Below are 57,671 nucleotides of genomic sequence, written 5' to 3'. Positions count from 1 at the left end.
TTGAAGGCGGCGATCTCGCGCTTGCGGTCGGCGACGCCGCCGTTGTCCAGGGTCTTGTGCCAGACCGCGGAGATCCGTTCGTGCTGGAGGACCTGCTGCCCGTACGGCGTCGACTGCCCCTCCTGGTAGAAGTTGCGCTCCCGCAGCTCCATCGGGTCCAGGCCGAGCAGCGGCGCACACCGGCCCATGATGTCCTCGATCACCAGCATGCCCTGCGGTCCGCCGAAGCCGCGGAAGGCGGTGTTGGAGACCTTGTTGGTCCGGGCGATGCGGCCCGCGATACGGGCGTTGGGGATCCAGTACGTGTTGTCGATGTGGCACAGCGCGCGGGCCACCACCGGCTCGGAGAGGTCCAGGCTCCAGCCGCCGTCCGCGGTCAGAGTGGCGTCCAGGGCCCGGATGCGGCCGTCGGCGTCGAAGCCGATCTTCCAGGTGGCGTTGAAGCCGTGCCGCTTGCCCGACATGGTCAGGTCCTGCGTCCGGTTGAGCCGCAGCCGGACCGGCCTGCCGGTCAGCTTGGCGCCGAGCGCGGCGACCGCCGCGAACCCGTGCGGCTGCATCTCCTTGCCGCCGAAGCCGCCGCCCATCCGCAGACACTGCACGGTCACCTCGTGGCTGTGCAGCCCGAGGACGTGCGCGACGATCTCCTGGGTCTCCGAAGGGTGCTGGGTGCTGCTCTGGACGAACACCTGCTCGCCCTCGTCGATGTGGGCCAGCGCCGCGTGCGTCTCCAGGTAGAAGTGCTCCTGGTCGGAGAACTGGAACTCGCCGGTGAACACGTGCGCCGCGTCGGCGAAGCCCGCCTCGACGTCGCCCGTCAGCATCACGGGCCGGGCGCCGTGGAAGCTGTCGGCCTCGATGGCGTCCTGCAGCGTGACCACGGAGGGCAGTTCGTCGAGCTCCACCTCGACGGCCGCCGCGCCCAGCCTGGCGGCCTCCAGGCTCTCGCCGAGCACCCAGGCGACCGCGTGGCCGTAGAACATGACCTCGTCGGGGAACAGCGGTTCGTCGTGCTTCATCCCCGCGTCGTTGACGCCCGGCACATCGGCACCGGTGAGCACGCGGACCACGCCGGGGACGGCGAGCGCCGCCTCGGTGCGCAGCCCGGTGATCCTGCCGTGGGCCTTCATGACCTGGACCGGGTACGCGTGCAGCGCGTCCTTGGTGCGGTGGACCAGGTCGTCGGTGTACAGCGCGGCGCCGGTGACGTGCAGGACGGCGCTCTCGTGCGGCATGGAGACGCCGACGACCGGCTTCTCGGGACGCTCGGACAGATGACTCATGACGGCACCGCCTCGGTGGTCTGTGCGTGCAGCTTCGGCAGGCTCTGGCCGAGCATCGCGGAACGGTAGTCGGCGCTGGCACGGTGGTCGTCCATCGGCGTGCCCTCGCCCCGCAGCACCCGGGACGCGGTCTCGACGGTCTCCGCCGTCCACGGCCGGCCCTCGAGGGCCGCCTCGGTGGCGAGGGAGCGGATCGGGGTGGCGGCCACACCGCCCAGGCCGATCCGTGCCGTGCGGACGATCCCGTCCTCGATGTCGAGCGCGAAGGCCACGGCGACGCTGGAGATGTCGTCGAAGCGCCGCTTGGCGATCTTGTGGAAGGCCGTGACCGGGGAGAGCGGCAGCGGGACGCGCACCGCGCGGATCAGTTCGCCGGGCCGGCGCACGCTCTGCCGGTAGCCGGTGAAGTAGTCGGCCAGGGGGACCTCGCGCTCCCCGTCGGCGTCGGCGAGCACCAGCCTCGCCTCGAGGGCGAGCAGCACCGGCGGGCTGTCACCGATGGGCGAGCCGGTGCCCAGGTTGCCGCCGAGGGTCGCGCCGTTGCGGATCAGGCGGGACGCGAACTGCGGGAACAGCTCGGCGAGGAGCGGGACCCGGCCGTCGAGGCGGCGCTCGATCTCGGTGAGCGTCAGCGCCGCGCCGATCTCGATGTGGTCGGAAACGAAGCGCAGTTCCCGCAGTTCGGGCAGCCGGTCGATGGCGACCACGCAATCCGCGCGCCGGGAGCGGATGTTGACCTCGACGCCCCAGTCCGTGGATCCGGCGACCACCACCGCGTCGGGCCGCTCGCGCAGCAGCTCCAGCGTCTCGGCCAGGGTGCTCCTGCGCAGGAACGCGCTGCCGTCCCGGGTGTACTCGGTGGCGACCGGAGCGGGCGCGGACCGCTCACGGCGTCGCGCGAGCGGATCCTCGTCGGCGGGCATGCCGACGGCGAACGCGGCGTCGCGGATCGGGCGGTAGCCGGTGCAGCGGCAGAGGTTTCCGCTCAGCGCGTGCAGGTCGAAGCCGTTCGGGCCGTGCTCGGGGCCGGCGCCCTCAGCCACGTCAGCCACGTCAGCGCTATCGTCCGCGGCCGCGCGGGCGCACCGGTCCGGCCGGTAGTACTCCGCGGCCATGCTGCAGATGAACCCCGGTGTGCAGTAACCGCATTGGGAGCCGCCGCGGACCGCCATCTCCTCCTGCACCGGGTGCAGGGCGCGCGGCGCACCGGGCCCGTCGACGGTGGCGAGGCCTTCGGAGGTGATGATCTCCTGACCGTCGAGGGCCGCGGCCGGGACCAGGCAGGCGTTGACCGCCACCCAGTCGGTCGGCTTGTCCACTCCGGGACGGGCCACCAGGACCGAACAGGCGCCGCACTCACCCTCCGCGCAGCCCTCCTTGGTGCCGGTGAGCCCCCGCTCGCGCAGGAGATCCAGCGCTGTGGTGTGGCACGCGGCCGGTGCGATCGGAGTTTCTTTCCCGTTGACCGTGATCCGTGCCGCCGTCATGACAGGCCTTCGATTCGGTGCGCGATCGGTCGATTCATCATGTTCGCCAATGTTCGGGCAGCTTTCTGTGTTCAGACGCGCCGCGGGAGTGGGACGGCGCAGGACGGCACGCAGCAGTGACGTACCGCAAGGTGAGGAAGGAGAACCCGGAGACCCGGAAGTGGCCGCGGACGGGCGGGCACGGATGTGCCACGGACGGGCACGAAAGAACGGCGTGCTCAGGCGCCGTGCGCGATCCGCCCCGGAACCCAGACCGTGCGCTGGGCGAGGCGACCGAGATCAGAGCTGGTGTTCATCCGCTGGTCGCCTCCTTTCGGGAGTCATGGATCGGCGACTACCGGAAGCTAGTTGCTGGGACCGCGCACGTCAAGAGTCCGCATGCGCCACGGCCGGGCCCCGCCGCCCATCCCCTCCGTGCGGTCAGGGCGGAACGGGCCGCCCCCGACGCCGTCCCGCCGCCGAATGGACCAAGTGACCGATTTGATCACCCCGTGGTCGGGGTAGCAGGGCGACATGGTCACCGAAAGCAGCACTTCCCCGGACGGCTCCGGGCAGCCCGCCGTCGACGTCCAAGCCCTCGCCGAGCTGCTCGACGGCGAGTACGCCGAGGTCCGCGGCCTGGTCCGCACCAACCTCTCGACGTACGCCGGCGTCCTGGACGAGGCGGAACAGCTCGGCTTCGACGAGTTCCGCGAACGCGTGCGTGAGCTCGTCGTCGAGATGGCGGCCACGGGCCAGACCGGCATGGGTTTCCCCAAGAAGTACGGCGGAGGCGGCGACATCGGCGCGTCGATCGCCGCGTTCGAGACCCTCGCCTTCGGTGACCTCTCGGTCCTGGTGAAGGTCGGCGTGCAGTTCGGTCTCTTCGGCGGCGCGATCCTGCAGCTCGGCACGGAACGCCACCACGAGGCCTACTTGCCGCGAATGATCACCGGGGAGCTGATGGGCTGCTTCGCGATGACCGAGACCGGCCACGGCTCCAACGTCCAGGCGCTCGGCACCGTGGCCCGGTACGACGCCGACAGCCAGGAGTTCGTCATCACCACCGGCGACGACCAGGCGCGCAAGGACTACATCGGCAACGCGGCCCGGCATGCCGAACTGGCCGTCGTCTTCGCCCAGTTGGAGGTGGGCGGAGAGGGCAAGGGGGTGCACGCGTTCGTCGTGCCGGTCCGTGTCGACGGCGAGCCGGCCCCCGGTGTCCGGATCGAGGACGACGGCCGCAAGATGGGCCTCAACGGCGTGGACAACGGCCGGCTCTGGTTCGACGGCGTGCGCGTGCCCCGCGAGGCCCTGCTCGACCGGTTCGCCGCCGTCACTCCCGAGGGCGTCTACCAGAGCCCGATCGACAATCCGGACCGCCGCTTCTTCACCATGCTCGGCACGCTGGTGCAGGGGCGCGTCAGCGTCGCGGGCGGCGCCGTCAACGCCGCCAAGGTCGCCCTGACGATCGCCACCAAGTACGCCAACCGGCGCCGGCAGTTCGAGGCGGCATCGGACGGCGAGGAGCAGGTGCTCCTCGACTACGGCATGCACCAGCGCCGCCTGCTCCCGCTCATCGCGCGCACGTACGCGTTGCACTTCGCCCAGGACGTCACGCGCGCGCAGCTGCACGAGGTCTTCTCGGGGACCGAGGACTCCGAGCACGCGCGGCGGGAGCTGGAGGCTCGGGCCGCGGGTACCAAGGCGCTCGGCACCTGGCACGCGACGCGCACGATCCAGGAGTGCCGCGAGGCGTGCGGGGGTGCCGGCTATCTCGCCGTCAACCGGTTCGCCGCGCTGAAGGCCGACAGCGACGTCTTCGCGACGTTCGAGGGCGACAACCACGTGCTGCTGCAGATGGTGGCGAAGGGGCTGCTGACGCACTACGCGAGCGAGTTCGAGAACATGGATCAGCTCGGCATGGTCCGGTACGTCACGAACCTCGCCGTCGAGACGGTCATCGAGAAGACCTCCGCGCACAAGCTCCTCGAACGCGTACGCGATCTGCTGCCCGGCGGCGACGAGTGGGACCAGGAGGCGGGCCTCTTCGACGCGGAGTACCAGCTCGCCATGCTCCGCTACCGCGAGGAGCACATGCTCGCCGGTGTGGCGCGCCGGCTCAAGCGGGGGATGGACCAGAAGGCGCACCCCGGCGTCGTCTTCTCGCAGGTGCAGGACCACGTGATCGCCGTGGCCCACGCGCACGTCGAGCGGCTGGTGCTGGAGGCGTTCGTCGACAAGGTGCGCCAGGAGCCCGAGGGGGACAACAAGATCGCGCTGGGGCTGCTGTGCGACCTCTACGCCCTCTCCACCATTGAGGAGGACCGCGCCTGGTTCATGGAGCACGGCCGGCTGACGGTCCAGCGTGCCAAGGCGATCCGCCGCGAGGTGAACGACCTGTGCCGCAGGGTCCGGCCGCTGGCGGGCGACCTCGTCGACGCGTGGAACATCCCGCCGCGGCTGCTGCGCTCCCCCGACCTGGTGGGGTGAGCGCGGCTAGGCGGGGTGAGCGCCGCAGGCCGGTGGAGCGTGGCAGCCGCCGATCGCCCGCACGGCGTCAGCGCAGCCTCCACAGGTGGTCCGCCGTGCCGTTGTCGTCGAACTGCACGACCTGCGCGCTGTTGGCCGTCGACATGCCGTCCACCCCGAGCACCTTGCCGCTGTGCCGGTTGCGGAGCAGGAACCAGCCGTCCCCCTTGTCGGCCTTCTCCCAGCGCAGGTGCTCGGCTCCGTCGTCGGTGAACTGCACGGCCCTGGCCGAGTTCGCCGTCGACGCCCCCGCGATGCCGAGCACCTTGCCGCTGTGCCCGTTGCGTACCGTCCAGTGGCCGTCGCCGCGGTCGATGAGCTGCCACGCTTGGTCGCCCGTACCGGAGTTGTCGAACTGGACCACGCGTCCGCCGTCGTCCAGGGACATGCCGTCGACGGCGAGGACCTTGCCGCTGTGGCGGTTCTCGATCCGGCGGTAGGGCGGCTCGGGCGTCCAGGGACGGCCGTCGGGTGTCGCCGTGGGGAACACGGTCACGCGCAGGCGTGCCGCGCCCATCGGGATGAGGGTGACCTCTTCCTCGGCTCCGGCGGCCCGCGCCGGGCTCCGCTGAAGGGGCGCCACCACGTGCTCGTCGTCCGCGACCCATTCCTCCAGGCGCCGGGCGCGGGCGCGGATGCGTACCGGGACGCCCTCGTGGGTGAACGGGTCGCCGGTCAGCGGTCCTGGCTCCGCGGTGAAGGAGAGGCCGCCCTGCGGGTCGGGGGCGAGCGCGTAGTTCCACGGGGTGGTCGCGCGCACCGCCTGGTGCGGGAAGTCGTCCGTGCCCGCGTACCGCTCGTAGGACTCGCCGATGCGCAGGGAGTATGTGAGGGGGCCTCTGTCGACGCTGACCGCTCCGTTCTTCCAGGTGCGCACGGCGGTGCGCTGCGGCAGCCGCAGGGTGACGCGGTCCCCGTCGCGCCAGGTGCGCTCGACCGCGGCGAAGGCCGGTCCTGCCGGGGCCCGCAGCCGGGCGCCGTTGACGGAGAGCCGCGGGGTGTCGCACCAGCCGGGTATGCGCAGCCGGAGCGGGAAGCGCGCCGGTTTGGCCAGGCCGAGGGTGAGGGTGACGGTCTCTTTGAAGGGGTAGTCGGTGTCCTCGGTGATCGTGACGGAGGTGCCGGAGCCGACCCTCGCCGTGACCCGGCACGGTGCGTACATGGCTGCCGCCAGGCCGCGGTCGGGGGTGGCCAGCCACAGCTCCTCGGTGAAGTAGGGCCAGCCCATGCCGTAGTTGTGCGGGCAGCAGCGGTACTGGTCGACACCGGGCTGGAAGGCCTGCATCGCGAAGCGTCGCGCGCGACGACGCTGCCCACCGGGAGCTTCTGGAAGGCGGTGGGGGCCAGGGGCGCGGCGTTCGGTCCGTACAGGCCGCCGCGCGCCGGGGCCGCCGCCTGCGCGCCGGGGCCGGTGAGGGCGGTCCCGCCCGCCGCGCCGAAGGTGATCGCGCCGGAGCTCAGAAGGAAGTGGCGTCGGCCGAGGTGCGTCATGGCTACCGTCCCGATCGTTGTCCGTGGTCCGCTGGTGAGGGCCGTGCAGAGCGCTGTACAACGTTGGAAACTCGCGGCGTGCGATACGTCTGTGACGCGGGGAACGCCGGGTGCTACAGGGGCAGTTGGCATCCCAGCACCGGGCGACGCCCATGTCCAGAGGGTGGAAAGCGCGGGGTGACACGGCGTCCCCGCGATGTGCGGGCCGAGCCTCCGACATCGTTGTCGCAGGCTCGGCCCGCACGGATCACGGTTCTACGGGACGGGACAAGTCCCCGGGGAGGACCGCACGGTGAGGCGTGCGGTCGCCCTACGGCTTGTAGACGGCGTCACTGCCGTACAGCTCCCTGGTGAACGCGGAGACGTCCGCGCTGCGGTCGGAGCCGTCGAGGTTGTACGTCAGATAGACGCCGTACCCCTCGCTGACGGTGCGGCGGGCGAGACTGGCGACCGTGCTCTGCGAGGTCCGGCCGATCTCGACGGCCGCCGGCGACAGCTTCGACTTGGGCAGGCCGATGCCGGGGACCTGCCAGCTGCCGTAGTACGGGTTCCAGGCGTAGTCGAACTTGGACGAGACGTCGACGCCGCCGTAGGAGAGACGGGACGCGGCCGGGCCGATGTTGTAGAGGCTGATGATCTTGTTCGGCATGTTCGCGCGCAGCGCCGACACCAGGTGCACGAACGAACTGGCGTTGGGCTGGCCGGTGCCGTTGTTGCCGTACTCGGCGTACTCGTCGTCGAAGTCGATGCCGTCCAGGCCGTACTTGGTCACGGTGTCCGACATCTGCTTGGCGAACGCCGAAGCCGCCTGCTGGGACGGGAAGTTGGCAAAGCCCGCGCCCTGGTGGTTGCCGAGCACCGAGAGGACGACCTTGATGCCCTTCTGCTGCAACGGCCGTATCTGGGTGGCGGCGTTGTCGAGGACGCGCTGCACGTTCTCGTTGAAGTGCAGGTACGCCGCCTTCTTGCCGGTGTCGTAGTTGATGTTCGCCGCGAAGATCACGGCGACGTCGAAGGCGTTGCCGCCGCCGTTGGCGAGGGTGTACTTGCCGACGTTCAGCATGCTGTTGTTGTTCACCTCGACGTATGCCACCGAGGTCGGCCCCTGTTTCTTTGGAGCGGGTGCGGGGGCCGCCGCCGCGCCGGTCGCGGCGGTCGTGCCGAGGGTGAGGGCCGCGACGGCCGAGAGCGCGAGCGCTGCCGCCCGCGCTCTGCTCCGTACCAGAGTGAACATCGTTGATCGGTCTCCCATCGCATGGGTCGGCGCCCGACCTGTTCGGGAGCGCCGAGTGAGCCCTCCGAGTTTTCCGCTCCCGTGACCGAATCCCGAGAATCGCGTGCGGTTTCTTCACGACTCCTGCGCATCTCCCGTATCGCGCACGACACCCTTACGGTGAGGAAACGGGACAGAGCGCCGCTCGGCTCGCCTCGGCCCGACTCAGGTTGGCCCGGTCGGCCCGGGTCGGCCCGGGTCGGCCCGGGTCGGCCCGGGTCGGCTCAGCTCAGCCGGAAGGTCGTCAGCACGGCGCGGTGGTCCGACGGCCAGCCCTGACCGCCGCCGATCGTCCGGGACGCCACCGCCTTCGTGGCCCCGCCCTTGTGCAGGACGAAGTCGATCCGGTCCTGCGGCTCGGGGTAGTCGTCGTAGTCGGTGTTCCGCTTGTGCACGGTGGACCACGTGTCGCCTCGGTCCGCGGCCGGATCCGGGTGCACCTCGCGGAAGGAGTCCTCGAACCCGCTGTCGGCGAACGCCTTCGTCGCCGGCCACTCGACCACCGAGTCGCAGTGGCGGTCCTTCGTGTCCTCGGTCCAGTCCAGGTGGGAGGGCCCGTTGAAGTCCCCCGCCACGACCGCCGGGGAGGATCCCGTCCACCGCGCCACGGCCTCGGCCTGCGCCGCGCGGCCCTCCTCGTCCCCGTAGATGTCCTCGTAACTGTCCTCGTCGAAACAGGCGTTGTACGGGCCGTAGTCCTCGGGATCGAGGCGCACCGAGTACACCCACACCCCCTCCACCCGCACCGCGACCGCCTGCGCGCCGCTGTCGTCGTCGGTGAAGGAGTCCTGCTCCTGAACCGGCTTGCGGCTCAGCAGGTCGACGTCGGTGCCGCTGCCGGTGTGCTTCCAGCCGAGCCGCCCGGCGATCTCCGCCGTCAGCTCGCCCGACGACTCCTGCAAGGCCACCACATCCGCGCCCGACAGCCTGATCACCCGCGCCAAGGCCTCGGCGCCGTGCTCGACGTGTCCCCCGGCGTCCCAGGTGTTCAGCGTCATCACCCGCAGCTTCTTGTGCGCGGGCGCGGCCGCCGGCTTGTCCTTGTCCGTCCCGCCGCTCTGCGAGGACTCCCCCGACAGCAACGCGGCGGCCGTCGCGCCCGAGCCCACCAGGAGCAGAGCGGCCGCGCTCACGAGCACCCTGCGCATCCCGCGCCGCCGCCTGCGCTCCGGGGGCGGGGGCGGCGCCGTCCACACCTGGGTGCCCCCGTCACGGCCGGACGGCTCCCCGGCGGCCACCGACCGCAGGATCCGCGCCGCGTCCGCGGACGGGGGCCGCGCCTCCGGGTCCTTGCGCAGCAGGGCCTCCAGCAGGTCACGCAGCGGACCCGCGGCGGCCGGGAGGTCCGGTTCCTCGCTCACCACGGCGTGCAGGGTGGCGGCCGGCACGTCGCGCGCGAACGGCGAGTGCCCGCAGAGCAGCGCGGCCAGCGTGCAGCCCAGCGAGAACAGGTCGCTCGCCGCCCCGACGTCCTGCCCGCGCAACCGCTCCGGTGCGATGTACTCCACCGACCCCATGACCCCGCCGGGCACGGTGAGCGAATCCGCCCCGGCCAGCGTGGCGATCCCGAAGTCGCACAGCACCACCCGGCCGTCCGGCCGCACCAGCACGTTCGCGGGCTTCACGTCGCGGTGCAGGGCGCCGACCGCGTGCACCGCGTCGAGGGCGTCGAGCAGCTGCGCGCCGATCTCCGCCACGCGTGCGACGTCGAGCGGTCCCGCCTGCGCCAGGTGATCGGCGAGCGAGGGCCCGTCGACGTACTCCGTGACCATCCACAGCCGGTCGTCCTCGTGGACCAGGTCATAGACGCCGATCACGTGCGGGTGGGCGACGCGGGCCACGGCGAGCGCCTCGCGCCGGGCCCGCTCCCAGCGCTGCTCGCCCGCTTCGCCGGCCGGCTGGACGTGCATCTCCTTGACGGCCACGACCCGCTCGAGGAGCTGGTCGTCCGCACGCCAGACCGTCCCCATCCCGCCCCGGCCACGTGGCTCGACCAGGAGATACCTACCGGCCACCAGCCGCTGTCCACCCGTACTGCTCATCCGTCCAACCTACTGATCAGCCGGCGCGCGACCACAACCGGCCCGTTGACCCGATGACGAACGGCGCTCCCGGCCACCGATCCGCGCACGCGCCGGAAACGAATCACCAGTGAGCAGCCGGACGGGTCGGCTGCCCGCTCGCAGAGGCGCCGTCCCATGGTCATCCTGATGCTGATCGGCCTGCTCGGAGGCCTGATCACCGCCGTCTCGCCCTGCATCCTGCCGGTACTGCCCGTGGTTTTCCTCGCCGGAGGACCGGCGGCCGGCGGTCCGGGCACGTCCCCGTCCTCTCCGGCCGCTCCGTCCACGCCGTCCACGCCGTCCACGCCCTCCACCGTGCCGGTCGACGACCGGCCCCCGCAGCCCCGCAACCGGCGGCCGTACGCGGTCGTCGCCGGTCTCGTGCTGAGCTTCGGCTTCTTCACGCTGCTCGGCGTGGCCCTCGTGACCGCCCTCGGGCTGCCCGAGGACATCCTGCGTTACGTGGGGCTCGCTCTGCTGGTCCTCATCGGGCTGGGGCTGATCTTCCCACCCGTCGAACGGATCCTGGAGAAGCCCTTCTCCCGGATCCCGCAGCGCCAGGTCAACAAGGAAGGCAGCACCTTCGTCCTGGGGCTGGGCCTCGGGCTGCTCTACGTGCCCTGCGCGGGGCCGGTGCTCGCCGCCATCACCGTGGCGGGGGCGCAGGGCCGGCTGAGCGCGGACATCGTGGCGCTGACCCTTTCCTTCGCCGTTGGCACGGCCCTGCCGCTGCTCGTGTTCGCCCTCGCGGGCCGGCGCGTCCCGGAGCGCATCAGCGCCTTCCGCAAGCGGGCCAGGAAGCTCCGGATCGCCGCGGGCAGCCTCATGATCCTGCTGGCTCTCGGGCTGGCGCTCGACGTCACCGCCGCGATCCAGCGGGCCCTTCCCGACTACACGTCCGCCGCCCGGCGGAAGATCGAGGACAGCGAAGTCGCCCGCCGGCAGCTCTCCGGTCTCCACGACGGCTCCAACAAGGAGCTCTCCCGCTGCGAGGACGGCGTGAACGAACTGCGTTCCTGCGGACAGGCCCCGCCCATAGAGGGCATCGCCAAGTGGCTGAACACGCCGGGCGGCCGGGCGGTCGACCTCAAGAAGGAGCGCGGCAAGGTCGTCCTCGTCGACTTCTGGACGTACTCGTGCGTCAACTGCCGGCGCAGCCTGCCGCACATCAAGGCGTGGGAGCGGGCCTACCGGTCGGCGGGCCTGGACGTCATCGGGGTGCACTCCCCGGAGTTCGGCTTCGAGAAGAAGGCGTCGAACGTCGAGAGCCAGGCCAAGAAGCTCGGCGTGACCTATCCCGTCGCCCTCGACAACGAGCTCACGACCTGGAACAACTACCGCAACCGCTTCTGGCCCGCCGAATACCTCATCGGCTCCGACGGCACCGTCCGGTACTTCAAGTTCGGCGAGGGCCGGTACGCACAGACCGAAGACCTCATCCGCACCCTGCTGCGCCAGGCCGACCCCGCGGTGAAACTGCCGCCCAAGACCGACGGCGCCGACGTGCGGCTCACCGCGGACCGCACGCCCGAGACGTATCTGAGCAACCACCTCGTCGAGGGGTACGTGGGTGACCCGCTCCTCGACGACAAGGCCAAGACGTACCGCTTCCCCGCCGACATCCCCGTCAACAGGCTCTCCCTGGACGGGACTTGGACCGCCGGATACGACTTCTTCACCGCGGGGAGCGACGCCCGTCTGGCCCTCACCTACCAGGCCAGGAACGTCAACCTCGTCCTGGCGGGCGGGGGGCGGGTCACCGTCCTCCAGGACGGCAGGACGGTCAAGGAGCTCACGGTTGACGGCACACCCACCATGCACCGCCTCATCGACGACGAGTCGGCGCGGAAGTCGCGTCTGGAGGTCCGCCTGACGCCCGGCCTCCAGGCGTACGTCTTCACCTTCGGGTAACCGAGACGGGAGACTCCGGCCGGGTGGCTGCGGCGCCTCTGTGGAAACGTAGAGACACGCCTGTTCTCGTTTCTGTTCTCGCTTCTGTTCTCACCATTCTGTTCTCACCGGGAGTCGTCGATGAGTGTTCGCCGTGTCGTGCCCAACATCCAGTCGGAGGCCGTCCAGGAGAGCAGGGAGTTCTACGGCCTGCTGGGCTTCGAGGAGGTCATGAACCACGGCTGGATCATGACACTCGCCTCGCCGTCGGCCCCGGGGGCACAGATCAGCGTCATGACCGTCGACAAGACCGCGCCGGTCACCCCCGACATGAGCATCGAGGTGGACGACGTGGACGCGGCTTACGCGGTCGTTCTGGAGAGCGGCGCGGAGATCCTGCACCCCTTGCAGGACGAGGAGTGGGGCGTACGGCGGTTCTTCGTCCGCGATCCCGGTGGACGGGTGGTCAACGTACTGGGCCACCGCTGACGGCCACCAGTGCCGACCGCGGTTGGGCCCCGCGCGCCTCAGGCGTCGAAGCGGTCGCGTGCGCCCTCGATGTGACCGAGGTGCTCCTGGGTCCAGCCGCAGATCGCGTCGACCGTCGACCGCAGGGCCCGGCCCGGTTCGGTGAGGGTGTACTCGACCTTCGGCGGCACGGTGGGGTGCACCTTGCGGTCGGCCAGGCCGTTGCGCTCCAGCATGCGCAGGTTCTGGGTGAGCATCTTGTGGCTGATGCCCTCGACCTCGTTCCGCAGTTCACTGAAGCGCAGGGTGCGTACGCCGAGCGCCTCGATGATCAGGAGCGCCCACTTGTTGGCGACGTCGGAGAAGATCTCCCGTGCGAGGGAGTCCGCGCGCCGCAGATCGGCGTCCTCGGGCAGGCCCGCGAGCTGTTGCTTGGTCCCCATCAGGTTCCCCAGTCACCGAGAAGTGTGTTCTGCCAGGTCAGGTCTTACTCTCTCAAGAGTCCCACGGTGCCCGTGCCGTCCCTGAGTTCGGAGTCCAGGCAGTGCTATTCGACGTCACCCGCGGCGAACTCGCCGCCCTCTTCGGCGAGGGCCGGCTCGTCACCGTGCCCGCCACCGCTTTTCCGCCCTCGGCCGCGGACACCGAGGGCGCCCGTCTCCTGCGGTCGGTCGGCGTCCCCACCGGGACGCTCCACCTGCGTGGCACCGACGCGGCCGACGAGGACCCCGTCCGTCTGCCGCTCCTCCATGACGTCGTCGACCCCGAGGACTTCGAGGACGTACCGGCGGGCGCGGGCGCGTGGCCCGTCATCGGCTGGCTGCTCAACGCCCACCTCGCCCTCGACCCCGCCTCCGGCACGGTGTACGCCTTCGATCCCGACGAGGAGACCGTCCAGGCGCTCCACACGGACGTCTCCTCCCTGGTCCAGGTCACCGTCCGGTTCCAGCGCCTGCTCGAGGAGTTCACCTTCGGCGGCGCCGACGCCGACGAGGAGGCCGGTTACGAACGTCTGGACCGCGAGGTCGAACGCATCTGCCAGGAAGTGAGCGCCGTGGACCCCCTCCCCTTCCAGGACGACGAGACCGCCTGGTCGGTGATCGGCGAGGAGATCGCGATGGGCCAGCGCTTCATGGGCGACAGCCCGGGCGCCCGTGCGTTCCAGGACTCCGCCCGTCCGTTCCAGGACTCGCCGTGATCGATGCGCGTAACCCGGTCATGAGCGGCCCGACGCTGATCAGGGCCCCGAGGCCGAGCGCGAGCCAGTAGACGCGCCCGTGACCGGACCGCTTCGGCGCAGCAGCAGGAACAGGAACAGGGTGCCGCCGCAGAGGGTGCCCTGCCGCCCTCTCCGGGACCGTGAACGACGCCATGGCGCCCGAAGGGCACTCATTGATGCCCCGGTTGCTGCCCGCTCTGCCCAAACGGGCAGCAACCGGGGCACAGGCGACCGTTGACACCGTGAACAACCCGGGCCAATGATTGTGGCTGGTCAGACCCCCGACCCTGTGACCAGGCCCGATGATGGCCCGCGATTCATCCACGCCGCCCACGTTCGCGCAACAGAACCTGTCCCCCACGAGAGACCAGTGACGCGTCGGCGTCCGGAGCCTCCGCCCGGCGCCCGCGTTCCGCCGCCCAGGCATTTTCCGCTCCGCCCGCCCCGCGGCGACGACCCCGCGACCGGCTCTCGTCGGCATCGATCGTTCACCTCACGGCAGAAGGACCGCTCCTTGACGGCCATACACACTCCCCGCGACATCGTTTCCCTCGCATCGGAATCCGGTACTCCGCCGATCTCCTCCTTCGGCCAGCAGCGCCTGTGGGCACTGGAGCAGGCAGAGGGTTCCCACGCGGCGTACAACGAGCAGATGGCCTACCGCATCGAGGGCCCGCTCGACCGGGCGCTGCTCGAGCGGGCCCTCGACGCCGTGGCCGCGCGGCACGACTCGCTGCGCACCCGCTTCGTCGCGGTGGAGGGCGAGGCGCGGCAGGAGATCGCGCCGCCCGGGACCGGCTTCGCGCTGCGCTCGGAGGATCTGTCCGGGCGCCCTGACACCGCCGCACTCCTCGTCGCCCGGCAGCGCGAAGAGTGCGAGACCCCCTTCGACCTCGGCGCCGGGCCGCTCGCCCGGGGGCAGCTCCTCACGCTCGCGCCGGACCGCCATGCCCTGCTCCTGACGGTCCATCACTCCGTGTTCGACGGACGGTCGATGGAGATCATGCTGTCGGAGGTGAGCGACGAGTACGCCGCGCTGCTGCACGGCGAGCCGGACCCGTTGCCGCCGCTGCCCGCACAGTTCGCCGATCACGCGGCGCGGCAGCACGCGTGGATCGACGGCCCGGAGGCCGTCGCGCAAACCGCTTACTGGCGGGAGCAGTTGGCGGGTGCTCCGGCGCTTCTCGCGCTGCCGACCGACCGGCCGCGGCCACTGATCCAGGACCACGCGGGCGGCCGGGTCCCGGTCCGGCTGTCCCCCGCGCTCACCGACGCGCTGCGCAAGGCGGCCCGTGCGGAGCGCGGCACGCTGTTCACCGCCGTCCTCACCGGCTGGCACATCCTCCTCGGCCTGCTCTCCGGCGAAGCTGACAGCGTTGTCGGGATTCCGGTGGCGGGCCGGCGCCGGCCGGAGGACGCCCGGCTGATCGGCTTCTTCGTCAACTCCCTCGCCCTGCGCACCGATCTGTCCGGCGACCCGACCGGGGCCGAGGCGCTCGGCCGGGTCCGCGCGGCGCTGCGCGGGGCACTCGACCACCAGGACCTGCCCTTCGAGCGGGTGGTGGCCGCGGTGAACCCGCGCCGCGACCTCTCCCACACCCCGCTGTTCCAGACGATGCTCGCGTGGGGCTCCACCCGCCACGGTCGGCTCACGCTCCCCGGAGCCCTGGTCGAGCCCCTCGACATCCCGTACGCCCCCGCGAAGTTCGACCTCACGCTGTCGCTGTGCGAGGAGGACGGCGGAGTCGCGGGGCACCTCGACTACGCCCGCGCGCTCTTCGACCACGAGACAGCCGAGCGGTTCGGCCGCTGTCTCACGCGCGTCCTGGAGCAGTTGGCCCGGCACCCCGAGCGGGAGATCACCGGGTACGCGCTGCTCGACGCGGACGAGCGCGCCGAACTGCTGGCGGAGGGGCAGGGGCGCATCACCTCGGTGCCCTTCGTCGGGCCCGTGGAGCGCTTCGCCGAGCAGGTGCGGCTGCGGCCCGACGAACCGGCACTGGTCGCCGGCGGCACCCGGCTGAGCTACGCCGAACTGGACCGGCGGGCCAACCGGCTCGCGCACGCCCTGCGCTCCCGGGGTGTGCGCCCGGGCCAGGTCGTCGGCCTGCACTGCGGCCGTACGGCCGAGTTGGCCGTCGGGATCTGGGGCGTGCTGAAGGCCGGTGCCGCCTATCTGCCGCTGGACCCCGGCCAGCCCCACGGGCGGCTCCGGGCCATCGTGGAGGAGGCCGCGCCCGCCCTGGTGCTCGGCGATGTCGCGGACCCGCCGGAACCGTGGCTCGGGCTGACCGAGGTGGAGGCGGAGGCGGACCGCGACGACGCGCCCGGGGAGACACCGTCGCCCTCGCAACTCGCCTACGTCATCTACACCTCGGGCTCGACCGGACGTCCCAAGGGCGTGGCCGCGACGCACGGCAACATCGCCAACCTGCTGGAGAACTGGCTCGCCGCCTACGGCGCCCTGCCCGGTGAGGCGTCCTCGGCGTGGGCCAGCATCGGCTTCGACGCGTCCGTGCACGAACTGTTCCTCCCACCGACCACCGGCGGCGTGCTGCACCTCGTGCCCGACGAACCGCGTGGCGACCCCGAGGCGCTGCTCGCCTGGATGCGGGAGCACCGGATCGCGCACGCGTGGCTGCCCGCCTCGTACATCTCCTGGATCGACGAGGACCCGCACACCCGCCTCGCGGGGCTGTCACTGCGCCAACTGGCCACAGGCGCCGAACCGTTGCCCGAGCAGGCACTGTGGCGACTGTGCGCGGCCCTGCCGGGGCTGCGCGTCTGCTACGTCTACGGGCCGACCGAGACCACCGTCTACAGCATCACCCACAACACGCCGCGGAACCTGGACCGGCGCTCCCCGATCGGACGGCCGGTCGACAACACCCGTATCTACCTGCTCGACCGGCGGCGCGAACCGGTACCGCCGGGTGTAGTCGGCGAGGTGTACATCGGCGGAGCCGGCGTCACACGGGGCTATCTCAACCGGCCCGACCTGACCGAGGAACGCTTTCCCGCCGACCCGTTCGTGCCGGGTGAGCGCGTATACCGCACGGGCGACCTGGCCCGCCGACTCCCCGACGGGAACTACGAGTTCGTCGGCCGCGCCGACGACCAGGTCAAGCTGCGCGGGTTCCGCATCGAGCCCGGCGAGGTCGCCGCCGCCCTGCGGGAGCTGCCCGGCGTCCAGGAGGCCGCGGTCCTCTCCGACCGGGACGAGGCAGGAGAGCTGCACCTGGTCGCGGGCATCGGCCGGGGCGAGGCACCGGACTCCACACCCGCGCAGTGGCGCGCGGCCCTCGCCGAACGGCTGCCGGACTACATGATCCCGACGCTCTTCGCCGAGTTCCCGCGGCTCCCGCTGAACCGCAGCGGGAAGCTGGACCGCGAGGAAGTCCTCGACCGCGCCCGCGCGTCGCGTTCCGACCGGGTGAACACCCTCGCGCCCCGCGACCGGGTCGAGATGGCGCTGTACCGCATATGGCGCCAGGTGCTGGTGCACCGTGACATCGGCATCACCGACGACTTCTTCGAGGTGGGCGGCACCTCGCTGTCGGCCATCAAGGTGGCACACCTGATCCGGGAGGAGTTCGGCCGGACGCTGCCGACCCGCGACGTGCTGCAGTACCCCACCGTGGAACGCCTCGCCGCGCGACTGCGCGACAAGGCGCCGGTGGCGCCCGACAACGGCCTCCTCGAACTGCGGGCCGGTGCCGACGGGCGCCGGGTCGTCTGCGTCCACCCGGCGGGCGGCACCGCCTTCTGCTACCTGCCGCTGGCCGGCGCCCTGCCCGGCGGCATCCACGTCCAGGGGATCCAGGCGCCGGGCATCGACCCGGGCGAGCAGCCGCTGCACTCGGTGGAGGCGATGGCGGAGCACTACCTGACGGTGCTGCGGACCGAGCCCGACGAATCCCTGGTGATCTGCGGTCTCTCCTTCGGCGGGCTCGTCGCGCACGAGATGGGGCGGCGGCTCGCGGCGGCCGGACACCGCGGGGTGTCCGTGGTGCTCCTCGACACGCACGGGACCGACGACCCGGTGGAGCGGGAGCGGTTCGCGCCGGTCGACGCCGCCGAGTTCCGCGACAAGCTGGTCCGCTTCAACGGCATGTACCCCGGGATCGACGACGCGCAGATCGACCGGTACTTCCGGATCTACAACCACAACCGGACGGCCGCCCGCGACTACGTGCCGCAGCCGTCGGACGCCCCGCTGCTCCTCGTGCAGGCCGCGGAGGCGGACGTCGCCGAAGGCGGCGACCCCGTGGCGGCGGGCGAGGCCCTGCGCAAGTTCTGGCAGTCCCGCGCCGGTGCGGGACTCACCGTGGAGATGGTCGACGGCGGCCACTGGGACGTCCTGGAAGGCGAGCGGATCCCCCGGATCGCCGGCCTGATCGCTGAGCGGCTCGCCCGGCCGGACACGCCGCTCGCCCGGCCCGACGACACCCCGCCCGTCACGGTCGACGTATCCATCACGGCCACCACGACTGTCACCAACGCCACGACCGAGGACTGATGAGCACCTCATCCCGTACCGCCGGCCTGGCCCGCGCGGTGCACGAACAGAGCCTGCGGACCCCCCACGCCCCTGCCGTCAGCGACGGTGGCACGACCTTGAGCCATGCCGAGCTCGACGCGTCGGCCGCCACCGTCGCGGCCGGGCTGCGCGCACGCGGGATCGGACCCGGCGACGCGGTCGCCGTGGGCCTCGCCCGGTCGTGGCGGCTGGTCGGCGTGATGCTGGGCGTGCTCCGGCTCGGTGCCCGGGTCGTCCCCGCCGACCGGCTGAGCCCCGCCGACCGCCTCGGCCACATCCTCGACGACTCCGGCGCCCGGCTCCTGGTGCACGACGGCACCTGCCCGTCCGGCCTGCCCGAGGGGGTCGTCCCGCTTCCGGCGGACGCGCTGATCGCCGCACCGGTCCGCACGGCCGACGGGCCGCCGCCCGCCGAACCCGCGCCGGTCTCCTTCGTCTTCTACACCTCGGGCACCACCGGACGCCCCAAGGGCGTGGAGGTGCGCGACGCGGGCATCCTGCGCCTGGCCGACCCGGAGTTCCTCCCGGACTCCCAGGGCGCCCGCTTCGCGTGTCTGTCCAACCCCGCCTTCGACGCGCTGAGCTTCGAGGTGTGGGTACCGCTGCTGACCGGCGGATGCTGCGTCATCCTCGCCGACGAGGACGTGCAGTCCCCGGAACGGCTGGCCGCGGTGCTGCGCGGGGAACGGGTCCATTCCGCCTTCGTCACCACCGCGCTGTTCAACGCCGTGGTCGACACGGAGCCCGGCTGCTTCTCGGGCCTCGGCGAGCTGCTGGTCGGCGGCGAGCAGCTCAACGCGCCGCTCGTCCGGCGCTGGTACCGCCACAACGCGAGCAGCCGCACCCGGGTCCACAACGTCTACGGCCCCACCGAGTGCACGACGTTCGCGCTGCACCACCCGATCCCGCGGGACTTCGACGCCCCCGTCGTGCCCCTGGGACGCCTGCTGCCCGGGACCGGCATGACCCTGGTCGCGCCGGACACCACCCGGCCGGCCACGCCCGGCGAGGACGCGGAACTCCTCCTGTCCGGCGCGGGCCTCGCGGCCGGCTACCGCAACCTGCCCGAGGAGACCGCCCGCCGCTTCGTGACCCTGACCGGCGACGACGGCACGGCCACCGCGTACTACCGCACCGGCGACCTGGTGCGAAGCTCTGCCGACGGCGACCTCACCTACGTCGGCCGCGCCGACCGGCAGGTCAAGGTCCGCGGCTTCCGCATCGAGCCCGGCGAGGTGGAGCGGCACATCGCCGAGCACCCCGCCGTGCGACAGGTGCACGTCTGCACCCGCCGGGACGGGCAGGGCGGCCCGGCGGAGCTCCTCGCGTACCTCGTCGCAGATCCCGCCCTGCCCTGGGCGGATTTCGAGGAACACCTGGCGGCCGGAGTGCCGGGCTACATGCGCCCGCACCACCTCTACCGCGTTCCCGCGCTGCCGCGCACCGCCAACGGGAAGGTCGACGAGGCGGCGCTGCGCGCGAGCAACGCCGCGCCGTGGCGGCCCGACACCGTGAGCCGCCCGGCGTCCGCCGCGCCGCAGCCCGTGGACGAGGCGCTGCGGGTGGTCCTCGACCTCGCGGGCGAGGTCCTTGGCGTACCGGAACTCCGGGCCGAGGACCGCTGGATCGCGTGCGGCGGCGACTCGCTGAAGGCACTGCGCCTGCGCTACGGGATCCGTCGCCGCCTGCGCTGCGAGGTGCCCGCGCACCGCGTGCTGCACGGCGACCTCGCCGAGGTCGCGGAGGCCGTGCGCGAAGCCCGCCGCGACGACACGCCCGCCCTGCCGGAAGCAGTCGCCGGCGGGGCCCTTTCCGGCCCCGCGACCGGCGAGCAGGAACGCCTGTGGTTCCTGCAGCAGCGCTCCCCGGACTCCCGGGCGTACGACGTCCGGCTCGCCTTCGCCCTGACCGGCCCGGTGTCGGAGCAGGCCCTCAGGTCGGCGCTCGCCGCACTGGTCGCACGGCACCCGGCGCTGCGGACGGGCTTCGCGCCGGCCGCCGACGGGCTGCGGCAGCGGGTGGCGGAGCCCTACGACCCGTGGACCGAGCCCGAGCCCGAGCCCGGATCCGTGCGCGCGCCGGTGGACGGGTCCGGTGGGCACGATCCGTACGACGCCTTCTTCGCCGTGCCGTTCGACCTGTCCCTGCCCAGGATGCTGCGGGCGTGCTGGCTGCCGACGCGGGACGGCGGCACGCTGCTGCTGCACCTGCACCACGTCGCCGTGGACGGCTGGTCGGTCAACGTGCTGCTGCGCGACCTGTCGGACGCGTACGCCGCGGCCGTCGCCGGCCAGGCGGCACCGACCCCGGCTCCGGCCCCGCCCCCGGCCGCCGGGACGCCCACGCCGCTCGACTTCGCCGACTGGCAGCGCCGTTGGCACGCGAGCCCCGCGTACGCGGGACAGCGCGACGAGCTGTCGGCCCTGTACGCCGCCGAGTCCGCGAGCACCGCGGAGGCACAGCCCCTGCCGCCCCGCCCCGGCCGCGATGCCGAGGGACGGCTGCTGTGCGACGCGCTCGGCACCACCGACCGCGCCACCCTCGACCGGCTCTGCGGCGAGCTCGGGCTGACGCGCTTCGAGGTGCTGGCGGGCGTCTACGCCTGGGCACTGTACGGCGTCACCGGCCACACCCGGCTCCGCGTCGCGGCGCCGGTCGCCCACCGGCCCGTGCGGGAGTTCGCGGACAGCGTCGGCATGTTCGCCAACACCGTGCTCCTGCCGCTGTCCGTGGACCCGCGAGCGAGCGTGCGGGAGGAGGTGACGCGGACCGCCTCCGTCGTACGCGACGTGATGCGACGTCAAGATGTGGCCCTGGCCGATGTGCTGGCCGCGCGCTCGCACCATGCCGCGGACGACTCGCCGTTCGACTTCCTCCTCGTACTGGAGAACACCGACTACGACTCCCTCGCCCTGCCGGGATGCAGCGCACAACCGCGGTGGCCTGTGCCCGCGCAGGCCAAGTGCCCCGTGACGCTGACGGTGGTCGACCGCCCGCAGGGCCTGGAGTGCCTCTGGGAGTACGCCGACGACCGCATCGACGCCGATCAGGCCGCCGCCCTGGCAGACCTCTTCCGGCAGGGTCTGACCGCGCTGGCCGGGAACCCGGAGGCCACCCCGGCCCAGCTCGCCGCGCCCTACCGCACCGCGCTCCCCGAGCCGGGCAGGGCCGCGCCCGGCGAGCTGCCCTGGACCACGGTCACCGAGGGCTTCGCCCGCCAGGCGGCCCGCACCCCGCAGGCCCCGGCGCTGCGGACCGGGACGGGCACCGTCACCTACGCGGCGCTCGACGCGTACGCCGCCGCGCTCGCGGCGGAACTGGCCGCGACGCTGCGGCTGCCGGACGCCGACGAGCAGAGCCACGTCGCGCTGTTCCTCCAGCCGTCCGTCGAGCACGTGGTGGCGCTGCTCGCGCTGGCCCGGCTGAACCTGACGGCGGTGCCGCTCGATCCGTCCTACCCGCCCGCGCTGCTGCGGCAAGTCCTGGAGCAGACCGACCCGTTGTGCGTGCTGCTCCCGCCCGGCGACGCCACGTCGTTCGACGAGGTCGACCCCGGCGACGTGTGCCGCCTGCCCGTCACCCTGTCCGAGACGGGTACCGGCGGCCGTGCCGCCGACGACGGTCCGACGCTCCCGGCCCACGCGGGCACCCGGCCGCTGTACACCCTCTTCACCTCGGGCTCGACGGGCCGGCCCAAGGGCGTACGGGTCTTCGACCGCACCCTGTGCAACCTGCTGCACTGGCAGGCGGGGCCCGGCGCTCTGGGCGCGCCCGTGCTGACACAGCAGTTCGCCATGCTCTCCTTCGACGTCTCCTTCCAGGAGATCTTCGGAACCCTGTGCACCGGCGGCTGTCTGCGGCTGATCGATCCCGCCCTGCGGCGGGACGTCCCCGCACTCCTGGACCGTCTCGAATCGGACGGCATCGAACGGCTGCATCTGCCGTACGTGGCACTGCAGTTGCTGGCCGAACACGCCGTGCACCTGGACCGCTACCCCTCCCGGCTGCGCGAAGTGGTGACCGCCGGCGAGCAACTGGTCTGCACCGACGCCATTCGCAGGTGGTTCGCCGGGCTGCCCGGCTCACGCCTGTTCAACCACTACGGCCCGACCGAGACGCACGTCGTCAGCGCCCTGTGCCTGGACGGCGATCCGGCCGACTGGCCGGACCGGCCGGCCATCGGGCACCCGGTGGCGGGCGCGGTGCTGCGCGTCGTCGACGAGGCGGATCTCCCGGTGCCGCCCGGCTGCACCGGCGAACTCCTCATCGGGGGTGTGCCGCACGAGCCCTGCTACCTGGGGGACACCCCGCTGAACCAGGAGCGGTTCGTCCACCTCCCCGGCGACGGCCTGTTCTACCGGAGCGGTGACCGGGCGCGCTTTGACCACGACGGTCTGCTGCACTGCCTCGGCCGCGCGGACGACCAGGTCAAACTCAGCGGCCACCGCCTCGAACTGGGCCAGGTCGAGACCGCGCTGCTGCGGCACGACGCCGTCCTCGGGGCCGTCGTCGCCGTCGACGGGTCCTCACTGGTCGCCTGCCTCCAGTGCCGGGGCGACGCGCCGACGCCCACGGAGCTGCGGGAGCACCTCGCCGGGCTGCTCCCCGGGCACGTCCGCGTCGAACGCTTCCGGCTGCTCGAACGGCTGCCTCGTACCCCGAGCGGCAAGCTCGACCGGGGCGCCGCGCTGCGTGCCGAAGGCCGGGACCTCGCAGGCACTCCCGCCCGGGACAGCGCGCCACCACCGTCGGCGCGGGGGTCCGCCCGGGCGTCCGCGCTGGAGACCCGACTCGCCGCCGTCTTCGAGGAGGTGACCGGCGCTCCCATCGCGCCGGAACAGACCTACTTCGCGGCGGGCGCCACCAGCCTCGGCCTGATGCGTTTCCATCTGCGCTGCACCGCGGGGCTCGGACTCCGCTTCACCGTCGCCGACCTCTTCGAGCACGTCACGCCCAGGGAGCTGGCGGGCTTCCTCCGGCACACGCAAGCAGCGACGGACGCGGACGCGGCCCACTCCCCCGCCCCGGCGCACTCGCCCGCCCCGGCGGCGGACGACCGCGTCGCCGTCGTGGGGATGGCCGTCCGCGCGCCCGGCGCACCGGACCTCGCGGCCTTCTGGGACCTGATGGTCTCCGGCCGGAGCGGCATCGAGTACTTCGAGGCGGCGGACGGCCTGGTCGGCGCGCGCAGCCAGCTCGACGGGATGCTCGCCTTCGACCCCGCACGGTTCGGCATCAGCCGTCAGGAAGCCCGTCTGATGGACCCGCAGCAGCGCCAGCTGCTGATGACCTGCGTCGAGGCGCTCGCCCACGCGGGCATCGCCGATCCCGGCGCGCTGCGGACCGGCCTCGTCGCGGGCGCGGGCGAGAACACCTACTTCCGGGCGATGCTCCGCGACGCCGATCCCGACGCGCTGCCGGACGAGTTCCAGCTGGCCCTCCACCACGAGAAGGACTTCCTCGCCACCAAGCCCGCCTTCCATCTCGGGCTCACCGGGCCGACGTTCACCAGCCAGACGGCGTGCTCCAGTTCGCTCGTGGCCGTGCACCTGGCGGCGGCACTGCTGCGCCAGGGCGACGCCGACGTGATGCTCGCGGGCGGCGTCCTGGTCGACCCGGAGCTGACCGGCGGATACCGCTACCGCCCACAGCACATCTTCTCCTCCGACGGCCGCTGCCGGCCCTTCAGCGACGACGCGGACGGCACGGTCGGGGGCAGCGGTGCCGGGGTCCTCGTGCTCAAGTCGCTCGGCCGGGCGCGCCGCGACGGCGACACCGTGTACGCGGTGCTCAGCGGCTCGGCGGTGAACAACGACGGCGCGGCCAAGCTCAGTTACAGCGCTCCGTCCCTCGCGGGTCAGCGCGAGGTGATCCGTGACGCGCTGGCCCGCAGCGGCCGCACGGGCGCCGACGTGGCGTACGTCGAGGCGCACGGCACCGGCACCCGGCTCGGCGACCCGGTGGAGGCAGCCGCGCTGCGCCAGGCCCTCGGGGTGGACGCGCCGGACCACTGCGCCCTCAGCTCGGTGAAGAGCCAGATCGGCCACCTGGGCGCGGCCGCCGGCGCCGTGGGCCTCATCAGGGCCGTGCTCGCGGTCCACCACGGCCGGATTCCGCCCACCCGTGGCTTCCGTGCGCTCAACCCCGAGATCGACCCGACGCCCTTCTACATACCGACGCGGGCGCTCGACTGGCCGGCGGGCCGGGACCGGGTCGCCTCGGTCAGCAGCTTCGGCATCGGCGGCACCAACGCGCACGTGGTCCTGGAGGCGGCCGCTCCCCCGGAAGAGACCCCCGGCTCCGACACAACGCCGCTCACCGTGCCGCTCGTCGTGCTCTCGGGCATCAGCGAGGCCCAACTCGCCGAGGACGCCGCACGCGTCGCCGAACACCTGACCCGGCATCCGCAGCACTACGCCCGCACCCTGCGCCACCTTCAGGCGGGCCGGCCGCAGGGCCCGCTGCGGGCGGCCGCCGTCTGTCAGGACGCGGCGGCCGCCGTCGACTGGCTGCGCACGGCGGCCACTTCCGCCGCACGGCCCGACCCCGTTCCCGGGCCCGCCCTGGAGACCCGGGGGCGTGCGTCGGCGGACCTGGCCGAGGCCTGGCTCGCGGGCCGCACCCTCGCCTGGCCGGAGGGTCCGGCGCAGCCGCCCTGGAACTTCCCCGCCCCGGCCTTCGACCTCGCCGACCACGACCTCCCGCACAAGGCGTCCGCCCGGCCCGCGGAGCCGCAGCCGGCCGGCGCCGAGGCCGCGCCCGACGTCGTGCCGGTGCCCGAACGCGTGCCGGAGACGGACTGGCTGCATCAGCCGCAGTGGGTCCGGCTGCGGCGGGCCGCGAAGGGAGCTGTCGCGCCGTGCGCGCGGACGCTGGTCGTCGTCGCCGACGGCCCGGCGGACGGTGTGACCACGGGCGTGCTCGCCGAGGGGCATCGCCGCGTGGTGTGGATCAGGGCGGCGGAGCACTTCACCCGCCCGGCGCACGACCGGTTCGAGGCCGACCCGGCCGACCACGAGCAGGTGCGGCGCGTCCTGCGCGCACTGGCCGAGGAGGGCTGCGCGGAGGTCGACTGGCTGCACGCGCTGCCGCTCGGCATCGACGGAACGGTCGGCGACAAGGCGCTCGACCGGGCGGTCTGGGCCTGTCTGGACACCCCCGCCGCCGTGGTCCGCGCCCTCCAGGACGCGCCGCGGGAGCTGACCGTACGACCGTGGTGGCTGTCGTGCGGGGCCCGGCCGGTACGGGGCGAGGTCACCCGCCCCGAGGCCGCGCTGCTCGCCGGAGTCACCGAGGTCGCGCCGCAGGAGGGCGCCCCGGACGGGCACTGGGTGGACGTCGAGGACGCCGAATCCTGGGTTCCCCACCTGTCCGCGCTGCTCGCCGTGCCGGCATCCGCGCCGCCGCCCCGCCACCTGGCGCTGCGCGCGGGTTACTGGTGGGAGCAGAGAATGCTTCCCCTGCGCACGGCGGTATCGCCGAGTGCGGCCGCTCCGGCCGGCGAGGCCGCTCCGACGGGCGGCGACCACCTGGTGCTCGGCGGTACCGGCGGCATCGGCTCCGGCCTCGCGGCCTGGCTCCTCGAACACACCGAGGGGCGCGTGCTGCTGTTGTCGCGGCGGCCCCGGTTGCCCGAGACGCTGGCCCGCTGGGCGGACCGCGTCGACCTCGTCGAGGCGGATCTCGCCGTCGCGCCGCCGAAGGAGGTGGCGGCCCTGATCGCCGCCCGCACGAAGGGACTTGTCTCCGTGGTGCACGCCGCCGGCGTCCCGGCGGGCGGTCTGCTGACCCGCCGCGCTGCGGGCTCCGCGCACCTGGCGCACGCCGCCAAGGCACGCGGCGCCCTGCTCGTGGAACTCCTCGTGGAACAGTTCCGTCCGGACGTGGCGGTCTACTGCTCGTCGATGTCGGCGCAGTTCGGCGGCGTCGGCCAGTACGACTACACGGCGGCCAACGCCCTGCTCGACGCCTTCGCCCAGCACGGCGGCGCGGGGACGGGGCGCACCGCGCGGATCAGCATCGCCTGGGACGTGTGGCGGGAGACCGGCATGGCACTGCGCGCCCCGGTGAGCGACAGCAGGCACCAGGCACACCTCGGGGTCGGCCTGACCGTGGCCGAGGGGCTGCGCACGTTCGCGCGGGCGCTCGAACTCCGGCTGCCGCACGTCCTCGTGTCCACCACCGACCTCGACCGGTCGCGCGCCTTCTACGCGGGACCGGTGCCCGGTGCGCCGCGCCGGGACGCCGCACCCGTCGCGGGGACCGCGGAGGAGCCCGGCGAGCTGCTGGCCGGGTGGGTGCGGGCCGCGCTGGACGTCGAGGACCTCGCCCCCGACGCGTCGCTCTACGACCTGGGGGCCGACTCGCTGACCCTCCTGGACCTCATCGAGAAGATCGACCGGCACTTCGGCGTGGAGCTCGACCTGGCCTCCTTCGGCCACCGGGCCGGCCTCGCGGAGATCCTGGAGCTGCTGGCCGCGGCGCGGGGCGGGCAGGCGAGCACGCAGGAGACGGTGTCTCCCGCTGACCCCGACGAGGTCACGCTGGAGGTGTGGCAGGAGGGCGCCGGGACGGACGTGGTGTGCCTGGTGCACCCGGTCGGCGGGGACATCCAGTCCTACCGCCCCCTGGTCGCCGCCCTCGACCCGCGCCTGACCGTCGTTCTGATCGCCGATCCCGGCCTGCGAAAGGACGCTCCGCCGGAGTGGACGCTGCGCGAACGCGCCCGCCGGTACGCCTCGGCCCTGCGCTCCCGCTTCCCGCAGGGCGCGTGGCAGTGGCACCTGGCGGGCTGGTCCTTCGGGGCCTGGGTCGCCGCCGACATGGCGGCCGAGGCCGAGTCGAGCGGACACCCGGCCCGCTCGCTGCACCTGGTCGACCCGCCGCCGCCGGGCAGCGGCACGGTCTTCGAGGAGTACGACGACACCCAGCTGAGCACGGTGTTCGCCGCCGAACTCGGCGTCGCCGGGGACGGTCCCGCGGGGCGGCAGGCCCGTGCGTACGCCGACCGGCTCGCCCGCTGCTGCCGCGCCAACCTGCGCAGCATGGCCGCCCACCAGGTGCCCCGGATCGATGCCACCGCCACCCGGCTCTGGCAGGCCGAGCGGCCGTTCGCCGGCCTTCCCGCGCTCGGCAGCCCGGCGGAGCAGCGCGCGCGGTGGCACGGCCACCTGCCACAAACGCTGCGGTGGAACGTGCTGGCCACGGACCACTACGGCGTCGTCCGGCCGCCGCACGCCGGCGCCGTCGCGGAGGCCATCAACATCGCGAGCGCCGCCGCACCGGAGCGCCCCTGACACACGATCACGCATGGGAGCCGCGCCACGGCCCCCGCGTACCCCGTACCCCGTACCCCGTACCAACTGGACACCGACCCCCACCACCCCAGGAGAGACGCTGTGGAACAGTACGAGCTGGACGCCCTCGAAGCCCTCACGACCAGGCCGCCGAGGGACTACCGGGAGATCTCCGTGGCTCCCCTGACCCCCGTCATCGGCGCCGAGGTCTCCGGCGTGGACCTCGGCACGCTGTCCGACGCGCAGTTGGCGGAGGTCAGGACCGCTTTCCTCGACCACCACGTCCTGGTCTTCCGCGACCAGGAGATCACCGTCGAGGAGCACAAGCGCCTGGCCGGCCACTTCGGCGAGCTGCGCCCGGTCAACCCGCCGCCCCCGGAGGGCGATCCGCACGTACTGGAGATCAAGACCAGCACGGGAGCGGCGAACGTCGCGGGGAACGCCTGGCACGCGGACGGCACCGCGGACGCCGAGCCCTCCCTCGGCTCGATGCTCTACATCACCGAGACTCCCGAGGGCGGCAGCGGCGGAGACACGCTGTTCGCCAGCATGCACCTGGCCTACGAGATGCTCTCCCCCACCTGGCGCGAGTTCCTCGGCGGCCTGACCGCCGTGCACGACGGTGCGCAGAGCTTCCGCGGCTACACCATCCCGCCGAACTACGACGTCCCGGTCAACGAGCACCCGCTCGTGGTCCGGCACCCCGAGACCGACCGGCCGATCCTCTACGTGAACCAGGCGTACACCTCGCGCATCCCGCAGCTCTCGGAGGACGAGAGCCGGGCGGTGCTCGACATGCTCTTCGCCCTCGTCACCCAGCGCCCGCTGCTGACCTGCCGCGTCCGCTGGACCCCGAACACGCTGGTCTTCTGGGACAACCGGTGCGTGCAGCACCACGCGACGTACGACTACTACCCGAAGACGCGCTACGGCCGGCGCGTCGCGATCAACGGCGGCCCGCTGAAGGGCTGACCGCCCCGCGCCGGGTCGCCCGCGCGGGCGACCCGGCCCCCGCCGTCCCCATCTCCACCGGCATCGGCATCGGCACCGGCATCGGCACCGGCACTCGCTCTGCCGACATGACCGGTTGGCATCATGCCCGGAGGGATCTCGAACTCGTTCCGCCCGAAGGCGTGGGCCACCTCCGGCTCGGCATGACCCGTGAGGCGGCCGACACCGCGCCGGCCGCGTTCCGCGATCCCGCCGCGATCCCGGACTCCGACGAGCCGGGGCAGCACGTGTTCCGGCCCGGCGCTCATGATCAGCATTCACTGCGTGCGGGACGCGCTCCAGTCCGTGGAGCTGACCAGGCCGTCGACCGGCGCGGACCGGGTGCTGTTCCGGGGCGTCGACGTCTTCGCGCTCCCGGCACGGAAGCTGGTCGAGCGCCTGCGCGAGGAGGTCACGATCGAGGCCGACCCGGAGGACCCCGCTTCGTTCGTCGCCCCGGACCTGCTGCTGGCGTTCTGGCGGCCGTTCGACGCGGATTCCGAGCCGGAGGAGGAACAGGGCTACTGCTTCAGTACGGTTCTGCTCGCGAAGCCCGGCCACTTCGACACCCCCGCTCAGGCGGCGGAGCGACTTCGACGGGGCCAGTGGTCCGGTCGTCTCGTCACGCGGTCCGGCATCTCGCCATCCGGCCCGGCCCTGTCCGGCGGCGCGGTGATCGGTTACAAAGGCAGAGGTCCGGCTGCCCGCTCCGGCGGTCTCCGGCCCTCGCCCGTCGTCACCGCGCACCCCAGAGGTCGTCCACCATGCCTGCCGCCGCAGCCCCCTGGCTGCTCCTCGCCGTCTTCTCCGGCACCCTCATCTCCCTGCAGGCCCGTATCACCGGCGAGCTCGCCGCCGGACTCGGCGGCGACGGCTTCACGGCCGCGGTCATCTCGTTCGGCTCGGGATTCGTGGTCCTGGCCCTCGGCCTGCTCGTGCTGCGCGCGCCGCGCCGCAAGGTGGGCGTGGTGCTCGCGGACGTGCGGGCCGGGCGGCTCAAGTGGTGGCAGGTGCTCGGCGGTCTCGGCGGCGCGGCCTTCCTGCTCGCGCAGGGGCTGACCGTCGGGGCGCTCGGGGTCGCCCTGTTCACCGTCGCGATCGTCGCGGGCCAGGTGGGCGGCGGGCTGCTCTTCGACCGGATCGGGCTCGGCCCCGCCGGCCCGCAGCGCCCGACGCGGCGCCGGGTCGTCGGCGCGGTCCTCGTGCTCGCGGCCGTCGGCCTGTCGATGTCCGACAAGCTCGGCAGCGGGTTCCCGTACGCGATGCTGGTCCTGCCGCTGGTCGCGGGGGTGTGCGTGAGCTGGCAGCAGGCGGTCAACGGACACGTGAAGAACGCGTCCGGATCCGCCTACGTGGGCACGTTCTTCAACTTCGTCGCCGGTACCGGAGCCCTGAGCGTGATCTTCCTGGTGCATGCCGCCGCGACGGGCCTTCCGCCCGGCCTGCCGAGCGAGCCCTACCTCTACCTCGGCGGTGTGGTCGGCATCTCCTTCATCACCATCGCGGTCGCCGCGGTGCAGAAGCTCGGCGTCCTGCTGCTCGGACTGTGCACGATCACCGGCCAGTTGGTCGGTTCCCTCGCCCTCGACCTGCTGGTCCCGCACGGCGACACGCAGGTCACGGCCGCCACCGTCGCGGGCATCGCGCTCGCCCTGGTGGCCGTCGCGATCGCCGCGCTCTCGGGCACGCGGACCGGCCGGGTCGTCGCGTCGGGGAGCGCGGGTCGGCGCACCGCCTCGGAGCGGGTGAAGCGCTAGGGCGGGTCTTCAGAACCCGCCTTCCCGCCCACGACCGGGCCGCCACCCCCGCCGAACGACCGGCCTAGGCGCGGCGCCAGTTGCTCAGCAGCACGTCGGCGGCGGTGTGCAGGGTCGCCGCGGCCACCCCGTCGCGCAGCTGCGTGGACAGGCCGAGGAGAAAGCCGTGGACCATGGCCGTCACTCCGTCGACGTCGGTGTCCGTGTCGAGCTCGCCCGCGGTCACGCCCCGCTCCACGCAGCCCCTGATGCGCGCCCGGTCCGCCGCGCGCCGGGCCGCGACGACCGCGCGCACCGCGGCGTGCTCCTCCCCCGGCGCCCGCATCGTGCCGGACAGGGCGACGAGACAGCCGGTGGGGTGGGACGCGTCGGCCTGCATGTCGATCGAGCGGTGCAGCAGGCCGGCCACGGCCTGCCGCGGGCCGGCCGTGGCGTCCTCGCTGACGACGGCGCCGCCCGGCCCCTTCATGTAGTGGTCGACGACCTGCTTGAACAGGCCCTCTTTCGAGCCGAAGGCGCCGTACAGGCTCGCGGAGGACAGCCCGGTGGCCGCTCGCAGCTGTGCCAGGGAGGTCGCTTCGTAGCCCTGCTCCCAGAACAGCAGCATCGCGGCGTCCAGTACGGCCTCCGTGTCGAAGGCACGGGGACGGCCTGCCGGCGGCATAGGGACCTCCTGCGTCACACACCGAGCGTCCCAGGACCGGGAACGCTTCCTCGCCTCCCATTGTGGACCAACCACTCCACAAAGCGCCAAGCCGCCGGACGTCCGGACGCGGCCGTCCGCAGTGACCCTCCTCACTTATGGATCGATCGATCTGAAATAACTTGACCGGCGCATCGGGCCGGGCAAGTATTCCGGCATGAACGATCCAGAATTCGGAACGGGCGTCCCCGGCGCCCGCCCACCGCTGAGCCGCGCGATGGTGCTGCTGCTTGCGGTGACATGCGGCGCGGCGGTCGCGAACATCTACTACGCGCAGCCCCTGCTGCCGGTCATCTCCCGGGCGTTGGGAGTGTCCGAAGGGGCCGCCGGCCTGGTCGTCACCGCCTCGCAGACCGGCTACGCGCTCTCGCTGGCGCTGCTCGTGCCCCTCGGGGACGTGCTCGAACGCCGGCGTCTGGTCAGCGTGCTGCTCGGACTGAGCGCCGTCGCCCTGCTCGGCGCGGCGGCGGCTCCCTCACTGGGCCCGCTGTACGCCGCGGTCGCGCTGGTCGGGGTGACCTCCGCGGTGGCGCAGATCGTGGTCCCGATGGCGGCCTCGCTGGCCGCCGACCACGAACGCGGTGCGGTGGTGGGCACGGTCATGAGCGGCCTGCTCGTCGGGATCATGCTGGCACGCACCGCCGCGGGCGTCCTGGCGGAATTCGGCGACTGGCGGCTGGTGTTCGTCCTCGCGGCGGTGCTCATGGTGGTGCTGGCCGTCACCCTGCGCCTGGTGCTGCGCCCGGTGCCGCCGTCCGACCACACCCCCTATCCGCATCTGCTGCGTTCGGTACTGACGCTGGTACGCACCGAGGCGCTGCTGCGCAGGCGCATGGGCCTGGCCGCGGTCGGCATGGGCTGCTTCACCATCCTGTGGACGGCGTCGTCGTTCCTGCTGGCGGGCCCGGCCTACGGGTACGGCCCCGCCGTCATCGGCCTGTTCGGCCTGGCCGGCGTGGTCGGAGCCGCCGCCGCGGTGGTCGCAGGCCGGTTCGCGGACCGCGGGCACGGGCGTCGGGTGGCGAGCGGCGGTCTCGTCCTGCTGACGGCCAGTTGGGGCGTACTGGCCTTCGCGGGGACCGGTGGCGCGGGCGGCCTGGTCGCTCTGATCGTGGGCATCATGGCCCTCAACCTCGCCCAGCAGGCCCTGCTGATCAGCCATCAGAGCGTGCTCTACCGCCGGATCCCGCACGCCCGCAGCCGGGTGACCACGGCCCTGATGGTCTCCTCGTTCGCCGGCAGCACCGTCGCCTCCGCGCTCGCCTCGGCGCTGTACCCGCTCGTGGGCTGGACGGGGATTTCCGTACTCGGTGCGGTGACCGCGCTGATCGGCGTCGGGGTCTGGGTCCTGGAACTCCTCCGCCCGAGCCCCTCCGAACCGCTCGCCGACCCGTCGGTGAGCGCGCGCCCCGAGACCGCCGAGCGCGCGAACCCGCACGCGGAAACGGCGATCGCGCCATGAGCCGACCCCGTCCCACTCGCGTCCCCGCTCCCGCCGCCTCCGACCGACGATCCCCTTCCACCCCTCAGAAGAAAGGCCCCACCATGGCGACGAGTGAGCAGAGGACCACGGCTGACGCCCACAGGACCCACGGCACCGCCCACACCGACGGCACCGCCGACTCCGGTCGCCGCATGCCCGGCCCGTGGACCCGCACTCTCGGGGAACTCACCCTGACCTATCTGCCCGACGCCGGTGTCGCCATGATCCCGACGCGCGTCTACCCCGCTTCCGAGGAGACGGACTGGAGCCCTTACCGCCCTCACCGGACGGACGCAGGTCACCTGGCCATGGGATGCGGCGCGCTGCTCGTCGAGCGCGGCGGACACCGCCTGCTGCTCGACGCGGGCCACGGCCGGATCTCGGGCGACGACCCTGATTACTTCCAGCACGGCTTCGCGTACGTGAGGAGCCTCCCCGCCTCGCTGGCGAGCATCGGCGTCGACCCGGCCACGCTGGAGACGGTCGCCTTCACCCACCTGCACGACGACCACACCGGCTGGGCGCGCCCGGACGCGGTCGACGATCCGCGCAGCCTGTTCCCGAACGCCCGCTGGATCGTGGGTGAAGGCGAACTGGAGGGCCTGGACCCGGCCGCCGGCCCGCGTCTCGCCGGGCAGCGCGAGCGGGCCACTTCCGTGGCCGACGGGGCCGAGATCGCCGAGGGCGTCCGCGCGTGGGCGCTGCCCGGGCACACCACCGGGCACACGGCCTGGATCCTCGACACCGGCGACGGCCGGCACGTCGTCGCGTTCGGCGACGCCCTGCACTCCCCCGTCCAGGTCCACCACCCCGACTGGGAAGTCGTCCTCGACCACGACCGGGCCGAGGCCGAACGTTCGCGCAGGCGGCTCGTGGAGTTCCTCTCCCGGGAGGGGGTCTACGGCTTCGGCGTCCACTTCGCCGACCAGCAGCTCGGCACGGTCGACGGCGGCGGCCGCTGGCGCCCGTGGGACGAGGCGACGGACACCCGGTGACCCGGCGCGGGCCAGGCCGCGCCCGCGCCGGAGCGGCGTCCGGGCGCGAGACCCGGCCGCCGACCGGCTCCGCCGCCGAAGCACTCGCCGACCGCGCGGCGGACCGGAGCGTCCAGGCCATCGCGCTGCGGCAGTTGAGCGAGAACGCCCTGAAGGAGGAGGGAAGGCCTTTGCGACGGGATACCTGAACCGCGCCCTTGAGGTCTCCCGGCACGCGCCGGGACCGGTGCGCGCGTACGTCGCCGCACAGGCGGCCCGGGTGAGCGCGGCGCACGGGGAACGGCGTGCGGCCCTGGACCGGCCGGTGGCCGCGTCCCGTCCGTGGCCCCATTACTCCGGCGACGAGGAGGCCTTCGCGGTCTACTCGGCGGCGGCCCTGCCATGCGAACAGGCCGCCGTACTGCTCCGCCTCGATGAGTCCCGCGAGCTCATGCGGTGCTCATGCGGTGCTCACCGCGTCGCTGCACGAGCGCCCCGCACGGGAGTCGCGCGCCGTTCTGCTCACCCTGCCCGCCCGGGGCCGGCTGCAGCACGCCGAGGGCCATGGCGACGCGGTGTCCTCGGCGGCCGACGCCGCCGAGGAGATGAACGCCACCGTCGCCTCCGTCCGGGCCGCCCGGCAGATCGCACGCATCCGCGCGGCACGGGCGGCCCGAGCGGCGCGCAGCAGCGGGGGCCCAAGGGGGGGCTCGCTGCGGAATTCAACACGTTCAACAACAGCCCAGGGCGCGGCGTCGGCCACCTCGGGCACTCCGCTCGTTGACTGAGCGGAACAAGAGGCGACCGACCGGGACACCCGGCGACGCGGAACGACCGGCAATCGATCGGTGCAACCGTCGGCCGGACGGGACAAGCACGGACCAGGTGCCCCGAGACCTCGGCCCCCGCCGTCACGCCTGCACCGCAATGGTCGCAAATCTTCACCCCTTGGCGTGACTCCCGTCCGGCGCATCGGCCGTAACGTTCCTGCACACACCCCCGTGAGCTGCGCAATCACCGCCGGATCCGGCCCCTAGGTCTTTCGTTCGAAGATCAGGCGACTCTCCCCAAGATCCTTTGCGCCCGTAGGGTCATGCCGGTTCCAGCAGGAAGCGATCCCGGGTGAGGTGTGGTGTCTCGCGAACTCATGTGCTCAGCAAGCGAGTTGGGCGCACCCGTGCCGACCGGACAGCGGGCCGCCGTACTCGAGGGCCTCGCCGGTGTCGTACCGCCCCGCGCGGTGCGCAACGACGAGCTTCCGGCCGCCTGGGAGACCGACGACGCGTGGGTGCGCCGGCGCACCGGCATCGGCGTGCGCCACTGGGTCGGCCCCGGCGTGTCGACCGGGGACCTGGCCTTCGAAGCCGCGGCACGCGCGCTGGCCGTCGCCGCCGCCGCGCCGGCCCGCCCACTCGGCGCCGTCACCGCTCCGCCGGTCGACGCCGTCATCGTGGCCACCTCCACCCCGGACCGGCCGATGCCCGCCATGGCGCCGGAACTCGCGCACCGGCTCGGGCTCGGCCAGGTCGCGGCCTGGGACGTCGCCGCCGCGTGCAGCGGCTTCGTCCACGCGCTCGCCACCGCCGCCGGGGTGATCGGAGCCGGCATCCTCCACCGGGTCCTGGTCGTCGCCGCCGAGGTGTACTCCACTTTGATCGCCCCGGACGACCGAGGCGCGGGCGTCGTCTTCGCGGACGGGGCGGGCGCGGTGGTGCTGCGCCGGGGCGAACACGGCGAGCCGGGCAGCGTCCTCGGCTTCGACTTGGGCAGCGACGGCGCCCGGCACGACCTGATCGAGGTACCCGGCGGTGGCGCGCTGGCCCGTTCGGCGCCCCACCGCTACACCCCGGCAGACCTGCACTTCCGGATGCGGGGACGGGACGTCTTCCACCATGCGGTCACCCGGATGACGCACTCCTCGCAAACGCTGCTCAAGAACGTCGGCTGGTCGGCACAGGACGTCGACCGGTTCGTCGCCCATCAGGCCAACGCCCGCATCCTGAGCGCCGTGGCCGACCGCGTCCCCGTACCCGCCGACCGGCAGGTCGCCAACATCGACCGCGTCGGCAACACAGGAGCCGCCTCCCTCCCGCTGGCGCTCGCCGACGCCGCCGCGACCGGCCGGATCGGCGCCGGACAGCGTGTCCTGCTCACCTCCTTCGGGGCGGGGCTCACCTGGGGCTCCACCGCCCTGCTGTGGCCCGAACTCGCCCCGGTCCCGCCGGTGCACGGGGCCGGCTGACCCGGCCCGCCGTCCGGGCGGCGGCTCTTTCGTACGTACCGTCCGCCCGCCATGTCTTCCCTCGTCCCCCTCCTCCCCCTCCTCCCCCTCGTTCCCGTCGCTCTCCGTCCCCCTCCGAAAGGGCACAGCCATGTCTGCAGTCGACACCGCGGTCCACTCCGTACTGACCGGAAAGTTCGAGGTCCCCCAAGAGCGCATCCTTCCCGAGGCCACGCTGGAGAGCCTCGACCTGGACTCCCTCGCCCTGGCCGAACTCGCCCTGGCGCTGCAGGAGGAGCTGGCCGTCGAGGTGGCCGAGCACGAGGCGACGAAGGGCACCACGGTCGGCGAGCTCACCGCCACGCTGGCCGCCAAGCGCACCGCGGCAGGGGTGCTGTGACGGCTGGCGGCCGTGCGGTCGCCGTCACCGGTCTGGGGCTCATCACCCCGGCCGGTGTCGGCCGCGAGGCGACCTGGTCGGGCGTGCTGAGCGGTGCGGCCACGGCGGCCCACGATCCCCAGCTCAAGGAACTCCCCGTCGACTTCTCCTGCCGCGTTCCGGCGATGACACCGGAGCAGGGCAGGATCGGCGGCGGCAAGGCGTGGCGGATGGGGCGGTTCTCCCAGCTCGCCGTGCTCGCGGCGCGCGAGGCGGTCGCCGACGCGGGCCTGGACCCGGCCGCCTGGGACGGCGCGCGGGTGGCCGTCGTCATCGGTTCGGGACTGGCGGGCGCGTCCCACCTGGAGGAGCAGACGCTCCGCCTGCAGGCGGGCCCCGACCTGGTGTCGCCCGTCCTCATCCCCATGCTGATCTCCAACATGGCCGCGGGCGAGGTCCTGCTCGACCTGGGCGCGCGCGGGCCGTCCCTGGCGACGGAGACCGCCTGCGCCTCGGGGGCCAATGCCCTGGCGGTCGCCCGTGACCTGCTGCTCTCCGGCACCTGCGACATCGCGGTGGCCGGCGGCACCGAGGCCGCGATCAGTCCCGCCGTCACCGCCGGTTTCCATCGCATGGGCGCCCTCTCCTCGCGTACCGACGATCCCGCGCGTGCGTCCAGGCCGTTCGCCGCCGACCGCGACGGATTCGTCCTCTCCGAGGGCGCGGCCATCCTCGTGCTCGAACGCCCCCAGGACGCGCGGGCCCGTGGCCGCCGACCGTACGCCGAGCTCGCCGGCGTCGGCCTCAGCTCGGACGCGCACCACCCCACGGCCCCCGCCCCCGGCGGCACGGTGGCGGAAGTGGCGCTGCGCGGCGCGATCGGCGAGGCCGGGCTGACGCTCTCGGACATCGACCACGTCAACGCCCATGGGACATCGACACGGTTGAACGACGCGACCGAGGCCGAACTCGTCACACGCGTCCTGCCGCACGGGCCCACCGTGACCTCCGCCAAGGGCGTCCTCGGGCACAGTCTCGGGGCGGCCGGGGCCGTCGAGGCGGCCCTCACGGCCCTGACGATCCGTCACTCCACCGTCCCTCCCGTCGCCAACCTGACCACGGACACCCTCGCGTTCGACCTGGACTGCGTGGTGGACCGGCCGCGGCAGCAGACGGTGCGGGCAGCCGCGAGCCATTCGTTCGGATTCGGCGGGCACAACGTGGTGCTCGTCCTGCGTGCGCCCTGACCACCGCCGCCCCACCGCAGCGTCCCCCGCACCTCACCACCCTCAGAAAGTCACCTCCCCTGTGACCTTGCACAGCGCGCTCGCCCACGCGAGCGTCCACGTTCCCGCCGGTCGGCAGACGGTCGCCGAGGCCGAGGACCGCTTCCGTGCGCACAACCCCGGCATTCCCCTGTCCCCCGGTGTCCTGCGGCACATGTACGGGCTCCGGGAACGCACCGTCGCCCCCGCCGACGAGCAGCCGTCCGATCTCGCCGCCCGGGCCGCCCGCACCCTGTTCGCCGAGCACGGCACCGAGCCCGGCGACATCGACCTGCTGCTGTTCGCCGGCATCCTCGCCGACATGGAGGAACCGGCCACGGCCCATGTCGTCGCCGCCCGGCTGGGCCTCGGCTGCCCCGTCTTCGACCTCAAGAACGCCTGCAACGGCGTGCTCAACGCCCTGGAGGTCGCCGACTCGTTCATCAAGTCGGGCCAGTACCGCCGCGTCCTCGTCACCACCGGCGAGGTCAGCACCCGGGAGAGCCGCTGGTCCGTGGACGACGCCTCCGACGTCCTGCACGCGCTGCCGAGCCTGAGCACGGGCGACATGGGCAGCGCCGTCCTGGTCGAGGCCGCCGAACGGCCCGGCATCCTCGGCAGCCGGTTCTTCGCCAACTCCTGGGGCTGGCCCGCCGCGACGCTACCCAACCCCTACGCCCAGCACCGCACCCTCGGTCATCTCCGCATCGACTCGGCCGAGTTGGTGGCCTCCTTCGAAGGGATGCCGGAGAAGGTACGCGGCGCCCTGCACGACTTCGGAGTGAAGGCGGGCGACCTCGACCTCGTCTGCATCCACCAGCCGTCGGTGGCCTTCACCAAGGTCGCCTGCGACTGGGTCGGCGTGGATCCCGCTCAGGTCCTGGCCACCTTCCCCTCCCACGGCAACGTCGCCACCAACACCATCCCCCTGCAGCTGGCCACCGCCCTCAGGACGGGACGGCTGCAACGCGGCGACCTGGTAGGGCTGTTCGGGTTCGCCAGCGGAGCCAGCAGCGGCGTGGTCCTGTGCGAATGGTGATCCAGGTCCTGCCCTCGCACTCCTGCCTGTCTCCGCCACGTTCCCGCCCCGTCATCCGTCACCCGTCACCCGCCGCCCGCCGCCCTTCGACCGGAGCTCCACGATGCCCCTCCCCTCCCCCTCCCGGGCCCACGTCGCCGGCCCGTCCGAGCTCCCTTCCGGCGCCGGGCCCCGGATCGCCCCCGTCCCCCGCGAACAGTGGCCCGAGGCTCTGCACGCGGTGCTGGACGCGTCCCGCAAGGACGGGCCCGGCCGGGTCAATCTGTTCGGCACCCTGGCCCATCATCTGCCGCTGGCCGAGGCCTGGTTGACGCTGGCCCGGGTGCTCACCCACGACGGCACCCTGGCCCCGCGCGACCGCGAACTGATCATCCTGCGCACCGCCCACCGGCTCGACTCCGCGTTCGTCCACGACCGCCACGCGTCCCAGGCGCGACCCGCCGGGCTGAGCCCCGACGAGACCGCCGCCACCATCGCACCCCTGGACGCACACGACTGGGACCCCGACGACCTGGCGCTCCTGCGGACCGTCGACGCGCTGGCCGATCATGCGGACGTGCCGGACGGGGTGTGGGAGCGTCTCGCGCGGCGGCTGCGCCAGGATCAGCTGGTCGAACTCCTGGTCCTGGCCGGGCAGTCGGCCATGATGTGCATGACGCTGCGCACCTTGCGCACGCCGCCCGACGGCCCCGTGGGCGCCGTCGGCCCCGACGCCGTGCGGCCACCCCCGCCATGCCCGTCCCGCCCGGACGACGCGCCGGACCGGGCCTTCCGCGTACGCGTCGACCGCGAGCTGTGCTGCAGTTCGGGCCAGTGCGTCACCACCGCCCCCGACGTCTTCGAGCAGAACGACGACGACGGCCTCGTCCTGCTCCGGACCGGACACGGGACGGTCGCGGCGCAGGCGCGGCGGAGCGTCCGGCTGGCCGCCGCGCTCTGCCCCGGCGGGGCGATCACCGTAACCCCCGAGCCGTAAGCCCTGTCCCCCTTCTCACGTCTGCCCCGCCCCGCTCCGCCCCGCCGAAGGAAAGCCCTCCTCCCCCATGTCACTCACCTCCACGGCGCCCACGCTCACGCTCCCGGCGGCGTACGGCAGTTGCCCCTATGACCCGCCGCCCGCCTACCTGGACGCGGCGGCCGAGCGGCCGGTCACCCGCACCGTGCTGCCGGACGGCTCACCGTGCTGGCTCATCACCGGGTACCAGGAGGTGCGGGCCGTCCTGGCCGACGCACGCTTCAGCGCGGACGCCCGCACCCCCGGCTTCCCCTTCCTCTCCCCCGGCCAGCGCGAACTGGCCACCGCCAAGCCGAGCTTCATCCGCATGGACGACCCGGAGCACGCCAGGCTGCGGCGCATGGTCACCAAGGACTTCCTGGTGAAACGCGTCGACGCGCTGCGGCCCGGCATCCAGCGGATCGTCGACGAGGCCGTCGACCGCATGGTCGCGCAGGGCGCGCCCGCCGACCTGGTCGCCGACTTCGCGCTGCCCGTGCCCTCCCTCGTCATCTGCCTGATGCTCGGTGTCCCCTACGAGGACCACGACCTCTTCCAGTCACTGAGCCGGACCCTGCTCGACAACAGCACCGGCCACGAAGAGGCCACCCGCGCCCACCACGAGCTGATGTCGTACCTGGCCCGGCTCGCCGCCGACAAGCAGCGGCAGCCCGGTGACGACATCCTCAGCCGGCTCGTGGCCCGCGACGACCTCACCCCGCAGGAGACCGCCTCCCTGGGTTTCCTGCTCCTGGTCACCGGCCACGAGAGCACGGCCAACATGAGCGCCGTCTGCACGCTGGCGCTGCTCAGGGACCCTCGGCAGGCCGCGCTGCTGCGTGAGTGCCCCGAGCTGATCCCCGCGGCCGTCGAGGAGCTGCTGCGGTACCTCACGATCATTCATCTGGGCCTCGCCCGCGTGGCCAAGGAGCCCGTGGAGGTCGCGGGAACGCGCATCGGTGCCGGTGACGGCGTGATCTGCATGCTGTCCACCGCCAACCGGGACGAGGAGCTGTTCGGCCGGGAAGGACAGCCCGCCCCCTCGCAGCTCGACCTCACGCGTGACGCGCGCCGCCACCTCGCCTTCGGCTTCGGCGTCCACCAGTGCCTCGGCCAGCCGCTGGCCCGCGCCGAGCTGCAGATCATCCTGGAGACGCTCCTGCGCCGACTGCCCGGACTGCGGCTCGCGGTGCCGGAGGAGGACCTGGAGTTCAGCACGGGGAGCATCGTGTACGGGGTGAAGGCTCTGCCGATCTCCTGGTGATCCTGGCGATCCTGGCGAGGCCGAGCCTGTGCGCAGGAGGACGTCGGCTCAGCGTCCGTTGGCCGAGAAGTGCTGGTAGTCCGGGGAGCGCCAGCGCCCGCCCCACTGCCAGCCCACCTTGCGCATCGCCGTGGTGACGGCGTCGCCCGCCTTGATCATGCCTTTGGCGTTCCGGCGCCGGTCGAGGTAGGCGGCTCCCGCGGCCGGGTAGACGCGTCCGCTCCTGTCCACGTAGGGGTTCTCCAGCGTGTTGATGTCGACGGCGTCCCCGTACGAGTGCTGGGAGAGCTTCGAGGCGTCCCCGGTGACGGCGCGGCAGTTGAAGGCCGAGGTGTTGTCGGCCTTCATGGCCGCCACGTCGTCGCCGCCGAACTTCGCCATCGGGGTCATCCGGCGGATGGGGAAGCGGGCGGCGAAGGCCCGGCCGAACACGTACAGAACGGGTCGCACGGCCCGTTCGCGCACGACGAGCTCGCCGGTGTGGACGCGGCCGTCGAACCCCCAGTGGTTCATCCGGACGAGTCGGAGCCCGGCGGGCGCCACTGGACACCCGCGGTGCCAGCTGCGGCCCAGGTCTCGCGCGAAGACGTCCCTGACCTTCGCGTCGAGGGAGGGCGGTGGCGGGGCGGCGGCCGAGGCGGTGCTGGGTACGGCGAGGAGGAAGGCCGCCGAGGCGGCGAGGACGGCGTACGCACGGGCGCGGGACGAGATCACCGAACAGGCGTAACGTGCCGCCCGCGCACGGCCGGTCGGCACAGCCGACCGCGGGCCGTCATTCGCCCGATTGGCCAAGCGCTTTGCCTCCATTTTCCTTTTCTCGGTACAACCATTCTTCGATTACCCCATTCGGCCGACTTCCGAGATTTATCTCAGGAATTCGGGAACTGACCGCCCGTCCGCGCTGTCTTAAGCGACGACAATGGGCCGCACTGCTGGTGCGGAACCGAATGACGGGGAAGGTTCCTTTCACATGCACGCTCGTACCTCGCGCAAGCGCACCACACTGTTCGCCGCCACCGCCATCGCGGCCGCCCTCTCGGTCGGCGCCGTCGCGCCCGCCCTGGCCGGCACGTCTGCGCACCCGACGCCCGCCGCACACAGCGCCGCCCCTGCCGCCGGCAAGTCCGGCGACCCTCGCAATGTCACCGACCGCGTCGCCGATTTCTACGGCGCCTACATCGATTCCGTGTGGGCGAACGAGGACCCGGCGGCCTCCGCCAACGCCAAGGCATTGCGCGCTTTCTACCTGAGCACCGGCGCGCAGAAGAAGGTGGCCGCGTACGAGGCGAGGGAGCACGCCGACGGCATTCTGTTCGCGCAGAACGTTCCGGTGAAGTGGAAGGTCGCCTACACCGGCTCGGGCGCCGGGCACGCCACGTCGTTGGTCACGCTCACGTGGAGCGACGGCGCGGGCGCCCAGGTCACGAAGATCAAGGTGCAGTCGGACCTCAGGACGCTGAAGATCACCGACCTGGCGCCCGCCGAGTAGTCCGCGGCGGCATCCTCCCGTGGTCGGACGCCGTCGGCGGCGCCGCGCTCGCGCGCGAACCCGCCGACGGCGCACAGGAGTTCTTCCTTTCTCTGGACAAAGTGTGGACGTCCCTCGGCGCCGTCCCTACGCTGAGCGTCGCTCTGCCACAGAGATCTGCGTACCCCCCGACGGAACCACGCAGGAGGAAGAGTGAGGCCACGCCCCACACCGATGTCCGGCTCGTCCCGCCGCAGCATCCGAAGATCCACCGGTCTGTTGCTCGCCGCCGTTCTCGGCGGCGGGCTGCTCGCGCCCGTCGCCGCCGCGAAGGACGATCCGCGGCCGTTCGCGGACCTGCCGCCGCAGGAACCCGGTGTGACCTTACGGGTGTTCGACGTGCAGACCCCGCTGAGCAAGCTGTGCGCCCTCAAGCCCGCGCAGACCCCCAACGTCGACAAGCTGATCCCGGCCGCCGACTGGACGTCCACCGACGGCTTCGGGTTCAGCAACAACTTCGTGTCGCAGATCATCGGCAACCTGAACGTGCCCGAGGCCGGCGCGTACGACTTCCGGCTGATCAGCGACGACGGCTCACGGCTCCTGATCGACGACCGGCAGGTCATCGACCACGACGGACTGCACGGCGCCGAGCCCAAGGACGGCAAGGTCACGCTCAACGCCGGGTACCGGTCGCTGCGCATCGACCACTTCGACGCGGGCGGCGACCAGCAGGTCACGCTGCAGTGGAAGCCGCCGGGGGCCAGTGGGTTCACCACCGTGCCGAACTCCGTCCTCAGTACGGACGCCGACGTCGTACGGGTCACGGCGCCCGGCCGCAAGGAGTGCGAGGGCACCCACGACACACCCGGCGACGGACTACCGCTCACCGAGGTCAACCCCGGGTACAAGCTCACCGACCTGCGCCCCAAGGGCTTCGAGCCGCAGGTGTCCGCGATGGACTGGCTGCCCGACGACCGGCTGGCGATCACGACGTGGGGCGGCAGCACGGAGACGAAGGGCGAGGTGTACCTGCTCGACCACGTCACCGGTGACACCGGGCCCGAGAAGGTCACGTACAAGAAGATCGCCGAGGGGCTCAAGGAGCCGATGGGCATCAAGTACGTGGACGGGAAGCTGTACGTGTCGGAGAAGCACCAGCTGACCGAGTTGAACGACACGAACGGCGACGACGTCGCCGACGAGAAGCGGAAGATCGCCGAGTGGCCGTACGGCGGGAACTTCCACGAGTTCGCCTTCGGCCTGCTCTACGACAAGGGTGACTTCTATCTGAACCTCTCCGTCGCCATCAACTACGGCGGCGCGACCACCGACCCGCAGCCCGCTCCGAACCGCGGCACGACCATCAAGGTCAACAAGGCGACGGGCAAAGTCAGTTATGTCGCCGGAGGCCTGCGGACCCCGAACGGCATCGGGCGCGGCCCTGGCGGCGATCTGTTCGTCACGGACAACCAGGGCGGCTGGCTGCCCGCGTCCAAGCTGATGCACGTCAAGCAGGACCGGTTCTTCAACCACTACATGAACCCGGACGGGCCCTTCGACGACCGGCCCGTCACCAAGCCGGCGCTGTGGCTGCCGCAGAACGAGATAGCCAACTCGCCCAGCACGCCGCTGCAGTTGAAGGAGGGGCCGTTCGCCGGGCAGATGGTGTTCGGTGACGTGACCTACGGCGGTCTGCAGCGCGCCGACCTGGAGAAGGTCGGCGGCGAGTACCAGGGCGCCGTGTTCCGGCACACCCAGGGGCTCGAGTCGGGCATCACGAGGATCAGCACCGGGCCCGACGGCGCCCTCTACACCGGCGGGCTCGGCGCCGACGGCAACTGGGGCCAGGCGGGCAAGCTCCGCTTCGGCCTGCAGAAGCTGACGCCGACCGGCAGGACGGCGTTCGACGTCAAGACGATGCGTGCCACCGGCGACGGCTTCGACCTCACCTACACCAAGCCGCTCTCCGAGGAGACCGCGGCCAAGCTGACCGAGGGCGCCTACTCGGTGGAGCAGTGGCGCTATGTGCCGACGCCCGCCTACGGCGGACCGAAGATCGACGAGGAGTCGCTGCCGGTCGCGGCGGCGAAGCTCTCCAAGGACCGCCGCACGGTGCGCCTGACCATCCCCGGCCTGAAGTCGGACCGGGTGGTGCACGTCCGCTCGCCCCGCCCGTTCTCCTCCGCCGAGGGCGAGCAACTGTGGTCCACCGAGGCCTGGTACACCCTGAACACCAAGCCGGCGTCCACGGAGCCCGTCACCTCCTACGACGCCGAGTCGGCGAAGCTCTCGGGCGGCGCGGACATCGACACCGAGCACGCCGGCTATACCGGCGGCGGCTTCGTCGACGGCTTCGGCGACAAGGGCGCCAAGGCGAGCTTCGACGTCGTGGCCGGCAGCGAGGGCTCCTACGACGTGGGCCTGCGCTACGCGAACGGGCCGCATCCCGCGCCGGGCACGAAGACGCTCGGCGTCAGCGTGAACGGCGGCGCGGCGAAGCAGACGAGCCTGCCGTCCACGGGCGAGTGGAACCGCTGGTCCACCAGGACCGAGCGGCTCGCCCTGCGCAAGGGCCACAACACGATCACGTACGCCGTCGGCGCGGACGACACGGGTCATGTGAACCTCGACGCGCTCGACGTGCGCAGGCCCGGCTCCCGGATCGACCTGTTCTCCGGCGGCAGCGTCTCCACCGCCTGGCAGCACGCGGACGGGCGCAGCGCCGAGTGGCCGCACACCGCCGAGAAGTCCATGGAGGTCTGCTGCGGCGACCTGCGCACGAAAGCGCACTTCGGCGATTTCAAGCTGCATGTCGAGTTCCGGGTGCCGAAGCTGCCCGACGACGTCACCGGGCAGGACCGCGGCAACAGCGGGGTCTACCTCCAGGAACGGTACGAGGTGCAGATCCTGGACTCGTACGGGGTGGCGAAGCTCGCGGACAACGAGGCGGGGGCGATCTACCAGAAGCGTGCCGCCGACCTCAACGCGTCCACGGCTCCGGAGACCTGGCAGACGTACGACATCACCTTCCGCGCCGCCCGCTTCGGCGCGGACGGCAAGAAGACGTCGGACGCGCGGGTGAGCGTGGTGTGGAACGGCAAGAAGGTCCACGACGACGTGGCGGTCGACGGGCCGACGGGTGCGGGTGACCCGGAGACGGCGGCGGCCGGCGCCATCCGGCTGCAGGACCACGGCAACAAGGTCCGCTTCCGCGATGTGTGGGTGGAGCCACTGTCCTGACCGGGCCCCCGCCGGCGGCTCGCGGGCCGTCGGCGGGGTTCCCCGCGCTCCTCACCGCGTACTCCTCGTCCCTCTCCTCATCCCCCGGCGAAGAGGACGCTCCCGTCGGGTCCCAGGGCCTCGACGAGCGCGCCGTGTTCGACGGTGCGGCTGACCGTGCAGTACTTCTCGTGGGTCAGCCGGATCGCGCGTTCCAGGGCTTCGACGGCGCCGCTGTCGCCCTCGGGCAGCTCCAGTTCGTAGGCGACGCGGACGACGCCGACGCGGCCGTCGTCCTCGGTCCGTGACACCGAATCCACGACGATGCGCAGGCCGTCGTGGTCGAGGGTGCGGGCCGTGCGGTCCACGACGAGCCCGCCGCAGCCGCCGAGGGCGGCGAGGAGGAGCTCGACGGGGGTGAAGGAGGGCTGGGCGTCGGGGTTGTCGGCGGCGGCGATCCGGACCTCGGCGCCCCGGTCGTTGCGGGCGGTCCAGTCGCGTTCGCCATTGCGTACGGTCTCGATGCGGTAGTCGGCCATGGCGGAACGGTAACCAGGGGCGGGCCCGTGACCGCGCAGGGCGCTCCGGGGGTGTCTCGGCGGGTCCGAGGCGTGTCGGGCGGCTGCGCGCTGTCAGGGGGCCTGCTGGACGTCTCCCCGGGTGGAGGAGGCCACGGTGTCGCGGTGTGCGAAGTCGCCGGGCGGGATACCGGGGTGGTGTCCCGGCAGGGGTTCGGCGGTGACCGGGGCGGGGCCGAGGGTGAGCCGGGAGACGATGCGGTAGCGGTCGCCGCGGTAGAGGGAGTGCACGTACTCGACCGGCTGTCCGGACGTGTCCGAGGTGAGCCGCTCGAAGAGCAGCGCGGGCGACAGCTCCGGCACGTCGAGGAGGTCGGCCTCGGCGCGGGTGACCACGGTCGGCTCGATGGCCTGGACGGCTTCGCGGACGTGCACGTCGTGGTGTTCGCGCAGGTGCGCGTAGAGGTCGCCGCTCTCCAGCTCCTGGGCGCTCAGTCCGGGCACCAGATCCGCGCGGATGTGCAGGTGCTCGATGGCCATGGGCGATCCGTCGACGAGCCGGAGCCTGGCCACGTAGACGATCTCGGCGGCGGGCGAGAGGCGGAGCTTGCGGCCGACGCGGGCGCCGGCCGGGACGGTGGTGAACTCCAGGAGCCTGCTGGACCAGGCCCCGGCGGCCTGCGGGACCGTCAGCGCCTGGTCGCGCGACACGAGTTCCTGGGTGATCTTCTCGGGGGCGACGAACATGCCGCGCCCGTGCTCGCGGACGAGAAGACCCGCCGCGACCAGTTCGTCAACGGCGGCACGCAGCGTCGGCCGGGACACCCCGAGGTCCGCGCAGAGGACGCGCTCGGAGGGAATGGGGTCGCCGGGGCGCTGCGACTCGATGAGTTCGAGGATGTGGTCGCGCACGCGTTCGCGCTTGAGCACCGCTCCCGGTGGCTCCCTGTTCGTGTCGGCGTTCACCGTCCACCCCCTGTGACATAAGACCAGTTGCCTGACCAGTTGACCACAAGGCCACGGAGATCGACAACTGACCAGCGATTACTAAGGGGTTGACGCCTCAATGGGTCCATGCCACCTTTCTCCATCACCAGAGGTCACCTGACCAGTTGTCCAACTGGTCAGGTCCGACTCCCAGAGGTGACCCGTGAAGCTCCGCTTGCTCGCCGGTCTGTCCGCGCTCGTCGCGGCCGCCGGGCTCAGTGCCTGCAGTTCGTCCGGCTCCGGCGACGGGGTGTCCTCGGACGGCGGGCGGACGACCATCGACGTGTGGCTGATGCGTGACAGCGTCTCCGCCGCCTTCCAGAAGGACTTCGAGAGGGGCTTCGAGGCGACGCACCCGGACATCGACGTACGGGTGCAGGTCCAGGAGTGGGACGGCATCGGCGAGAAGGTCACCGCCGCGATCGCCAGCAACGACGCCCCGGACGTGATCGAGACCGGCAACACGCAGGTCGCCCAGCTCGCGCAGAGCGGCGGCCTGCTGGACCTGAGCGACAAGGTCGACGAACTCGGCGGAAGGAAGTGGCTGAAGGGGCTCGCCGAGCCGGGCGCGTACGAAGGGAAGCAGTACGGCATCCCGTACTACGCGGCCAACCGCGTCGTCGTCTACCGCACGGACCTCTTCAAGAAGGCCGGCATCGACGCGAAGAAGATCGAGACGCGCGCCCAGTGGATCAGTGCGACGAAGAAGCTCGACACGGGCGCCCGGCAGGGCATCTATCTGCCCGGACAGAACTGGTACACCCTCGCGGGCTTCGTCTGGGACGAGGGCGGCGATCTCGCCACCGAGTCCGACGGCACCTGGCAGGGGGCGCTGGACACCCCCGAGGCGCTGCGCGCCATGGCCTTCTACAAGAAGCTGCAGGCGCTCGGCAAGGGCCCCAAGGACTCCGACGAGGCGCAGCCGCCGCAGGCCGAGGTGATGGCCAAGGGGCAGGTGGCGCAGATCGTCGCCACACCCGGCAACGCCAACGTCGTCGTGCAGAACAACGCCGCTCTCAAGGGCAAGCTGGGCTTCTTCCCGATCCCCGGCAAGACGGCCGGCACGCCGGGTGCCGTCTTCACCGGCGGCTCCGACCTGGTGATCCCCGCCGTGTCGCACCATCAGGACGCCGCGTTCACCTTCGTCAAGGAGCTCACCGGCGACAGCTGGCAGAAGAAGCTCGCCGTCGCGATGAGCTACGTGCCCAACAAGACGACGCTGGCCGGGGCCGTCTCCGAGGACCCCGGGGCATCGGCGATGGCGGTCGGCGCGGCCGTCGGGCACGCCACGCCCAACACCCCTGGCTGGGCCGCCGTCGAGGCGAAGAACCCGGTCAAGGACTACATGACGGCGGTCCTTGCGGGCGGGGACCCCGCGCGGGAGGCCGGCAAGGCGTCCGACGCGATCACGTCGGCGATGAAGTCCGGTTCCTGAGCCGCGCCGCCCCTTCTGCCCGCCACCCCCTCTGCCCGCCCCTGACTCCGCCCCTCCCCACCCCTCGCGTCCCGGTCCCGAAAGGAGTGCGTGCCGTGTCGGTCGTCGACCAGCGGACCACGCCCCGCCCCCTCACCCGGCCGCCCCGGCGCCCGCCGCGCCCCTCCCGCCGCACCACCACGTCCGGCATCTGGCCGTACCTGCTGGTGGCGCCCGCCGTGCTCGGCATGCTGTACCTGCTGCTCTACCCGCTGGCACGGGCGGTCCTGATCTCCTTCCAGGACTTCGGTCTGCGCCAACTCATCCTCGGTGACGCGCACTTCACCGGTTTCGACAACTACACGACACTGCTGTCCGACGCCCGCTTCTGGACGGTGGTGCGCCGCACCTTCCTCTTCATGGCCGTCAACGTCGCACTGATCATGGTGCTCGCCACGCTGGTGGCGCTGATGGTGGAACGGCTCGGCCGGTTCGGACGGGCAGCGGTGCTCAGCTCACTGGTTCTTGCCTGGGCCATGCCGGTGGTCGCGGCGACGACGGTCTTCCAGTGGCTGTTCCACTCGGAGTTCGGGATCGTCAACCACGCACTGACCGGGCTCGGGTTCTCCTCGTTCGACGGGTATCCCTGGCTGGCGCACGACCCGGCCGCCTTCGCGATCCTGATCCTCCTCGTCGTCTGGCAGTCGGTGCCGTTCGCCGCGATCACCCTGTACTCGGCGCTCACCACCGTCCCGGGCGAGCTGTACGAGGCCGCGCGCATCGACGGCGCCTCCGCCTCACGCATGTTCCGGTCGGTCACGCTGCCGATCGTGCGGCCGATCTTCATGCTGGTGCTCTCGCTCGAAGTGATCTGGACCTTCAAGGCGTTCGCGCAGATCTGGGTGATGACGCGCGGCGGGCCGGGCGACGCGACGACGATCCTGCCGGTGTACGCGGTACAGACGGCGCTGTCCGGCCAGCGTTACGACCTGGGTTCGGCGGCCTCGATGGTGACGGTGCTGCTGATGTCGGGCGTGCTCGTCAGCTACTTCCGGCAGATGTTCCGGCAGGAGGCCGAGCTGTGACGAGTCCGCGCGCACTGCGCCGCCTGCCGCTGCGGATCGCCGCGGCCTGCACGGTGGTGGTGTGCCTCTTCCCCGTCTACTGGATGGTCACCACGGCCTTCAAGCCGTCCCGGGACATCCAGTCCGACAGTCCGCGGCTGCTGCCGCACAGCTGGACCCTCGACCACTTCCGGCGGGCGGTCGATGCCGACGGGTTCGCCCTGTTCTGGCGCAACAGCGTGCTGGTCACGCTCGGCGCGGTGCTGCTCGCCCTGCTCGTCGCGACGGGCGCCTCGTTCGCGGTGGCCCGGATGCGGTGGCGGGGGCGGCGGCAGTTCATGCTCATGGTGTTCATCGCGCAGATGGCGCCGTGGGAGTCGCTGATCATCCCCGTGTACATCATCGCGCGGGACACCGACACGCTGGACCGGCTGCCGACGCTCACGCTGGTCTACTTCATGATGACGCTGCCGTTCACCATCGTCGTGCTGCGCGGCTTCATCGCGACGATCCCGCCGGAGCTCGAGGAATCGGCGCAGGTCGACGGGTGCACCCGGCTCGGCGCCTTCCGGCACGTGGCGTTCCCGCTCCTCGCGCCCGGACTGATGGCGACCTCGCTGTTCGGCTACATCACGGCGTGGAACGAGTTCGCGTACGCCAACTTCCTGATCATCAAGCAGCAGGACCACCGGACGCTGCCGGTGTGGCTGTCCTCCTTCCACAACACGTTCGGCACCGACTGGGGCGCCACGATGGCCGCCTCCACCCTGTTCGCGCTGCCCGCGCTCGCCGTCTTCCTGCTGCTGCAGCGGCAGGTGACGTCGGGGTTCGCGGCCGGCGCCGTGAAGGGCTGATCCCGCACCGGTCCGGCCCGTGCACAGGTCCGCCCCGTCCGCCCCGTCACGTCCGCCCCGAGGAGGTTCGCAGTGCTCGCACACCGCCCCGCGCCGGTCCCGCTCCCCACCCAACTCGCCTGGCGTCCCGGCCACTTCACCCTGACCGGCGACACCACGGTCCGCGCACCCGCGGGAGCCGAACCCGCCGCCGGCCTCCTGCGCACCCTCCTGGCGCCGGCCACCGGGCTGCCGCTCCCGCCCGCGCCCGACGGACCCGTGGTGCTCGCGCTCGACGCCCAGTTGCGCGGCCTCGGTGAGGAGGGGTACGGCCTCACCGTCGGCCCGGACGCCCTGGTCCTGCGGGCCGCCCACCGCACCGGCCTGCTGCGGGGCGTCCAGACGATCCGTCAGCTACTGCCTCCCGAGGCCCTGTCGGACCGGCCCCGCCCCGGCACACCGTGGCGGCTGCCCTGCGTGGAGATCACCGACGTCCCCCGGCACGCCTGGCGCGGATTCATGCTCGACGTGGCACGGCACTTCCAGCCGGCACCCCTCCTGCACCGCTACGTCGACCTGCTCGCCCTGCACAAGCTGAACGTGCTGCATCTGCATCTGACCGACGACCAGGGCTGGCGGATGCCCGTCCCCGCCCATCCGCGCCTGACCGAGGTGGGCGGCCGGCGCGCGGAGTCGATGGTCGGCCCGGCGGGCAGCGACCTCCACGACGGGATCCCGCACCAAGGTGCCTACACGCGGACCGAGTTGACGGATCTCGTCGCGTACGCCGCCGTCCGCGGCATCACGGTCGTGCCGGAGATAGAGATGCCGGGGCACACCCGCGCCGCCCTCGCCGCCCACCCGGAGCTCGGCAACGTTCCGGGGCGACGCCCCGGCGTCTGGACCGACTGGGGCGTGTGCGACACCGTCCTCGCCGTCGACGACCGGGCACTCGACTTCTGCCGCACGGTTCTCGACGAGGTCCTCGACGTCTTCCCCTCGCCCCACGTGCACATCGGCGGCGACGAGTGCCCCACCACGGAGTGGGCGGCGAGCCCGGCGGCGCGCAGCCGGGCCGCCACCGAGGGGCTTGCGGACACCGCCGCGCTGCGCGGCTGGTTCCTCGGCCGGATCGGGGCGCACCTCGTCGGGCGCGGCCGGGTCCCGACGGCGTGGGCGGAGACCGGCGAGGGACTGCCGCAGGAGTTCACCGTCATGACGTGGCGCGACCCCGAGCACACCCGGATCGCCCTCAAGCGGGGTCACGCGGTCATCAGCTGCCACCACCGGGCCGCCTATCTCGACTACGCCCAGTCGGACGCCCCCTCCGAACCGCAGGGCCAGCCCGGATCGGTGGTCGACCTGCGCGCGGTGCACGGTCACGAGGTTCCTGACGACACCGGGACGTCCGGTCATCTCCTCGGCATGCAGGCGCAGTTGTGGACCGAGTTCGCCTCCACGGCCGAGCAGGTCGACCGCCTCGCCTTCCCCCGGCTCTGCGCCCTGGCCGACCGCGCCTGGCACGGGCCCACACCCTGGCCCGGCTTCCACGGCCGGCTGAGCGCGCACTCCGCCCGGCTCGCCGCGCTGAACGTACGCCACGGCCCGCTCGACCCGTACCTCTCCCACCCCCACCGTTCCGGAAAGGAACAACCATGAGAAGGACGAACCTCACCAGCTCGGCGAAGCGGTCCCTCACGTGCGCGCTCGCCGCCGCGCTCGGCTGCGCGGGGCTCCTCGCGCTCCCGCCCCACGCCAGCGCGGCCACCGGAGATCTCAGCGTGCAGTACCACGCGGCTGCCACCGGGAGCGATCAGGCCGAGCCGTGGCTGAAGGTGAAGAACACCGGCGGCTCCGCCGTCGCGCTCAGCGGCGTCAGGATCCGCTACTACTTCAAGGCGGACGCGGGCAACCCCGGTTACCGTTTCGCCTGCTCCTGGGCGGTGAAGGGCTGCGCCAACGTCACCGGCACGTTCGGGACGCTCGCCCACCCGACCGCCACCGCCGACCGCTACCTGGAGATCGGCTTCACCTCCGGCGCCGGAACACTCGCCGCGGGCGCCGACACGGGCGACCTGCAGCTGCGCTTCCACCGTGCCGACTGGCAGTCCCTGAACCAGGCCGACGACTACTCCTTCGGCGCCGCGCAGTCCACGTACGCGAACTGGTCGAAGGTCACCGCGCAGCTCGACGGGTCGACGGTCTGGGGCACGGCCCCCGAGGGCAACGACCCGACCGACCCCACCGATCCGACCGACCCGCCCGGCGACGGGGCCACACTCTTCGACGACTTCACCTACACCGCGTACGACGACCCGAAGATCGCCGCACACGGCTGGAACGTGCGCTCCAACTCCGGCGGCCCCGGCGTGCCCGGCGCGACCTGGGCGCCGCAGAACGTGACGTTCGCGTCGTCGGGCGGCAACACGGTGATGAACCTGGAGACCTCGACGGCGGGCACGGGCGAGAGCACGAAGCAGACCGAGGTCCTCACCCGGTCGACGAAGTTCAGGAACGGTACCTACGCGGCGCGCGTGAAGTTCAACGACGCCCCGCGCGGCGGCCCCGACGGCGACCACGTGGTGCAGACGTTCTTCACCATCAACGACCTGAAGGCACCGATGGCCGACGACTACGCGGAGTACGACTTCGAGTACCTGCCCAACGGCGGCTGGGGCGAGCCGTCCAACATCCTGTACACGACGTCCTGGGAGACCTACAACCCCGATCCGTGGCAGGCAGTCAACCAGCACACGGAGAGCCGGCAGAGCTACGCGGGCTGGCACGACCTCGTGGTCACCATCGACAACGACTCGATTCGCTACTACGTCGACGGGCAGGCGTTCGGCACGCACGACGCCGCGTACCTGCCCGAGCGGCCGATGTCGATCAACTTCAATCAGTGGCTGATCGACCTGGCCGGCCAGTCGAGCACCACGCCGCGCTCGTACGACCAGCAGGTGGACTACGTCCTGCACGTCAAGGACCAGGTGCTGACCCCGGCGCAGGTCGCGGCGAAGGTCTCCGGCTACCGGTCCGCGGGCACCTCGTTCGAGGACACGGTGCCGTCTGCGTGACGCATGCGTGAGAGGTGTCTGTCGGACCGCCCGGACACCCTGGTCAGCTCGGTAGGCCGGGTCAGCCCGGTCAGCCATCGACGCGAGACCGAGGCCGGTGAGCGCGGCGGCTCCGGCGGTCGCGTGCTTGGGGCCACCCACTTCCCCACCGTCTCCGGTTCCGGCACGAGGCGTTCGAGGACCTCGGTCGCCTCCCCGCGGTGGAGCAGGATCATCGCCACGGAGGCGGCGGCCGGGCCGAGCGAGGTGCGCGCCGGGCGCATCCGCCACCCCGGTGCGGCGGGGGGGGGGCTGAGCCTCGGCACGGGCGGGGGGTGCCTTGTGGGGTGGGATGCATCCCGCGAGTGCGCGGTCCGGGCGTATCCCCCGAGTGCCATGATCTTGGCTGATATACGCTTCGACTACTTTCCTGGCGGCACGCCGGGACAGGTACAGGCACCAGGCCCGGGGGGGCTCTCTCACATGACTTCGCAGTCTCGCGCGCTCTTGGGCGGCGCGCTCGCTTCCGTGCTCGCGCTCGGCGCCGCCGCGCCGTTCGCACAACCGGCCGCGGCGGCGCCCGCGGCCACCGCCGTCCCGACCGCGCCCGGCCCGTGGACGGCGCCCAGGGAACTGCCGGGCGTCACCGGCGTCGTCGACCTGAAGGCCGCGGCGAACGGCACCGTCGCCGGGCTCTTCACGCAGGACGGCAGGACCGTGCTCTCGGTGCGGCCCGCGGGCAGCACCACCTGGCGTCCCGCCGCGCCCGCGCAGGACGCGCGGCTCCAGCGCACCGACGACGGGGCCGTCGCGCTGCTGTGGTGGACGGGTACGGCGGACGGCGGGACCGGCACCCTGCGGATGTCCCGTCTGGCGCCGGACGGGACCGCGTTCGGGGCCGCCGAGGACGTGACGACCGGCACGGTCGCGACGGCCGGGGTCCGCGCGGGCACCCAGGTCACGACGGTGGCGGCCGGGGCGAAGGGCCACCAGGCCGTGGCGTGGGCGGACGGGGAGCGCCGTCTGACGGTCGTCGAACGGTCCGGCCCCGCCGGCCGGTGGTCGGAGCCCAAGGTCCTCGACCGGCTGCCCGACCCGATCGTCCGCGACGACCACGTCTACGACTACGCGCTGCGCGACGTGCGCGTCGCCGTCGACCCGGCGGGCACCGTCGGCGTGATCTGGGGCGGCAACAGCCACTACGTGGGCGACGGCGTCGACCCGGACCCGACCGCGTACCGCTGGCACTACACGTACGTCGAGAAGCCCGCCGGTACCACGTCCTCCTGGAGCGCGCCGCGCGACCTGCCCCAGCTCGGCGAGCGGCCCGCGCAGGTCACTCTGGCCGCGCATCCGCAGGGCGGATTCCACCTGCTCTCGAACGGCGGTTACGCGCGCAAGGCGGCCGGTGCGACGCAGTGGGGCCCCGCCGAGCAGACGGGCGTCGGCGCACGCAGCGACGCGCCCGCCGAGCTCCTGACCGCACCGAACGGAGACGTCACGGCGGTCGGCCTGGTGGGACCGAAGTCCCCGGGAGTCGCCACCCGCCTTGCCGGGGCCGCCGGTTGGCGGGCGGCGCGTGAACTGGCCTCGAACGTGGACGACGACTCGCTGAGCGCGACGGCCACCGCCGACGGCGCGGTCGTCGTCACGTACACGCACCAGCGCTTCGAACGGGGCCGCACGCTGCGCAGGGACTTCGTCGCGCAGACCGTCAAGGGCGGCGACCCCGCGAAGCCGCGCACGATCAGCGCGCGGACGAAGGACACCACGAGTGCGGGGCGGGCTGCCGTCGACGGCAAGGGCCGCCCGGTGGCCGTCTGGACGCAGTCGGCCGTGGGAGGCGGCGCGCCCGCGTCGTACACGGCGACGACGGGGACCCGTGCCACACCGCGTTGGCACGACTACGCCGACGACACCCGCGCGGACGTCGTCGGCCTGTCGTTCAGCGACTCGATGAAGCTGTACACCGGCGACGCCACCAACCCGACGGCCACCTTCTACGCCTCGCCGTGGGCCGAGAAGGCGCGTGTCGTCCCGTTCGGCGACGTCGACGGCGACCGTTGCAACGACCTGATCGTGCGGCTGCCGGGCGGCGAGACGCGGCTGTACACCCCGACGTGCGGTGCGCTGCCGCTGCCCGACTCGCCGCACCGGCGCCTGGCACGTGACTGGAGCCGCTACGACACGCTGTTCTCCGGCGGCGACCAGACCGGCGACGGCCGCCCGGACCTGCTCGCCCGTGACAAGGCCACCGGGCACGTGTACCTGTACGCGCTCGACGCGGACGGCACGTTCAAGCCCCGCGTGCAGATCCGCTCCGCCTGGACCGGCTACAAGCAGGTCATCGGCGCCGGTGACCTGGGCGGCGACGGTCTCGCCGACGTGCTCGCCCTGGACACGTCCGGCACGCTGTGGCGCTACGACGGTCTGCGCGGCGGCAAGCTCAAGGACCGCGTCCGGGTGTTCAAGGAGTGGGGCGCCTCCTACAAGGAGGTGATCGGCGCGGGCGACGTCAACGGCGACGGCAGGCAGGACGTGCTCTCGCGCGACACCGCGAACCGCATGTGGCTCAACGCGGGCAAGGGCAACGGCACGCTCGCCGACCGGACCGCCGCAGGGACGGCCGACTACTGGAAGAACTGGGCCTCCGTCTCCTGAGGAGTCCGGGGCGGCGCTACCGCCTCCCGCAGCAGCTCCACCGGGTGCCAGGCCGTGCGTTCGGTCCCGTGGAAGATCTGCTGACGGCAGGAGACTCCCGTGGCGACGACGACGGTGCCGGCGGGTTCCGCCTGGATCGCGGGAACAGGCGGTCCTCGCCCACCGTCATCGACGTCTCGTAGTGCTCGGACTCGAAGCCGAAGGACCCGGCCATGCCGCAACAGCCGGCGTCGAGTTCGAGCACCGTCGCCCGGGGGATGCGCTCCAGGAAAGCCACGGTCGCGGCCGTGCCCACCTCCGCCTTCTGGTGGCAGTGGCCGTGGTAGAGGAGCTTGCGGCCCCTCGGCCAGGCGTCGTCGCGCAGCCGCAGGCGTCCCGCGTCGATGGCTTCGACGAGTAGTTCCTCGACCTGGCGCACCCGCCCGGCGACGTCCTGGACGGCCGCGTCGTCGGGCAGCAGCGCCCGGTGCTCGTCGCGCAGGGTCATCAGGCACGAGGGTTCGCAGCCCACGATGGGCGAGCCGGGCTCGCTGTCCCGTGCCAGCCGCTGGACCAGCCGCCCGGCCTTGTCCTTCGCGTCGTCGACCAGGCCCTTGGACAGGCTGGAGCCGCCGCAGCAGCCGCCACTCTCCACCGGCACCCGCCAGCCCGCCTGTTCAAGGAGCTCGATGGCGGCGAGGCCGATGCCCGGTTCGGTGAACGTGGTGAAGGAGTCGGCGAGGTAGGTGAGCGTTCCGAGCGGTGCCGGGCCCGGGGCGGGCCGTCGGCGACGTGCGCGGCGCAGCAGGTTGTCACGGACGAAGACGGGCAGGGGGCGTTCGGGTGCGATGCCGATGAGACGGTCCATCATCCGGCGCACCGGTGTCAGGCGGCCCGGCAGGTTCGAGAGCGGTGCGGTGGCCGAGCCCAGGCGGTTCAGGAGGCGGATCGCGCCGAACAGGCGGCTGCGCAGCGGCACTCCGTGCAGGTCGTGGTGGTGCGAGAGCGCCTCGCTCTTGAGGGTGGCCATGTCGACGCCGAGGGGGCACTCGCTCTTGCACGCCTTGCACATCAGGCAGAGGTCGAGGACCTCGTGGAGGCGCTCGTCGCCCAGCGCCCGGCGCGGATCAGGTTCGGACAGGGCCTTGACGAGCGCGCCCGCCCGGCCACGGGTGGAGTCCTCCTCCTTGCGCGTGGCCATGTAGGAGGGGCACATCGTGCCGCTGCCGGACTTGCGGCACAGTCCGATGTTCATGCACCGGTCGGCCGCGGCACGCATGCCACCGCCGCCCACGACCTCGAAGGCCAGGCGGGTGCGCAGGAGCTGGGCGGGCGCGAGGGCCGCGTCGCGCAGGTTCTCCGTCATGGGCCGCGCGTCCACGATCTTTCCGGGGTTGAGCACGCCGTGCGGGTCGAAGAGCTGCTTGACCTGCCGCATCGCCTCGTACAGCTTGTCGCCGAAGATCTCCCGGTTGAACTCGCTGCGGGCCAGGCCGTCGCCGTGCTCGCCGGAGTTGACCCCGCCGTACTCGGCGACCAGGTCCTTGATCTCCTCGGCGACCGCGCGCATCCGTCCTCCCGGGCAGCCCCGCTCTCCTGTTCACGGCCTCGTTCCTCTTCAACGCCGCCCTGTGCGTCATCGTCTTCTTCGCCTTCGGCGGGCGGCGGTTGCTGGGGCGACGCGTGGGTGCGTACGACGACTCCGGAGCCGGCGACCGGGGCGCCGCGGCCGACGAGGGGGACACGGAGGGCAGTCCGCCGGCAGACACGCGGCCGGACGCGCCGGCCGACGGCGGGACCGCCGGGACGGCCCCCGCACCCCGGTCCACGCTCGCCGTCGTCGAACCCGGCACGTCCGGAGCGGACCCGGCGCCCCTCA

At 72.5% G+C, this 57,671-nt stretch carries 36 protein-coding genes and 1 pseudogene (2 of these 37 cut by a window edge); 26 read left to right on the top strand and 11 right to left on the bottom strand.

Features of this window, described 5'->3' with window-relative positions; translation table 11 throughout:
• Both xdhB and ACZ592_RS02425 read right to left on the bottom strand, forming a co-directional pair.
• On the bottom strand, positions 1-1,283 hold the 5' portion of the coding sequence (gene xdhB, locus ACZ592_RS02430) for a xanthine dehydrogenase molybdopterin binding subunit (protein WP_471579613.1). It extends 1,159 nt beyond the left edge of the window; the window shows 1,283 of its 2,442 coding nt (coding positions 1-1,283); its start codon is at positions 1,281-1,283; the stop codon falls past the left edge of the window.
• On the bottom strand, positions 1,280-2,770 hold the full coding sequence (locus tag ACZ592_RS02425; RefSeq protein WP_471579612.1) for a xanthine dehydrogenase small subunit: 1,491 nt from the start codon (positions 2,768-2,770) through the stop codon (positions 1,280-1,282). The genes xdhB and ACZ592_RS02425 overlap by 4 nt, the downstream gene beginning before the upstream one ends.
• Positions 2,771-3,283: 513 nt before the next feature.
• On the opposite strand from ACZ592_RS02425, the gene ACZ592_RS02420 reads away from it, so the two are divergent.
• Positions 3,284-5,242: an acyl-CoA dehydrogenase family protein gene (locus ACZ592_RS02420; protein ID WP_471579611.1), complete on the top strand. Its 1,959-nt coding sequence runs from the start codon at positions 3,284-3,286 to the stop codon at positions 5,240-5,242.
• A 67-nt stretch (positions 5,243-5,309) separates the two neighbouring features.
• On the opposite strand, the pseudogene ACZ592_RS02415 reads toward ACZ592_RS02420, so the two are convergent.
• The 3 genes and pseudogenes from ACZ592_RS02415 to ACZ592_RS02405 all read right to left on the bottom strand — a co-directional run.
• A pseudogene (locus ACZ592_RS02415) lies at positions 5,310-6,572 on the bottom strand (RICIN domain-containing protein); the annotation flags it as partial.
• Between the two features lie 510 nt (positions 6,573-7,082).
• On the bottom strand, positions 7,083-8,006 hold the full coding sequence (locus ACZ592_RS02410) for an endo-beta-N-acetylglucosaminidase H (protein ID WP_471579610.1): 924 nt from the start codon (positions 8,004-8,006) through the stop codon (positions 7,083-7,085).
• Positions 8,007-8,269: 263 nt separating this feature from the next.
• Positions 8,270-10,060, bottom strand: coding sequence for a protein kinase domain-containing protein (locus tag ACZ592_RS02405; protein ID WP_471579609.1), 1,791 nt, complete (start codon positions 10,058-10,060; stop codon positions 8,270-8,272).
• 183 nt (positions 10,061-10,243) lie between these two features.
• On the opposite strand from ACZ592_RS02405, the gene ACZ592_RS02400 reads away from it, so the two are divergent.
• Positions 10,244-12,019 carry a redoxin domain-containing protein gene (locus ACZ592_RS02400; RefSeq protein ID WP_471579608.1) on the top strand — a complete coding sequence of 592 codons (1,776 nt, stop codon included), beginning with the start codon at positions 10,244-10,246 and terminating at the stop codon, positions 12,017-12,019.
• A gap of 120 nt (positions 12,020-12,139) precedes the next feature.
• Positions 12,140-12,487 carry a VOC family protein gene (locus ACZ592_RS02395; protein WP_471579607.1) on the top strand — a complete coding sequence of 116 codons (348 nt, stop codon included), beginning with the start codon at positions 12,140-12,142 and terminating at the stop codon, positions 12,485-12,487.
• Positions 12,488-12,525: 38 nt separating this feature from the next.
• On the opposite strand, the gene ACZ592_RS02390 is transcribed toward ACZ592_RS02395, so the two are convergent.
• Entirely contained in the window at positions 12,526-12,909 is a 384-nt protein-coding gene (locus tag ACZ592_RS02390) for a winged helix-turn-helix transcriptional regulator (protein WP_471579606.1), read from the bottom strand.
• A gap of 101 nt (positions 12,910-13,010) precedes the next feature.
• Here ACZ592_RS02390 and ACZ592_RS02385 point away from each other — a divergent pair, with 101 nt between their 5' ends.
• From ACZ592_RS02385 to ACZ592_RS02365, 5 genes are all read left to right on the top strand, one after another.
• Positions 13,011-13,664, top strand: a complete 654-nt coding sequence (locus tag ACZ592_RS02385; RefSeq protein WP_471579605.1) for an SUKH-4 family immunity protein — start codon at positions 13,011-13,013, stop codon at positions 13,662-13,664.
• Between the two features lie 535 nt (positions 13,665-14,199).
• Positions 14,200-18,204: a non-ribosomal peptide synthetase gene (locus ACZ592_RS02380; RefSeq protein ID WP_471579604.1), complete on the top strand. Its 4,005-nt coding sequence runs from the start codon at positions 14,200-14,202 to the stop codon at positions 18,202-18,204.
• The gene (locus tag ACZ592_RS02375; RefSeq protein WP_471579603.1) at positions 18,204-27,521 is read left to right on the top strand and encodes an amino acid adenylation domain-containing protein; all 9,318 of its coding nucleotides are present in this window, start codon (positions 18,204-18,206) and stop codon (positions 27,519-27,521) included. The genes ACZ592_RS02380 and ACZ592_RS02375 overlap by 1 nt, the downstream gene beginning before the upstream one ends.
• Positions 27,522-27,623: 102 nt before the next feature.
• Positions 27,624-28,493: a TauD/TfdA dioxygenase family protein gene (locus ACZ592_RS02370; protein ID WP_471579602.1), complete on the top strand. Its 870-nt coding sequence runs from the start codon at positions 27,624-27,626 to the stop codon at positions 28,491-28,493.
• A gap of 782 nt (positions 28,494-29,275) precedes the next feature.
• The gene (locus tag ACZ592_RS02365) at positions 29,276-30,268 is read left to right on the top strand and encodes a DMT family transporter (protein WP_471579601.1); all 993 of its coding nucleotides are present in this window, start codon (positions 29,276-29,278) and stop codon (positions 30,266-30,268) included.
• 64 nt (positions 30,269-30,332) lie between these two features.
• Here the strand turns inward: ACZ592_RS02365 and ACZ592_RS02360 are convergent, their stop codons facing one another.
• Positions 30,333-30,932, bottom strand: coding sequence for a TetR/AcrR family transcriptional regulator (locus tag ACZ592_RS02360; protein WP_471579600.1), 600 nt, complete (start codon positions 30,930-30,932; stop codon positions 30,333-30,335).
• Between the two features lie 196 nt (positions 30,933-31,128).
• On the opposite strand from ACZ592_RS02360, the gene ACZ592_RS02355 reads away from it, so the two are divergent.
• From ACZ592_RS02355 to ACZ592_RS02315, 9 genes are all read left to right on the top strand, one after another.
• Positions 31,129-32,433 carry an MFS transporter gene (locus tag ACZ592_RS02355; RefSeq protein WP_471579599.1) on the top strand — a complete coding sequence of 435 codons (1,305 nt, stop codon included), beginning with the start codon at positions 31,129-31,131 and terminating at the stop codon, positions 32,431-32,433.
• 83 nt (positions 32,434-32,516) lie between these two features.
• Positions 32,517-33,449 carry an MBL fold metallo-hydrolase gene (locus ACZ592_RS02350; RefSeq protein ID WP_471579598.1) on the top strand — a complete coding sequence of 311 codons (933 nt, stop codon included), beginning with the start codon at positions 32,517-32,519 and terminating at the stop codon, positions 33,447-33,449.
• Positions 33,450-33,895: 446 nt separating this feature from the next.
• Positions 33,896-34,216: a hypothetical protein gene (locus ACZ592_RS02345; protein WP_471579597.1), complete on the top strand. Its 321-nt coding sequence runs from the start codon at positions 33,896-33,898 to the stop codon at positions 34,214-34,216.
• A gap of 359 nt (positions 34,217-34,575) precedes the next feature.
• Positions 34,576-35,670 carry a beta-ketoacyl-ACP synthase 3 gene (locus tag ACZ592_RS02340; RefSeq protein ID WP_471579596.1) on the top strand — a complete coding sequence of 365 codons (1,095 nt, stop codon included), beginning with the start codon at positions 34,576-34,578 and terminating at the stop codon, positions 35,668-35,670.
• Between the two features lie 130 nt (positions 35,671-35,800).
• The gene (locus tag ACZ592_RS02335) at positions 35,801-36,049 is read left to right on the top strand and encodes a phosphopantetheine-binding protein (protein WP_471579595.1); all 249 of its coding nucleotides are present in this window, start codon (positions 35,801-35,803) and stop codon (positions 36,047-36,049) included.
• Complete coding sequence (locus tag ACZ592_RS02330) at positions 36,046-37,275, top strand: beta-ketoacyl-[acyl-carrier-protein] synthase family protein (protein WP_471579594.1); 1,230 nt, start codon at positions 36,046-36,048, stop codon at positions 37,273-37,275. Before ACZ592_RS02335 ends, ACZ592_RS02330 begins: the two co-directional genes overlap by 4 nt.
• 61 nt (positions 37,276-37,336) lie before the next feature.
• On the top strand, positions 37,337-38,332 hold the full coding sequence (locus ACZ592_RS02325) for a 3-oxoacyl-ACP synthase III family protein (protein ID WP_471579593.1): 996 nt from the start codon (positions 37,337-37,339) through the stop codon (positions 38,330-38,332).
• Between the two features lie 103 nt (positions 38,333-38,435).
• The gene (locus ACZ592_RS02320; RefSeq protein WP_471579592.1) at positions 38,436-39,308 is read left to right on the top strand and encodes a ferredoxin; all 873 of its coding nucleotides are present in this window, start codon (positions 38,436-38,438) and stop codon (positions 39,306-39,308) included.
• A gap of 67 nt (positions 39,309-39,375) precedes the next feature.
• A complete protein-coding gene (locus ACZ592_RS02315; protein WP_471579591.1) occupies positions 39,376-40,590 on the top strand; it encodes a cytochrome P450 in 1,215 nt (404 codons plus the stop codon).
• Positions 40,591-40,638: 48 nt separating this feature from the next.
• Here ACZ592_RS02315 and ACZ592_RS02310 read toward each other — a convergent pair whose 3' ends face one another.
• A complete protein-coding gene (locus tag ACZ592_RS02310; RefSeq protein ID WP_471579590.1) occupies positions 40,639-41,304 on the bottom strand; it encodes a M15 family metallopeptidase in 666 nt (221 codons plus the stop codon).
• 256 nt (positions 41,305-41,560) lie between these two features.
• On the opposite strand from ACZ592_RS02310, the gene ACZ592_RS02305 reads away from it, so the two are divergent.
• Both ACZ592_RS02305 and ACZ592_RS02300 read left to right on the top strand, forming a co-directional pair.
• On the top strand, positions 41,561-42,079 hold the full coding sequence (locus ACZ592_RS02305; RefSeq protein ID WP_471579589.1) for a hypothetical protein: 519 nt from the start codon (positions 41,561-41,563) through the stop codon (positions 42,077-42,079).
• A gap of 213 nt (positions 42,080-42,292) precedes the next feature.
• Positions 42,293-45,301 (top strand): 3-keto-alpha-glucoside-1,2-lyase-like domain-containing protein, encoded by a 3,009-nt coding sequence (locus tag ACZ592_RS02300; RefSeq protein WP_471579995.1) that lies wholly within the window; start codon positions 42,293-42,295, stop codon positions 45,299-45,301.
• A gap of 77 nt (positions 45,302-45,378) precedes the next feature.
• Here the strand turns inward: ACZ592_RS02300 and ACZ592_RS02295 are convergent, their stop codons facing one another.
• Complete coding sequence (locus ACZ592_RS02295; RefSeq protein WP_471579588.1) at positions 45,379-45,819, bottom strand: OsmC family protein; 441 nt, start codon at positions 45,817-45,819, stop codon at positions 45,379-45,381.
• A 93-nt stretch (positions 45,820-45,912) separates the two neighbouring features.
• Positions 45,913-46,764 (bottom strand): GntR family transcriptional regulator, encoded by an 852-nt coding sequence (locus ACZ592_RS02290; RefSeq protein ID WP_471579587.1) that lies wholly within the window; start codon positions 46,762-46,764, stop codon positions 45,913-45,915.
• A 184-nt stretch (positions 46,765-46,948) separates the two neighbouring features.
• On the opposite strand from ACZ592_RS02290, the gene ACZ592_RS02285 reads away from it, so the two are divergent.
• The 6 genes from ACZ592_RS02285 (at position 46,949) to ACZ592_RS02260 (ending at position 55,813) form a co-directional block, all read left to right on the top strand.
• Positions 46,949-48,220: an extracellular solute-binding protein gene (locus ACZ592_RS02285; RefSeq protein ID WP_471579586.1), complete on the top strand. Its 1,272-nt coding sequence runs from the start codon at positions 46,949-46,951 to the stop codon at positions 48,218-48,220.
• Positions 48,221-48,315: 95 nt separating this feature from the next.
• Positions 48,316-49,284 (top strand): carbohydrate ABC transporter permease, encoded by a 969-nt coding sequence (locus ACZ592_RS02280; RefSeq protein ID WP_471579585.1) that lies wholly within the window; start codon positions 48,316-48,318, stop codon positions 49,282-49,284.
• Positions 49,281-50,117, top strand: coding sequence for a carbohydrate ABC transporter permease (locus ACZ592_RS02275; RefSeq protein ID WP_471579584.1), 837 nt, complete (start codon positions 49,281-49,283; stop codon positions 50,115-50,117). The genes ACZ592_RS02280 and ACZ592_RS02275 overlap by 4 nt, the downstream gene beginning before the upstream one ends.
• Before the next feature lie 72 nt (positions 50,118-50,189).
• Positions 50,190-51,755 (top strand): beta-N-acetylhexosaminidase, encoded by a 1,566-nt coding sequence (locus tag ACZ592_RS02270; protein WP_471579583.1) that lies wholly within the window; start codon positions 50,190-50,192, stop codon positions 51,753-51,755.
• Positions 51,752-53,173, top strand: coding sequence for a cellulose binding domain-containing protein (locus ACZ592_RS02265; protein WP_471579582.1), 1,422 nt, complete (start codon positions 51,752-51,754; stop codon positions 53,171-53,173). Before ACZ592_RS02270 ends, ACZ592_RS02265 begins: the two co-directional genes overlap by 4 nt.
• A gap of 462 nt (positions 53,174-53,635) precedes the next feature.
• Positions 53,636-55,813 carry an FG-GAP repeat domain-containing protein gene (locus ACZ592_RS02260; protein ID WP_471579581.1) on the top strand — a complete coding sequence of 726 codons (2,178 nt, stop codon included), beginning with the start codon at positions 53,636-53,638 and terminating at the stop codon, positions 55,811-55,813.
• Between the two features lie 16 nt (positions 55,814-55,829).
• On the opposite strand, the gene ACZ592_RS02255 is transcribed toward ACZ592_RS02260, so the two are convergent.
• Entirely contained in the window at positions 55,830-57,362 is a 1,533-nt protein-coding gene (locus ACZ592_RS02255) for a (Fe-S)-binding protein (protein WP_471579580.1), read from the bottom strand.
• A 113-nt stretch (positions 57,363-57,475) separates the two neighbouring features.
• On the opposite strand from ACZ592_RS02255, the gene ACZ592_RS02250 reads away from it, so the two are divergent.
• A protein-coding gene (locus tag ACZ592_RS02250; protein WP_471579579.1) for an SLC13 family permease crosses the window boundary here: on the top strand, positions 57,476-57,671 show its 5' portion. It continues 617 nt past the right edge of the window; 196 of the gene's 813 nt are visible here — the first part of the coding sequence; its start codon is at positions 57,476-57,478; its stop codon lies beyond the right edge, outside the window.

It is taken from the genome of Streptomyces sp. NPDC040622, from assembly GCF_055593965.1.
This window is presented reverse-complemented; position numbering and strand designations above follow the sequence as displayed.

Excerpts from the sequence above, each read along its gene's own strand:
- ACZ592_RS02425 (WP_471579612.1), bottom strand. The coding sequence starts at position 2,770 with ATGACGGCGGCACGGATCACGGTCAACGGGAAAGAAACTCCGATCGCA.
- ACZ592_RS02420 (WP_471579611.1), top strand. The coding sequence starts at position 3,284 with ATGGTCACCGAAAGCAGCACTTCCCCGGACGGCTCCGGGCAGCCCGCC.
- ACZ592_RS02410 (WP_471579610.1), bottom strand. The coding sequence starts at position 8,006 with ATGTTCACTCTGGTACGGAGCAGAGCGCGGGCGGCAGCGCTCGCGCTC.
- ACZ592_RS02400 (WP_471579608.1), top strand. The coding sequence starts at position 10,244 with ATGGTCATCCTGATGCTGATCGGCCTGCTCGGAGGCCTGATCACCGCC.
- ACZ592_RS02395 (WP_471579607.1), top strand. The coding sequence starts at position 12,140 with ATGAGTGTTCGCCGTGTCGTGCCCAACATCCAGTCGGAGGCCGTCCAG.
- ACZ592_RS02390 (WP_471579606.1), bottom strand. The coding sequence starts at position 12,909 with ATGGGGACCAAGCAACAGCTCGCGGGCCTGCCCGAGGACGCCGATCTG.
- ACZ592_RS02375 (WP_471579603.1), top strand. The coding sequence starts at position 18,204 with ATGAGCACCTCATCCCGTACCGCCGGCCTGGCCCGCGCGGTGCACGAA.
- ACZ592_RS02365 (WP_471579601.1), top strand. The coding sequence starts at position 29,276 with ATGCCTGCCGCCGCAGCCCCCTGGCTGCTCCTCGCCGTCTTCTCCGGC.
- ACZ592_RS02360 (WP_471579600.1), bottom strand. The coding sequence starts at position 30,932 with ATGCCGCCGGCAGGCCGTCCCCGTGCCTTCGACACGGAGGCCGTACTG.
- ACZ592_RS02355 (WP_471579599.1), top strand. The coding sequence starts at position 31,129 with ATGAACGATCCAGAATTCGGAACGGGCGTCCCCGGCGCCCGCCCACCG.
- ACZ592_RS02350 (WP_471579598.1), top strand. The coding sequence starts at position 32,517 with ATGGCGACGAGTGAGCAGAGGACCACGGCTGACGCCCACAGGACCCAC.
- ACZ592_RS02340 (WP_471579596.1), top strand. The coding sequence starts at position 34,576 with ATGTGCTCAGCAAGCGAGTTGGGCGCACCCGTGCCGACCGGACAGCGG.
- ACZ592_RS02335 (WP_471579595.1), top strand. The coding sequence starts at position 35,801 with ATGTCTGCAGTCGACACCGCGGTCCACTCCGTACTGACCGGAAAGTTC.
- ACZ592_RS02320 (WP_471579592.1), top strand. The coding sequence starts at position 38,436 with ATGCCCCTCCCCTCCCCCTCCCGGGCCCACGTCGCCGGCCCGTCCGAG.
- ACZ592_RS02315 (WP_471579591.1), top strand. The coding sequence starts at position 39,376 with ATGTCACTCACCTCCACGGCGCCCACGCTCACGCTCCCGGCGGCGTAC.
- ACZ592_RS02305 (WP_471579589.1), top strand. The coding sequence starts at position 41,561 with ATGCACGCTCGTACCTCGCGCAAGCGCACCACACTGTTCGCCGCCACC.
- ACZ592_RS02300 (WP_471579995.1), top strand. The coding sequence starts at position 42,293 with ATGTCCGGCTCGTCCCGCCGCAGCATCCGAAGATCCACCGGTCTGTTG.
- ACZ592_RS02295 (WP_471579588.1), bottom strand. The coding sequence starts at position 45,819 with ATGGCCGACTACCGCATCGAGACCGTACGCAATGGCGAACGCGACTGG.
- ACZ592_RS02265 (WP_471579582.1), top strand. The coding sequence starts at position 51,752 with ATGAGAAGGACGAACCTCACCAGCTCGGCGAAGCGGTCCCTCACGTGC.
- ACZ592_RS02260 (WP_471579581.1), top strand. The coding sequence starts at position 53,636 with ATGACTTCGCAGTCTCGCGCGCTCTTGGGCGGCGCGCTCGCTTCCGTG.
- ACZ592_RS02255 (WP_471579580.1), bottom strand. The coding sequence starts at position 57,362 with ATGCGCGCGGTCGCCGAGGAGATCAAGGACCTGGTCGCCGAGTACGGC.